Annotated in this window: 52 protein-coding genes (1 of these 52 running past the window's edge); 34 read left to right on the top strand and 18 right to left on the bottom strand. The window is 59.8% G+C overall.

What is annotated here, in order from left to right; all coding sequences use genetic code 11:
* Both RG2_RS30480 and RG2_RS30475 read right to left on the bottom strand, forming a co-directional pair.
* Window positions 1-881, bottom strand: the 5' portion of a protein-coding gene (locus RG2_RS30480; RefSeq protein WP_230590389.1) for an ABC transporter permease. Its footprint begins 85 nt before the window's first position; the window shows 881 of its 966 coding nt (coding positions 1-881); its start codon is at window positions 879-881; its stop codon lies beyond the left edge, outside the window.
* 1,206 nt (window positions 882-2,087) lie between these two features.
* Window positions 2,088-2,933 carry an IclR family transcriptional regulator gene (locus RG2_RS30475; protein WP_080711852.1) on the bottom strand — a complete coding sequence of 282 codons (846 nt, stop codon included), beginning with the start codon at window positions 2,931-2,933 and terminating at the stop codon, window positions 2,088-2,090.
* A 565-nt stretch (window positions 2,934-3,498) separates the two neighbouring features.
* Here RG2_RS30475 and RG2_RS30465 point away from each other — a divergent pair.
* From RG2_RS30465 to RG2_RS30435, 7 genes are all read left to right on the top strand, one after another.
* Window positions 3,499-4,461 (top strand): VOC family protein, encoded by a 963-nt coding sequence (locus tag RG2_RS30465; RefSeq protein ID WP_202026728.1) that lies wholly within the window; start codon window positions 3,499-3,501, stop codon window positions 4,459-4,461.
* A gap of 212 nt (window positions 4,462-4,673) precedes the next feature.
* A complete protein-coding gene (locus tag RG2_RS30460) occupies window positions 4,674-5,081 on the top strand; it encodes a nuclear transport factor 2 family protein (RefSeq protein WP_033236762.1) in 408 nt (135 codons plus the stop codon).
* 181 nt (window positions 5,082-5,262) lie between these two features.
* Window positions 5,263-6,009, top strand: coding sequence for an SDR family NAD(P)-dependent oxidoreductase (locus RG2_RS30455; RefSeq protein ID WP_033236804.1), 747 nt, complete (start codon window positions 5,263-5,265; stop codon window positions 6,007-6,009).
* Between the two features lie 78 nt (window positions 6,010-6,087).
* A complete protein-coding gene (locus RG2_RS30450; protein WP_033236763.1) occupies window positions 6,088-6,933 on the top strand; it encodes a TauD/TfdA dioxygenase family protein in 846 nt (281 codons plus the stop codon).
* Between the two features lie 156 nt (window positions 6,934-7,089).
* Complete coding sequence (locus RG2_RS30445) at window positions 7,090-7,683, top strand: carboxymuconolactone decarboxylase family protein (RefSeq protein ID WP_051730736.1); 594 nt, start codon at window positions 7,090-7,092, stop codon at window positions 7,681-7,683.
* 356 nt (window positions 7,684-8,039) lie between these two features.
* Window positions 8,040-8,615 carry a VOC family protein gene (locus RG2_RS30440; RefSeq protein ID WP_230590391.1) on the top strand — a complete coding sequence of 192 codons (576 nt, stop codon included), beginning with the start codon at window positions 8,040-8,042 and terminating at the stop codon, window positions 8,613-8,615.
* A gap of 53 nt (window positions 8,616-8,668) precedes the next feature.
* Window positions 8,669-10,258, top strand: a complete 1,590-nt coding sequence (locus tag RG2_RS30435; RefSeq protein WP_230590393.1) for an FAD-dependent oxidoreductase — start codon at window positions 8,669-8,671, stop codon at window positions 10,256-10,258.
* Between the two features lie 74 nt (window positions 10,259-10,332).
* Here the strand turns inward: RG2_RS30435 and RG2_RS30430 are convergent, their stop codons facing one another.
* Both RG2_RS30430 and RG2_RS30425 read right to left on the bottom strand, forming a co-directional pair.
* Window positions 10,333-11,313, bottom strand: coding sequence for an NAD(P)/FAD-dependent oxidoreductase (locus tag RG2_RS30430; RefSeq protein ID WP_033236766.1), 981 nt, complete (start codon window positions 11,311-11,313; stop codon window positions 10,333-10,335).
* Window positions 11,314-11,389: 76 nt separating this feature from the next.
* A complete protein-coding gene (locus RG2_RS30425; protein ID WP_165826232.1) occupies window positions 11,390-12,907 on the bottom strand; it encodes an MFS transporter in 1,518 nt (505 codons plus the stop codon).
* A gap of 592 nt (window positions 12,908-13,499) precedes the next feature.
* Between RG2_RS30425 and RG2_RS30420 the strand changes: the two genes are divergently transcribed.
* The 3 genes from RG2_RS30420 (at window position 13,500) to RG2_RS30410 (ending at window position 16,213) form a co-directional block, all read left to right on the top strand.
* Window positions 13,500-13,781, top strand: coding sequence for a ferredoxin (locus RG2_RS30420; RefSeq protein WP_033236768.1), 282 nt, complete (start codon window positions 13,500-13,502; stop codon window positions 13,779-13,781).
* A 66-nt stretch (window positions 13,782-13,847) separates the two neighbouring features.
* Window positions 13,848-15,284, top strand: coding sequence for an aromatic ring-hydroxylating oxygenase subunit alpha (locus RG2_RS30415; RefSeq protein WP_033236769.1), 1,437 nt, complete (start codon window positions 13,848-13,850; stop codon window positions 15,282-15,284).
* Between the two features lie 71 nt (window positions 15,285-15,355).
* On the top strand, window positions 15,356-16,213 hold the full coding sequence (locus RG2_RS30410; RefSeq protein WP_033236770.1) for a VOC family protein: 858 nt from the start codon (window positions 15,356-15,358) through the stop codon (window positions 16,211-16,213).
* A gap of 134 nt (window positions 16,214-16,347) precedes the next feature.
* On the opposite strand, the gene RG2_RS30405 is transcribed toward RG2_RS30410, so the two are convergent.
* A complete protein-coding gene (locus tag RG2_RS30405) occupies window positions 16,348-17,148 on the bottom strand; it encodes a FadR/GntR family transcriptional regulator (RefSeq protein ID WP_033236771.1) in 801 nt (266 codons plus the stop codon).
* Between the two features lie 303 nt (window positions 17,149-17,451).
* Here RG2_RS30405 and RG2_RS30400 point away from each other — a divergent pair, with 303 nt between their 5' ends.
* The 3 genes from RG2_RS30400 to RG2_RS30390 are packed head-to-tail and all read left to right on the top strand — an operon-like array spanning window position 17,452 to window position 21,564.
* Complete coding sequence (locus tag RG2_RS30400) at window positions 17,452-18,441, top strand: NAD(P)H-dependent flavin oxidoreductase (protein ID WP_033236772.1); 990 nt, start codon at window positions 17,452-17,454, stop codon at window positions 18,439-18,441.
* 7 nt (window positions 18,442-18,448) lie between these two features.
* Complete coding sequence (locus RG2_RS30395) at window positions 18,449-19,228, top strand: enoyl-CoA hydratase-related protein (protein WP_051730737.1); 780 nt, start codon at window positions 18,449-18,451, stop codon at window positions 19,226-19,228.
* A gap of 47 nt (window positions 19,229-19,275) precedes the next feature.
* Window positions 19,276-21,564 carry an acyl-CoA dehydrogenase family protein gene (locus RG2_RS30390; RefSeq protein ID WP_051730738.1) on the top strand — a complete coding sequence of 763 codons (2,289 nt, stop codon included), beginning with the start codon at window positions 19,276-19,278 and terminating at the stop codon, window positions 21,562-21,564.
* Between the two features lie 134 nt (window positions 21,565-21,698).
* On the opposite strand, the gene RG2_RS30385 is transcribed toward RG2_RS30390, so the two are convergent.
* Complete coding sequence (locus RG2_RS30385; RefSeq protein WP_033236773.1) at window positions 21,699-22,598, bottom strand: acyl-CoA thioesterase; 900 nt, start codon at window positions 22,596-22,598, stop codon at window positions 21,699-21,701.
* Window positions 22,599-22,718: 120 nt separating this feature from the next.
* Window positions 22,719-23,477, bottom strand: a complete 759-nt coding sequence (locus tag RG2_RS30380; protein ID WP_033236774.1) for an SDR family NAD(P)-dependent oxidoreductase — start codon at window positions 23,475-23,477, stop codon at window positions 22,719-22,721.
* A gap of 168 nt (window positions 23,478-23,645) precedes the next feature.
* On the opposite strand from RG2_RS30380, the gene RG2_RS30375 reads away from it, so the two are divergent.
* The 8 genes from RG2_RS30375 (at window position 23,646) to RG2_RS30340 (ending at window position 32,948) form a co-directional block, all read left to right on the top strand.
* The gene (locus RG2_RS30375; protein ID WP_095888008.1) at window positions 23,646-23,957 is read left to right on the top strand and encodes a hypothetical protein; all 312 of its coding nucleotides are present in this window, start codon (window positions 23,646-23,648) and stop codon (window positions 23,955-23,957) included.
* Between the two features lie 57 nt (window positions 23,958-24,014).
* Entirely contained in the window at window positions 24,015-25,520 is a 1,506-nt protein-coding gene (locus RG2_RS30370; protein ID WP_033236776.1) for a class I adenylate-forming enzyme family protein, read from the top strand.
* A 192-nt stretch (window positions 25,521-25,712) separates the two neighbouring features.
* Complete coding sequence (locus RG2_RS30365; protein ID WP_033236777.1) at window positions 25,713-26,993, top strand: FAS1-like dehydratase domain-containing protein; 1,281 nt, start codon at window positions 25,713-25,715, stop codon at window positions 26,991-26,993.
* Between the two features lie 93 nt (window positions 26,994-27,086).
* Entirely contained in the window at window positions 27,087-27,869 is a 783-nt protein-coding gene (locus tag RG2_RS30360; protein ID WP_092803944.1) for an enoyl-CoA hydratase/isomerase family protein, read from the top strand.
* Window positions 27,870-27,917: 48 nt separating this feature from the next.
* Entirely contained in the window at window positions 27,918-29,108 is a 1,191-nt protein-coding gene (locus RG2_RS30355; RefSeq protein ID WP_033236778.1) for an acyl-CoA dehydrogenase family protein, read from the top strand.
* 253 nt (window positions 29,109-29,361) lie between these two features.
* Complete coding sequence (locus RG2_RS30350) at window positions 29,362-30,876, top strand: class I adenylate-forming enzyme family protein (protein ID WP_033236779.1); 1,515 nt, start codon at window positions 29,362-29,364, stop codon at window positions 30,874-30,876.
* Between the two features lie 89 nt (window positions 30,877-30,965).
* Complete coding sequence (locus RG2_RS30345; protein ID WP_033236780.1) at window positions 30,966-32,120, top strand: thiolase family protein; 1,155 nt, start codon at window positions 30,966-30,968, stop codon at window positions 32,118-32,120.
* An 81-nt stretch (window positions 32,121-32,201) separates the two neighbouring features.
* Window positions 32,202-32,948, top strand: coding sequence for a crotonase/enoyl-CoA hydratase family protein (locus RG2_RS30340; RefSeq protein ID WP_051730745.1), 747 nt, complete (start codon window positions 32,202-32,204; stop codon window positions 32,946-32,948).
* A 101-nt stretch (window positions 32,949-33,049) separates the two neighbouring features.
* Here the strand turns inward: RG2_RS30340 and RG2_RS30335 are convergent, their stop codons facing one another.
* Window positions 33,050-34,105 (bottom strand): acyl-CoA dehydrogenase family protein, encoded by a 1,056-nt coding sequence (locus RG2_RS30335; protein ID WP_033236782.1) that lies wholly within the window; start codon window positions 34,103-34,105, stop codon window positions 33,050-33,052.
* A 307-nt stretch (window positions 34,106-34,412) separates the two neighbouring features.
* On the opposite strand from RG2_RS30335, the gene RG2_RS30330 reads away from it, so the two are divergent.
* On the top strand, window positions 34,413-35,171 hold the full coding sequence (locus RG2_RS30330; protein ID WP_033236783.1) for an enoyl-CoA hydratase/isomerase family protein: 759 nt from the start codon (window positions 34,413-34,415) through the stop codon (window positions 35,169-35,171).
* A gap of 102 nt (window positions 35,172-35,273) precedes the next feature.
* Here the strand turns inward: RG2_RS30330 and RG2_RS30325 are convergent, their stop codons facing one another.
* Window positions 35,274-36,104 carry a TauD/TfdA dioxygenase family protein gene (locus RG2_RS30325; protein ID WP_033236784.1) on the bottom strand — a complete coding sequence of 277 codons (831 nt, stop codon included), beginning with the start codon at window positions 36,102-36,104 and terminating at the stop codon, window positions 35,274-35,276.
* A 158-nt stretch (window positions 36,105-36,262) separates the two neighbouring features.
* Between RG2_RS30325 and RG2_RS32590 the strand changes: the two genes are divergently transcribed.
* Window positions 36,263-36,916, top strand: a complete 654-nt coding sequence (locus RG2_RS32590) for a TetR/AcrR family transcriptional regulator (protein ID WP_051730740.1) — start codon at window positions 36,263-36,265, stop codon at window positions 36,914-36,916.
* 35 nt (window positions 36,917-36,951) lie between these two features.
* On the opposite strand, the gene RG2_RS30315 is transcribed toward RG2_RS32590, so the two are convergent.
* A complete protein-coding gene (locus RG2_RS30315; RefSeq protein WP_051730741.1) occupies window positions 36,952-38,658 on the bottom strand; it encodes an MFS transporter in 1,707 nt (568 codons plus the stop codon).
* A gap of 127 nt (window positions 38,659-38,785) precedes the next feature.
* Between RG2_RS30315 and RG2_RS30310 the strand changes: the two genes are divergently transcribed.
* Window positions 38,786-39,235, top strand: coding sequence for a MarR family winged helix-turn-helix transcriptional regulator (locus RG2_RS30310; protein WP_165826234.1), 450 nt, complete (start codon window positions 38,786-38,788; stop codon window positions 39,233-39,235).
* A gap of 123 nt (window positions 39,236-39,358) precedes the next feature.
* Here RG2_RS30310 and RG2_RS30305 read toward each other — a convergent pair whose 3' ends face one another.
* Window positions 39,359-40,123: an SDR family NAD(P)-dependent oxidoreductase gene (locus tag RG2_RS30305; protein WP_033236786.1), complete on the bottom strand. Its 765-nt coding sequence runs from the start codon at window positions 40,121-40,123 to the stop codon at window positions 39,359-39,361.
* A gap of 156 nt (window positions 40,124-40,279) precedes the next feature.
* On the opposite strand from RG2_RS30305, the gene RG2_RS30300 reads away from it, so the two are divergent.
* The 9 genes from RG2_RS30300 (at window position 40,280) to RG2_RS30260 (ending at window position 49,109) form a co-directional block, all read left to right on the top strand.
* The gene (locus RG2_RS30300) at window positions 40,280-40,801 is read left to right on the top strand and encodes a DoxX family protein (protein ID WP_033236787.1); all 522 of its coding nucleotides are present in this window, start codon (window positions 40,280-40,282) and stop codon (window positions 40,799-40,801) included.
* 58 nt (window positions 40,802-40,859) lie between these two features.
* Entirely contained in the window at window positions 40,860-41,591 is a 732-nt protein-coding gene (locus RG2_RS30295) for a tyrosine-protein phosphatase (protein ID WP_051730742.1), read from the top strand.
* Complete coding sequence (locus RG2_RS30290; RefSeq protein WP_230590395.1) at window positions 41,588-43,204, top strand: AMP-binding protein; 1,617 nt, start codon at window positions 41,588-41,590, stop codon at window positions 43,202-43,204. The genes RG2_RS30295 and RG2_RS30290 overlap by 4 nt, the downstream gene beginning before the upstream one ends.
* A gap of 170 nt (window positions 43,205-43,374) precedes the next feature.
* Window positions 43,375-44,397: a phosphotransferase family protein gene (locus RG2_RS30285; RefSeq protein WP_033236788.1), complete on the top strand. Its 1,023-nt coding sequence runs from the start codon at window positions 43,375-43,377 to the stop codon at window positions 44,395-44,397.
* A 31-nt stretch (window positions 44,398-44,428) separates the two neighbouring features.
* A complete protein-coding gene (locus tag RG2_RS30280) occupies window positions 44,429-45,085 on the top strand; it encodes a TetR/AcrR family transcriptional regulator (RefSeq protein ID WP_033236789.1) in 657 nt (218 codons plus the stop codon).
* A gap of 61 nt (window positions 45,086-45,146) precedes the next feature.
* A complete protein-coding gene (locus RG2_RS30275) occupies window positions 45,147-46,451 on the top strand; it encodes an acyl-CoA dehydrogenase family protein (protein ID WP_033236790.1) in 1,305 nt (434 codons plus the stop codon).
* The gene (locus RG2_RS30270) at window positions 46,448-47,191 is read left to right on the top strand and encodes an SDR family NAD(P)-dependent oxidoreductase (RefSeq protein WP_033236791.1); all 744 of its coding nucleotides are present in this window, start codon (window positions 46,448-46,450) and stop codon (window positions 47,189-47,191) included. Before RG2_RS30275 ends, RG2_RS30270 begins: the two co-directional genes overlap by 4 nt.
* A 105-nt stretch (window positions 47,192-47,296) precedes the next feature.
* Window positions 47,297-48,058, top strand: a complete 762-nt coding sequence (locus RG2_RS30265) for an SDR family NAD(P)-dependent oxidoreductase (protein ID WP_033236792.1) — start codon at window positions 47,297-47,299, stop codon at window positions 48,056-48,058.
* 73 nt (window positions 48,059-48,131) lie between these two features.
* Window positions 48,132-49,109 (top strand): NADPH:quinone oxidoreductase family protein, encoded by a 978-nt coding sequence (locus tag RG2_RS30260; RefSeq protein WP_033236793.1) that lies wholly within the window; start codon window positions 48,132-48,134, stop codon window positions 49,107-49,109.
* A 55-nt stretch (window positions 49,110-49,164) separates the two neighbouring features.
* On the opposite strand, the gene RG2_RS30255 is transcribed toward RG2_RS30260, so the two are convergent.
* From RG2_RS30255 to RG2_RS30245, 3 genes are read right to left on the bottom strand one after another with little or no spacing between them, the layout of a single operon-like run.
* Window positions 49,165-49,941: a crotonase/enoyl-CoA hydratase family protein gene (locus tag RG2_RS30255; protein WP_033236794.1), complete on the bottom strand. Its 777-nt coding sequence runs from the start codon at window positions 49,939-49,941 to the stop codon at window positions 49,165-49,167.
* Window positions 49,938-50,705 carry an SDR family NAD(P)-dependent oxidoreductase gene (locus RG2_RS30250; protein WP_033236795.1) on the bottom strand — a complete coding sequence of 256 codons (768 nt, stop codon included), beginning with the start codon at window positions 50,703-50,705 and terminating at the stop codon, window positions 49,938-49,940. The genes RG2_RS30255 and RG2_RS30250 overlap by 4 nt, the downstream gene beginning before the upstream one ends.
* 47 nt (window positions 50,706-50,752) lie before the next feature.
* Window positions 50,753-51,913: an acyl-CoA dehydrogenase family protein gene (locus RG2_RS30245; protein ID WP_033236796.1), complete on the bottom strand. Its 1,161-nt coding sequence runs from the start codon at window positions 51,911-51,913 to the stop codon at window positions 50,753-50,755.
* A gap of 115 nt (window positions 51,914-52,028) precedes the next feature.
* Here RG2_RS30245 and RG2_RS30240 point away from each other — a divergent pair, with 115 nt between their 5' ends.
* Complete coding sequence (locus RG2_RS30240; RefSeq protein ID WP_033236813.1) at window positions 52,029-53,093, top strand: CaiB/BaiF CoA transferase family protein; 1,065 nt, start codon at window positions 52,029-52,031, stop codon at window positions 53,091-53,093.
* A 97-nt stretch (window positions 53,094-53,190) separates the two neighbouring features.
* Here the strand turns inward: RG2_RS30240 and RG2_RS30235 are convergent, their stop codons facing one another.
* The 4 genes from RG2_RS30235 to RG2_RS30220 form a co-directional block, all read right to left on the bottom strand.
* Window positions 53,191-54,342, bottom strand: coding sequence for a thiolase family protein (locus tag RG2_RS30235; protein ID WP_116104650.1), 1,152 nt, complete (start codon window positions 54,340-54,342; stop codon window positions 53,191-53,193).
* 49 nt (window positions 54,343-54,391) lie between these two features.
* A complete protein-coding gene (locus tag RG2_RS30230; RefSeq protein WP_033236797.1) occupies window positions 54,392-55,621 on the bottom strand; it encodes a CaiB/BaiF CoA transferase family protein in 1,230 nt (409 codons plus the stop codon).
* Window positions 55,622-55,659: 38 nt separating this feature from the next.
* Window positions 55,660-57,318, bottom strand: a complete 1,659-nt coding sequence (locus tag RG2_RS30225) for a thiolase C-terminal domain-containing protein (RefSeq protein ID WP_116104649.1) — start codon at window positions 57,316-57,318, stop codon at window positions 55,660-55,662.
* 102 nt (window positions 57,319-57,420) lie between these two features.
* On the bottom strand, window positions 57,421-57,671 hold a 251-nt coding region (locus tag RG2_RS30220), incomplete at its 5' end, for a hypothetical protein (RefSeq protein ID WP_307718116.1).

Genomic DNA, 57,671 nt, shown 5'->3' with positions numbered 1-57,671 from the left:
GCGCAGACCAGCACCACAGCTTGCACCACGACGTAGTCGCGGGAGTGAATTCCATTGATGGCTAGTGTTCCCAAGCCGGGGAGAGAAAAGATCGCCTCAACCAAAATGGTGCCTCCGATGAGCCGGCCGATCACCATTCCGGACACAGTTACCAACGAGAAGGAAGACTGCTTCAATGCGTGCCCCGACAGGATGCGCCATGTCGGAAGCCCACGCGCGCGGGCCGACAGAACGTGGTCCTGCTGGAGAGTAGTCATCATATCGCCCTTGAGAATTCGTATGAAGAGCACGATTTCGGACGCGGCAAGAGTTACCACCGGAAGTATCAGTTTCTCAATATGTGCAATCGGGTCTTCCGAGAACGGCACCCACCCCATCGGCGGAAAGATATTCAGTGTCATTGCAAAAACAAAGATAAGCACGATTCCCAGAACAAAAGACGGTGTTGCCAACATGGCCGACGAAATGATCGTGGTCACCCGATCGACTATTCCGCCCGGACGGTATGCCGACCAGACTGCCGTCGGAATCGCTATGACCAGAGCCAAAATTATGGAAACCAGAGCAAGTTCAAGGGAGACGGGAAGCCGCTCCATGATCGACTCTCCGACGGAAACGCCCGTCTGATAGGACCTGCCGAAGTCACCATGGAGAACCCCTCCCATCCAACCGAAATACCGTTGCAGCAGTGGATCATTGAGTCCGTACGCATCCCTGGCGGCGGTTATCTGCTCAGGGGAGGCATCTGGTGGAAGAAGCGCATCCACTGGGTCGCCTGGAATCAGCTCGAGGAGCAAGAACACCGCCACCGATACCATGAACAGCAGCATCAGGAACTGGAACAGCGAACCAGCTCGCTGCGTGAAATTCCATGTTTTCACTTTTCTACCATCTCTTTACATCCCAATCTCTTTAACCCCACGGGACATCCTTCTTCCGGAATTTGCTCGAGAAGCGCAGTCAAGCGAGTGGGGAACAGCGGTGCGATGACAGTTACGAAGTGCGTCCGGATCGAAAGTGGACCGACGTGCCGGCCGAGAAGTCAGCTGAGGCGATATGCCTTCGGCCAGTTCACTTCCCATGCAGTTCTGGTGAGGAAGGTCTGCAGTTGAGCCGGCTCGGATACTGGCATCGTCGTCCTCACGCGGTCTCGGGATCTAACCAGTTCGTTGAGCACTCCTACGAAACAGCGCTCGTTATCGTTCCGGATAACGGAACGCATGTTCCGTGTTTCGATTAAGCTTGGCAGCTGAGGTTGTCAGCGTCAAGGGGTGTGCCCGGTCCTGTTCTTCAGGAGACCCATTCGCTCTGGACGATCAAGGTAATTTACTTGGTTTAAGAACTCAGTTCTCGGCAGAGTCCGATGTGTGTAGTGGTGCAGAGCCGTAATCTCGGTCGGCCGTAGAAGGTTGAAGTTTCGTGGATTCGGCGGCAATCGACCCAGTCGATCTTCCCGCCGGTTTACGAGTTCGGGCTGTTCACAGGCCAAAACGGCCTCTATGTCTGACGGGTTCGGGCGTGCTGCACTCACCGCATATCTTCACGAAGGCGTTGTCCTATCTGGCGATATCGCGCCGGTGCGGACACGATCAGGCCTCGGTAATTCGCGTCGCCCCTGGAGCTGCGGTGCTCAGTGGCGGCCTTGTGAAAGCTACAGATGTGAGCTGGGATCCGCAGTCGTTTCGGCGAATAGGTGCCGACAGATTGGCAATGCCTCCGGGTTTCAACGCTCAGATGACTAGATCGAATTAAGCGCCACTCGGTTTTGTCATCGCTCACAGCATGCGCCGTCGGCTACCCGGGGAGTGAATATTTCGACCATCGGTAGCCGTGCACATGCCCTTCGGTCATTGGAGTTACCACCAACACGACCGTACGGTCCTATTTGACTAAAATCGGCTGTCTGCAATGGATTTGGTACCCAGGCGCATCTGCCTGTCTCGAGCAGCCAGAGCCTTCGGGGCTACAAGACCGCGCCGTCAAGTGTCGACCCGCTAAAGCCGATTCCTGCAGCGATTCTTGTGGCGGGGGGAACGAATACGGAAGTCAGCCGAGATCAGCATGTTTCGGCGGAATCTGACATTCGGTCAACTCGTAGGTACAGTCCCGCCCATACTGACAGTGAGGATCTCGGCCGAGTGGACGACGAGTCCGGCAAGGACAGGTTCGTCTGTTTCGTTGAACCGACTCTCGGGGATCGTGACGCCGACATCGCCGAAAACCTCACCGGAGGGCCCGAACACGGGTGCGGCCACCGCCACGGCACCAACGATCCGTTCGGCTCGGGAACTGGCGTAGCCCTGGCGCTTAATCTCTGTAAGGCGTTCGGTGAGGCGCAACGTATCGTCGCTGATATCAGGCGATGTGCCGAGTTGTTTTTCCACGATCTCGCGGCGATCCTCATCGGGTAGGAACGCGAGGATCGCGAGTCCACTCGCGCCGGTGTGGACCGAGAGCCATTTGTTCAGTTGGAGCACGTAGCGGAGCGGATGAGCGGACTCGATGGACAAAGTGAACATCATCTGTTGACGTTGACTACTGTAAACACTGAGAAACGAGGTTTCTTCGCTGCGTCGAGTGAGCTCGCAGAGAACGTCGTTCGCCTTGTCGTGTAGTGGGAACTGGGCTATCGAGGTTCGGGCGATTCGCAGGAATTCCAGTCCGACTCGGTAGGTGCCGCTGGGTGTCCGATCTACCATTCCGAGTTGTTCAAGTTCGCCGAGTAGACGGTGGGCTGTGCTCGCGCTCGCGCCCAGTCGCGTACCTAATTCTCGGACACCGTAGGCCTCTTCACCGCTGTCGACCATGTGGACCAAAAGTTGTATTGCTCGCCCCAGTGGATCACGGCGCCGCCTGATTTCGTTCTGCTCCAACAGTTCCTGTGGACTTTCTACGACCAAGTTCATCTCCTCGGGATCTGCTCTTTGCGTCATTCGTCTTCTGTGTGGCACTTGACTCTTCACAGCGAAACGAGTGTCCCGTTCGATCGAACGTTAGCATCAACGTGGTCTCGCTGCGTGAAGTCGGGAGTCCAGCGCGACCCTTGCTCGGGTGTACTTCGGAAACCGCGTCGACATCAAGCAATGCATGTGACCGCACCATTTGTCGATGCTCGTGTCAGGTGATTGACACAATCCAAGCTACTATGCTTAATTGCTAGGATTCGATGTGGTCGGACCTGGATCGGTCCAACTCTGACCTGATCCAGGCATGGAGGCTGGCGCACTGCTGTGCGGCAGTCGGTCCGAGGTGAGTGCGAGGGACTGCCGGATCAGGGAGCGAGATGATCGCGAAGTGGTTGTGAACGACTGCAAGGGCTTTTTGCCATTTCCAGTAGGCATCGCGCTCGAACCGACACCCGCGAGGTAGTCGGCACCGTTCCGGATGTGTGCCGGTGTAGAGATCCCGGTACCGATACACAAACGCACCGGTGCACAACGATACCGGTGCGCAGAGGGAAATCGATCGATTGCATTGTCATGACACGAGAGGGTGACCATGTCTGAAAACACAAGAAGCATTATAAATGCTCAAGCTCGTGAGCGTGACTTTCGCGTCAAGATGATCTACCACCCTGTGCTTCACGTTGTTGATCTCGACGAAGCCGAAGATTTTTACCGGAGGGTTTTCGGCCGGTCGAGCACCCCCCTCGCGTCGGTAAGGAAAGCACCGCCGAAGCCGAATCATTCCATCGACCATTCGATATTTACTTCTGTTGGCGACGTTCTGATCGACAGTCTTGATCCGAAGCGGTACATCACTGGGGGAGTCCAGCGACCTGCAGTCGAGCAGGGACATTTGCAGACCTTCGGTTGGTACATCGAGGGAATGCCCGAGCTTTACCGCGAACTCAAGCATCAAGGCATCCGAGTTACCAACAGCCAGGACGAAATTGCCGAAGGCGACGAGCTGCCGATGGCCGGCCCGATTCCGCACTTCCATACGCTTCCGGTGGATGCCGGAATTCGTTACTACTTCTTTCCGCTGTTTCCCTTCAAGCCTGACCTCCGACTGACGCCTGACTGGTCTATTCCCGTTGTGTCAGAAGATGACCCGCTGGGCATCGAATACTGTTCGCACCACACGGTATTGACTGATAACCCGAACCGGGCACACAAGTTTGTCGTCGATGTCTTGGGTGGAACAGTCATCCATGAGGGTCACGACAATGTCCGGTGTGTCACCGGTTCGTACGTTCATCTTGCCGATGCGATCCTCCAGTACGCAGCACCGGATGCAGATTCGGCCGCGCAAGCAGACCTTGCTGCGAATGGTGCGGACGACGTGTATCACGCAATAACATGGAAAGTTGTCGACATCGATCGGGTCGAACGTCATGTCGAAGCCCAGGGCTTGCGCATCTTGACCCGCACTGACGACACGATCATTACCGACCCCTCTACGAGTCTCGGTGTCCCGTGGGGCTTTACAACCAAGAGGGTCCCAGGTGATCCGCGTTGAACATGTACGCCTGCGCGCACAGGGACGCCCAACCGCTGGGTTTCGAGAAGATTGCCGGAAAATATGCTTCCCATTTCTTAACAAACTGTGCTTAACTATCTGTGTTGGCAGTCACATCTCGAACCAAAATTGTGGGCATCCGCCGCCCATCCCACCCGCACCCTTCGATGCCCATTCCGTCTGTGTATCGATGTGCTGACCCAGGAGGTCGTATGAGTACGGAAACTCTGACCTACGCAGACGTTGTCGCAGGTGTCCAGGCCAGCCTCGCTGCATACACCCAGGCGATGGATTCTGGCCGTTTCGACGACGTCCTAGCCACATTCAGCAGCGACGCCGTATTCGAGATTCCCAATTTCGGTGTGGTTGCCGAGGGGCACGATGCGATCCGTGAGTACTACGCGACCACGACAGGTGGGGCGCCCTTACGGCATGTGGTCGTCAATACGCTTGTCTCCGATCAGAAGGAAGGCGAGGTAGAGGTGAGCAGTGACCTCCTCGTCCTTCAAAAGGGCGACGCCGGTTGGGGGCTCATCATGGTCGGTAAGTATCAGGACATCCTGCGGTCCGTCAGCGGCGCGTGGCTGTTCCAGCGCCGGACACTGTCCTTTGCAATCTGAGTTCCAAGGTCTTCGATCGACCGGCTGGTCAATTCGGAGTGCTCCGGGAACCAGCCGAAAGTCCGAGAATCAATCCGGTGCCTCCGGAAGATAATGCCGCGTTTGAAAGGTCCATGGTTATGGCCGTTAGGGATTGGTCGAAGTTCGTGAGTCTTTTTGAGGGATTGGGTCGGTGCTTGTGATGAAGCGTGTGGCGGTGGTGACCGGCGGCGGTTCAGGTATCGGTAGCGCAATTTGTCAGCGCCTAGGTGCCGACGGTTACGCGGTCGCTGTTCTCGACCTCAATGGTGACGGTGCCGAGTTGACAGCGAAAGAGATCGTAGCTGCCGGTGGCCAGGCTGTCGGGTATCAGCTTGACGTCAGTGATCGAACTGACGTCGATCGCGTCCTCGGAGAGGTCCGGGCAGAGCTGGGTTCAGTGAGTGTGCTGGTTACCAGTGCCGCGGTTGCCATTCAGGAGCCGTTCGCGGAAATCAGTGTGGAGTCCTGGAATCGGATCATGGCGATCAACCTCACCGGCACATTCAACTGTGCGCAATCGGTTTTGCCGGAAATGGTCGAATCTGGTTGGGGCCGCGTAGTTTTCATTTCCTCGTCGAGTGCACAGCGTGGCGGTCCGAAGATGGCCCATTACGCCGCGTCGAAGGGGGGTGTGATCGCGTTGACGAAGACGCTTGCTCTCGAATACTCGCCGTTGGGCGTGACGATCAACAACATTTCCCCGTCTTCGATCGACACCCCCAGTGTTCGCCGTAAGCAGGAAGCCGGTCTGGTCCCGTCGAATGAAGTGATGGGCCGACATATTCCAGTGGGCCGCATGGGCACCGGCGCAGATATCGCAGGGGCGTGTGCGTACCTGTGTTCTGACGACGCGTCCTTTGTTACCGGGCAGACCGTCAGCGTCAACGGCGGTTCCTACCTCGCCTGAACCTCGCCGTAGCCGCGCCGGCTACGGCGACAGGTCTATTCCGGACAGGAATCCTTTTCTCCAAGGAGACAACGTTTCATGAGTACCTTGACCATCAACACACTGACGGCGTCCATGGGCGCAGAGATCAGCGGCATCGGCCTCGACCAACTGCTTCACGACGACACTGTCCCGGAACTGATCTGGAACGCACTACGCGAGCACGGCGTCCTTCTTTTCCATGACCTCGGGTTCACTCCGGACACCCAACTCCAATTCAGTGAACGACTCGGCACCCTGGACCGCACCAACGGGGAGCAGTACAACGAACCCGGAATTCAGCGGGTCTCGATGGACCCGAAGAAGAACGGTGGCCAGGAGACCGTGCGCGGCACGTTCAACTGGCACATGGACGGCTGCACTCTGCCCGCCGAGAAGAACCCCTCACCGGCAACAATCCTCACCTGCGCGGTCACATCCGAGACCGGCGGCCAAACCGAATTCGCCAGCACCCGTGCATTCTTCGACTCGCTCAGCGATGAAGAGAAGGACCGGTTGTCGACGATGCGGGTTGTGCACTCCGTCGCCGGTTCCCGGCGACGAGTGATCCCGAACCCTACTCCGGAGCAGGAACAGGCCTGGGCGGCGATGCAGAGCCGTGAACACCCGATGGTCTGGCGGCACCGTGAGGGCCGCCCTTCGGTGATCATCGGCGGCACGTCGGACTACATCGTGGGTATGGGTAAGGACGAAAGTCGGTTGTTCCTCGACGATCTCGTTGCTCGGGCCACAACGCCGGATCGGGTGTACAGCCACGAATGGTCGGTCGGTGACACCGTGATCTGGGACAATCCGGGGATGCTGCACCGTGTGCAACCCTACGAAGACGGTTCCGCGCGCGAAATGATCCGCTGCACACTTGTCGGTGAGGAACCCACTGAGTAACACCCAGCTTGGGTTTGTAGGGTCTGCTGCACAGCCGCAGAAAACGTAAGGCAATATGTCAACGCGTAGACCGTGTGGGGGAGGTCGACAAAGGTGAGCGACCCCAGTCCGACTGGATCGTCAGTCCCGTCTACCAGAGCACAATGGAGTGACGCAGTGAGTGAACCCCGGATTGTTCCTCGCCCCCTGGAAGATTGGGACGAAGAAGTTCGAGACGCGTTGTCTGTCCTGAGCACGGGCAAGAGCAACTCGACTGTCGGCGCGCAGCCACCGGTCGTGACTCCTCCCCAGCCCCGATCAGTGCCCAACATCATCGCTATCTACGCGTGGCACCCTGAGTTGAGTCGCAGTTGGCTGACGTTTTCCAATCATCTGCGCGATTCGACGTTGAATGAACGGGACCGGGAGCTACTCACGCTCGGGACTTCATGGTTACGACGAGGTGAGTACGAGTGGGCGCAACATACAGGAATGGGTCGAGCTGCGGGGCTCTCCGATGACGAGATCGAGGCCGTCAAAATTGGCTCATCGGCGACTATCTGGAGTCCGATGGATGCGGCTTTGCTCTGCGCCGTAGAAGAAATCTGCCAGGACCGTTACGTTTCCGACGCCACCTGGGCTGAGCTTGCAACATACTTCGATCGCAAGCAGATGATGGACGTGGTTTTCCTGATCGGCGCCTACGACATGCATTGCATGGTGTTCAACACCTTCGGGCTGCAACTGGAACCTGGAATGCAAGGTTTCTAGTCGCCCTGGACTCCCCACGATGAAAGTCCTTGTGGAGCAGTCGGTCAATTCGCAGGGGGACGTACCCACTGGTGCGGCCCGCCCCGACGGCCTGTGGGGGACGTTTGTCGATGCCGCGAATCGGAGTCGCCGGGTCCAACACCTGTGATGCACTGCGCTGTTCGGGGCAGTCGACCGGTTAGGCGCTCGAGCGTCCACTACCGCTGAAAGGATCGGATCCGATTCCGCCTGATGGTATGAGCGGTGGACTCGATGCCTTCCGAGCGGCGACAGTCAATGTGTTGTGGGCTCGGTGATCTGCACACGCTCGTGGCGAGCGCCCACTCATATCTACAAGGCTGAAGGTGAGGTTTCGGATGAAATCATTGAGTGATCTGCTACGTAACTGTATGCAACTCGGATATGTGGCAGACGATATCGATGCCGCCGCAGAATTTCTCGAGAAAACGCTGGGGACAGTCCAGTGCGTGAAACACTATCGATCGTCATTGGGTCGTCGGCCTGATGAGATTGCGGCCGAAGAGTCCTCACGTGCGAATGGGAATGAACCCCAGGGATCGTTCGTAGTTGTCGGAGGAACAATAGCCGAAGAATGGGTGATCGATGTCGCGTTGGTCAACGCCGGCGCAACCAACATCGAGATCATTCGGCCGGTCAGTGGCGCGGTCGATCTTTACCGGGGCGCACTGCGCGGCGGTGCTCCAGCGACACTCCATCACATGGGTTTTCGCGTGGACGATTTCGACGAGGCATCCGCAATCGTTGCCGAAAGTGGGCGTACGTGGGCGCAATACGGAAGAAGCGGCGGTATCCGGTTCGGTTATCTGGATCTGACGGCGGAACTCGGTCACTTCGTCGAGGTGATGGAACTCGACGAAGCCGGTGCGAGCGGATTCGCGAAGCTGGAAGCGGCCTCGAACGTGGTCAATTGATTTCCGCTACATCGCGTGTCGCGCATTTCCGGTAATACACGAGAGGAATGAAAGTGGAAAGCAATAAGATTGATGACATCTACGATGTCATCGTCGTCGGTTCAGGTGCCGGGTTGGTCGGTGCACTCGCTGCGGCTTCGCGCGGTCTGCAGACTCTTGTCATCGAGAAGACCGAGTTCATCGGTGGTACAACCGCATACTCGGGGTCTGGCCTGTGGCTGCCAGGCAATGCCGCGGAGCGTCGCGCCGGGGTCGACTCCGGTCCGGATCAAGCCCGGCCTTATCTGGATGCGATCGTCGGTGACGATGCTCCCTCTGCGCTGAGAGAAGCCTTTCTGCAGGTGGGGGCGCCGATGATCGACGAACTGGAGAGCCATGAATGGCTTGGACAGTTTTACTGGCAGGGCGTTCCTGACTACTTCGAGAAGGCTCCGGGCAGCTTGTCGACCGGGCGCACGATTTTTCCTGAGCCGCTTGATCGTTCGGCTTTGGGTGACCTCGAGCCGCTGGTTCGGCGACCGCAGTGGGCTGAGCGTTCGGGTGCAGAGCCGGGGCCCGTCATGACTGGCGGGCAGGCGCTGATCGCTCGACTGTTGCTTGCCTTCGTAGCCACTGGTAACGGAACGATCCGCACAAACACCGGTCTGGAGCGGCTCGTTCTGGAGGGCGACCGCGTAGTTGGGGTCGACGCGACCACGGATGGTGGATCGATAACTATCCGTGCGCGTCAAGGCGTGCTCCTTGCAGCCGGTGGCTACGAGAGGAACGCTGAACTGCGTCAGAAATATCAACCGGAAGTGACGGATGAATGGTCCCAGGGAGCGCCCGGCAATACTGGTGATGCTCTAGTTGCCGGCATGGAAATCGGTGCTGCGACTGATCTACTCGAGGAAGCCTGGTTTGCTCCGGGACTGGTGGTTCCCAATGAGCGTCCGGTGTTCTATACCTCTGTGTGGAGTGGCATTTGGGTGAACGATGCCGGTGAGCGTTTCATGAATGAACGACTTCCGTACGACAGGTCGGGTCATGAGATACTTCGTGCGCACCGAGCGTCGGAGGTGTCGCATCTGCCGACGCATTGGGTGTTCGATCAACGCCAGTTCGACAACGAACGGGCATTTGCATCGCCTCCGGTCGCACCGCAGTCCACGAATTGGTTCGATGTGGACAAGTTCCTCGCTGCCGGTGTTCTCCGAAAGGCTGACACACTCGAGGAGTTGGCAGAGCTTATCGGTATTCCGGCAGGCGCCCTGACGAAGAGCGTCGAGCAGTTCAACGAGTACGCGCGCAGCGGCAAGGATGAAGCGTTCGGCCGAGGCGACGCACCGTGGGATCGAATCATCGTCGGTATGTGTGGCAGTCACGAGGACGGCCCGAATCCGTGCCTGGGTGTAATCGACAAGGGGCCGTTCTACGCGGCGCAGATCGTACTGTCGGATCTCGGGACGAAGGGCGGACTGAAGACGGACGAGAACTCCAGAGTTCTGCGGGAGGATGGGTCTGTGATTTCAGGTCTCTATGCCTCGGGCAACACGATGGCACCGATGACTGGTCGGATTTACCCCGGTGCGGGTGGTCCGGTGGGATCGTCGATGGTCTTCTCGTACCTGGCTGCTTTGGACATGGCTGGTCCGAACGGCTGATTCGCGAAGTGTCAGATGAAAGTCGATGGCCCCGAAGGATTTCCTTCGGGGCCATCGACTTTCTGATCTGGTGTTTATGCAGCGTCGGTTGAGTGACCAGGAAAGAGCGAGAGTGCAGGATCCAAGGCGACGGCTGCGTTGTTGACAGCTGTGGCAACCTCGCCGAACCCGACCGACATGAGCCGAACCTTGCCTGTGTACGACGTGATATCGCCGGCCGCATAGACATGTGCGGCGGTGGTCTGCATACGAGTGTCGACGACGATCGTGCGGCGGTCCAAGTCCATGCCCCATTCAGTCAGCGGTCCGAGATTGCTGATGAATCCCAAGGCGGCGACTACCGCGTCCGCCGGGAGGATTCGAGGCTCACTCTGACCGTCGATTCGAATGTGGGCTTGCTGCAGTGTGCCGTTTCCGTGGAGCGCCTCTACCTGTGCGTCGGTAATGATCTCGACGCCGCTGTCCATCAATTCCTGAACACTCGCCGCGTGGGCTCGGAACGCGCTGCGGCGGTGTACCAAAGTGACGGATCGAGCGATCTTCCGCAGGGCAAGGGCCCAATCTACGGCGCTGTCGCCGCCGCCCACGACGAGTACGTCGCGGTCAGTGTGTTCCTGCGGGTCGGGTACGAAATAGCTCAGGCCACGATCGAGAAACTCTTCTCCGGCCGGGAGTGTGCGGGGAGTGAAGGTCCCGATGCCGGCGGTGACGATCACTGCACCGGCATTGACAACGGTGCCATCGGAGAGTGTGACAACAGGGCGACCGTCGGTGTAACCGAGAGTGACTGCTTGGCGCCCTAGAAGGTAGATCGGTTTGAAAGCGTCGGCTTGTGCCTTCAGCGCAGCGACAACTTCCCGGCCGAGAGAGCCCGGGACGGCTGCGATATCGCGGATCTCCTTCTCGGGATACAGTGCGGTGATCTGTCCTCCGCACTGGGGAAGGGCATCGACGAGCACTGTGGACAAGCCGCGAAAACCTGCAGAGTATGCACCGAACAGTCCAACGGGACCTGCACCGATGATGAGGATGTCTGTCGTAACGGTCTCGGCCATGGGCCAACCTCCTGATGTGTGGCAACGATGAGTTTGGTCTGCTACCGAAGCGTGTCGGCAGACCAACGTGTAGATGTCAGATCTTGTTGGCTTCTAGATCGGCTGCTGGCGGTGCGACGCCGTCAGCGGTATCCGATGCTGGGTTCGGGCTGTTGACCGAGAACTCCTCGAAGCTTTCGCCACGCCGCTCGCGGAGAACCGTGGCACCGACGACGAGGGCAACGACACAGATAGCGGCCGAGATCCACAGCCACATGGTGATGCCCTGGTCTTGGTAGAACACACCACCTTCCGGTGCGGCCATCATGTAGGGAGCCAGGACAGCGAACATGACGACGGGAAGAATCGAGGATGCTCCTGTCGTACACAACTGAACCGTGCCGGCGGTCGATCCTTGGTCGCCGACGGGAGTAGCACGCATAACCAGATTCGGGATCGCAGCGTTGGACACGCCGCCTGCCAGACCGAGGAGCAGACTGCCGATCATCACGGTGGCGAAAGTATCGTGTGCCAGCGCGAGCGAGATCAACGCCGTCGCAAAGAGGGCGACTCCAAGGGTCAGGAATATCCGCGGGTTCCGCCCCCGTGCAAGGAGGAAGCCGATGACGACGCCGCCGATGACCGTGGCCAGTTGTTTCGGAGTCGCGATGCCCGAGAATTCGATGGTGTTCAGTCCGAGACCGTATGTGCCGCCGTTGTCCTTCGAGGTCATGGCGAGCAGGGGGATCAGCTGGTAGATCGAGGCGGATATCGAGTATGAAATCGCTCCGGCGAACGCCACGAAGACGAGGGGCTTACGTCGGAAGAGCGAAAGATTGATGATGGGCTCGTTGGCATTACGGGTGTGTCGCACAAACAGGAATCCCAGCGCGATGCCGATGAGCAGGAGCGGTGAGGCTTCAAGCCAGCCCCAAGTCCGGCCCATACTCACGTAGAGCATCACAGGCAGGACAGCACCAGCCAGGATGAGGCCGCCTAGTAGATCCGGCTTGGTCTCGCGGCGCATCTTCGATTCGGGCAGGGTCACCCAGATAGCAACGCAGAGGCCGAGAGTCCATATGGCATCGAACAGGAACATTCCGCGGAAGCCGTAGTTTGCCAGTAGCCAACCGATGACTGTAGGTGCCGCGAGGGAGAAGGCGCCCATTCCTGTCACGGTGATACTGGCCGCGAATGCGGCTTGTTTGGGCGGGTAGATGTCACGGACGAAAGAGGGGATCAGCGAGAGCGTTGCGAGGATGGGACCCTGGAGTACACGACCGATCAGCAGGATCGTGAAGTTCGGAGCGACGGCACAGATGAGGGCACCAACTCCGGACACCATCATCGTGATCAGCAGCACCCGGCGTTTGCCGTAGAGGTCGGCAGTTTTACCGAGCAGCGGTGCACATACCGCGCCGACGAGGAAGTAGACGGTTGTCAGCCAACCGCCCTGCGTCGTCGGGAATGCCTTCAGAATGTCGGGCAGGCCGATTGAAACCATGCTGGTGCCCAGCGAGAGCGCTTCGAGCACCATCGCCATGAGAATTGTTCCGACTATCAGGCGGACGGTCCAACCCTGCGCGGATCCGGGGTCGCTGCCATTCTTTGTCATCGAAAGTGCCATCTGAGATCTCTTCTCATTGAGGTAAGGACGAACCTGCAGGCACGCAGCCTCGCGAGTGTTCGCTCTATGAGGGACTAGGTGTAGCTGTGGTGCAGAAGACGGTCGGCGACGTTGCATGATCCGGCAATGTGGGGTCTTCAGGGCCGCAACGACTTCCGTAACGATGCTGAGACGAATGGCCGGCGTCAGATTGCCGTCGGCACGAGGAGGGGATTGTGCGTGTTGTCGGCGCAAGTGCAGTAGCCGCGCCCTCACACGCGGGTCCGTCATTGTCCGGCAAGCATAAATCGTGTTCATGCAAGTTACATAGTCCCGGTTCCGTTTGATGGAATGGCGAATGGACATTCGGAAACGACTGGTGGAGAGTATTTTTCAGGCCGGATATATGGGTTTCGGCGGGTGGCAGTGACTCCTCGCGAACGTGCAGATCTGGTTAGGACGTTGTTCGAGCAGTCGGTCGCGCATCGCTAGATTGCGCCTAGGCACTGCCGTCAACAGTCGCTGCGTATCGGATTGCTGTCGGGGAAGTAAACCTTCTGCGAGGCCCCGGAAAAGCTAGTGGACGAGGAAGGCATATCGCATGAGTGACGAAGTTCGAGTGTGGATCGAACACAACCTGTGTACTGGAGATGGACTGTGTGTTCAGTACGCCCCCGATGTCTTCGAGTTCGACGCGGGTGGGGTAGCACACGTCAAGAACGACCCTGCTGGACCCTTGTTGACCGATGAGGGGGCGTCGGCGAATGTGCCAGAACACCTTCGCCTCGATGTCATAGATGCAGCAGACGAATGTCCCGGTAACTGCATCCACGTTGCCCGCCTGTCAGACGGTGTCGAAATCGCCGGTCCGAACGCCGGCTAGTCGTTGTCCCAGTTTCCCGTGCAGACACGCACGATTGAGCATCAGTTACAAGAGGAGTGATTGTCGATGTCCGTTCTGGATGAATCCAAGGTCGATCGGGTTGTTCCGTGGTTCGAGGGTGATGTTCCGGCGGAGCAGGTTCCTGAGAAGTACCGTCTGGGAAGAGCTTTCATTCCGAAGACTCGCTTCCTTGATCAAGAGTTCTTGGATCTCGAGCTCGGTAAGATGTTCACTCGGACGTGGCAGATTGCGTGTCGGGTTGAGGAGTTGCCGAGTGTCGGTTGCTTCGTGGAGTACGAGATCGGTCGTTATTCCATTCTGGTGGTGCGTGAGTCGAAGGATTCGATTCGTGCGTATCACAATGCGTGTCGGCATCGCGGTACTCGCCTTGCGCGTGGGCGTGGTCGGGTGGGTTCGTTGATCTGTCCTTTCCACGGGTGGCGGTGGAATTTGGACGGTTCGATCAAGTTGGTGCTCGACCGTGAGGAGTTCGTGCCGCGTTCGGATGACGATCTGGGTTTGGGGAAGGTGCGAGCGGAGCAGTGGGCGGGTTTCGTATTCATCAATATGGATCCTGAGGCGAAGCCGCTGCTCGAGTATCTGGACCCTATCGCGAGGATTTTCGAGCCGTTCCAGATCGAGAATTTTCGGATCCGGTGGGGCAAGGGCGTTGTGATGGAGTGCAACTGGAAGACGGCGTTGGATGCGTTTCTCGAGGCGTATCACGTTGCGGGTACGCATCCTCAGCTGTTTCGTCTTGATCGCACCAATGACAAGATTGCGTCGTTGCGCGAGCTTGATATTCGTCCGTGGGCGCCGACGACGGTGTATGAGCGGCATGCTCATTATTCGGCGCTCGGACCGAAGTCGTCGGCGTCGAAGGATGCGGGCAAGGATCCGTCGAAGCGTAGTGGCGACGGTAAGTCCGATGAGCGCTTGTCGGTAGCGAATGCAGTGCAGTACCTGCACGAGGATATGGGTGGGCTGGAGAACGAGCGTAGTTGGCGTGCTGCGGAGGCGTTGAAGACGTCGGAGGTGCCTGAGGGTATGTCGGCGGGTCAGTATTTCCTTCAGTTGTATCGGGAGCTTTCGATTGCGGAGGGCTACGACTGGCCGGTTATTACGCCCGAGCAGTGGACGGAGGCGGGTAGTGCGTGGAATGTGTTCCCCAACAGCATTATTCTTCCTGGTCAGGGGTCTGTGTTCTGGTATCGGTCGCGTCCGGTCGACAATGATCCGAACAAGTGTCTGTTCGAGGTTTTCAGTCTTGATCAGATTCCGGTTGCCGACTACGACAAGAAGCGTGAGTTTACGCCGGAGTATTTCGATGATTACCGCGATGCCGATATGGGGCAGGTTTTCAATCAGGACTTCGCGAATATGAAGGAAGTGACGGTGGGAATGCATTCGCCGAGCTTTGATGGTCATCGGCTCAGCGAGGAGCAGGAGATGACGATTTGGAATCATCATCGTGTTGCGGATCGCTATATCTGGACCGACTGACCTCGGCACGCAGCAATTCGTGTTTTGTTTTGTTCGTTTTTCTTTGCGTCATTTGACGATTGGAGTGGAAAATGGGGATTCGATCTCTCGGCTATGTCAGGCTGAATGCACCTGACATCGATGCGTGGAAGACATTCGGGGAGGACTTCCTCGGGCTGATGCGTATCGACGGAGACAATCCGGACTCGCTCTATTTCCGAATGGACCACTATCCACCGCGTCTGGTGGTATCTGCGGCGGAAGAGTCCTCGCTCGGGGCACTGGGTTTCGAGGTGCTGAACCAACGTGACCTGGCTGAAGTCGTGACTGCCGTAGAAGCAGAGGGAATCAAGGTCACCGCTGGTTCGACTGAAGAATGTGCTGAGCGACGGGTTACAGGATTCGCTCGGTTCGACGATCCGGCTGGAAATCCGGTCGAATTGTTTTACGGACCCGTGCTCGATCACGTTCTCATCAACACGCCATTGGTGAGTCGTTTCGTCACCGGTGACATGGGAATGGGACATGCCATCGTCTCCGCCGAGGATGTGCCGTCGGCGTTCGACTTCTATTCTCGCGTACTTGGATTCGTCGAGCGGAACACAGCGGGCCCGACGTACTTCATGGGTTGCAACCCGCGACATCATTCATTCGGTCTTGCTCCCACGCCTGGCCCGGGCAAACTGCTCCACTTGATGGTCGAAATGGCTTCGATCGATGATGTCGGTCGTGCCCTCGACCGCGCCGCTGACCTGAACATTCCGATGATGAACACACTCGGCAAGCACACGAACGACCAGATGCTGTCGTTCTACGTCTATTCGCCGGAGTTGTACGCGATCGAATGTGGTTGGGAAGGCATTCGGGTTGAGACCGAGGAACCGACCTACGCGATAACCGAAGGGGCGCTCTGGGGACACAAGTTCACCCCGCCGCCGCTCCCCGCCTGATTGCAGACATGATGCCCCGGTGCTCTTTTTGAGCGCCGGGGCATCAGTCATATAGCGCGTAAGTTCCTGCACGGAAATCTAACTGGCTTGCCGGTCCGGATGAACAACGTTCGGCAATAACTCGTCCAGGCGGATCAGTTGAGGATGTCGCGGACTTGTGTGTTTTCGTTGCCGGCCAGCAGCATTGCCTGTGCGGCCTTCATGTGTTTACTCCAGTGAGTCGATGCGCCGTCGCCGTCGCGTTCGCGGAGGAGTTTGATGAGTTTTCGCAGCGATCGGATGAACAACCTGTATCGCTGCTGAGCGGCTTCGGCGTTGGACATGGCGCTTTCGCGGGCGATATTGCCGGAATGGCGTTCGAAAATTTCTTGGAGCATTCCGCCTATCAGTGCAAGTGTGGCGTTTCCCGACAACTGGACCATTCGGAGGTGAAACCGTGCTGCGGCAGGGCCGAAATCACCTACTGCGAAGGCCGCGGGTACTTCCTCGTCGATCAGCCGTTCGAGTTCGTCGAAGTCTTCAGTTGACCCGGTTTCGGCGAGGATCCGAGCTGCTGCTGGTTCGATAGCTTCGCGGGCGGCAAAGACGTCGACGACGGTGGCACCCGATAGCTCCAGTAGGAGCGAGGCAGGCCGGGCGACCACTTCGGGGCCTGGTACACACACGCGTGCACCGGATCTCGATCCGCGACGGACTTCGACGAGTCGTTCGGATTCGAGGACTCGAACCGCTTCTCTGAGTGTCGGACGGCTCACCGCGAAGTGTTCCATCAGTTCAGCCTCGTGTGGGAGGTGGTCGCCGTCCTTCAGTTCGCCGTCAACGATCATGCTGCGAAGCTTGAGTGCAACCAGCTCCGCGGTCTTCGGGGTGCGGATGGCGCGCCCGGAAGGTGATCGTTGCTCGAAGACGGGCGCTATGGCGGCGTCATCGGTCATGGGTACGTACACCTTCTCTAGTCAACGGTAACTATGCATACTCAGTAAAGCATCCTATTTAGAACATTGGCGGGAGCTGGGCGCATTGTCACTACGGTGTGGGTGGGCACGTGTGGAAGTTCTCGAACCTCGTGGTTGCCGAATACGGACAGCATGAGTGTGTTCCGTTCTCGATTCCCTGGATTTCACGGACTGATAATGTCACATAACATAGTAAACTATGTTACCTTCGTTGAAATGGACGGTGTGGTAGCTCACCGTGATACTGACTGCCGGATTTCCGGCACACGCCAAGGAGCGGCAATGTTGACGACACGGTTTACCGAGGAATTTGGCGTTGAGCACCCCATTGTGCAGGGCGGCATGATGTGGGTTGGACGAGCAGAACTTGCAGCAGCGGTGTCCGAGGCCGGGGGTCTCGGTATCATCACGGCGCTGACGCAGCCGACTCCGGCGGCGCTTGCGCTCGAAATCGAGCGGTGTAAGGCGCTGACGGACAAGCCTTTCGGCGTAAATTTGACACTCACTTTGTCGGTTAATCCACCTCCGTACGCCGAGTTCCGGCAGGTGATCATCGATTCCGGTGTAAAGATCGTGGAGACAGCCGGTTCCGATCCGACGGTGCACGTCGAGCACCTGAAAGAAAACGGTATCAAGGTCATTCACAAGTGCACCAGTGTGAGGCACGCACTCAAAGCGGAGCGGATCGGCGTCGATGCCGTGAGCATCGATGGATTCGAGTGCGCAGGACATCCGGGAGAGGACGATGTCCCGGGCCTGGTACTGATTCCTGCGGCGGCGGATGCGCTGAAGATTCCGTTCATCGCTTCTGGCGGCTTCGCCGACGGCCGCGGACTTGCTGCGGCACTCGCCCTGGGCGCGGACGGAATCAATATGGGCACTCGGTTCATGTGCACCCAGGAGAGCCCCATTCACGAGAACATCAAGCAGCAAATCGTGGGAGCCTCAGAACTCGATACCCAATTGATCTTCCGCCAGCTCCGCAACACGATGCGCGCAGCGCGAAACTCGGTCAGTGAGGAGGTTGTCGAAATCCTTGACAAGGGTGGGCGATTCAAGGATGTCAAGGATCTTGTCGTGGGTACCCGCGGCCGCAAGGTCTACGAGTACGGGGATCCGGAGGCCGGCATCTGGACCGTTGGTGTCGTTCAGGGATTGATCCATGATGTTCCTTCGGCCGGTGACCTCGTGCGCCGAATCGCTGCGGATGCGGAGACTCTGCTGGGAAACCTCGCCCGCAATGTTGTTGTCAGCCCTGTGACTGCGGGCTGAGCTTCTCATGACAGAGACTGGTTCAGCAGTCGTGAAAACTGACGAGTCGCCGCTTCTGGTCGAGCGAGACGGACACGTCACGGTCTTGACACTCAATCGTCCGGAACGTCGCAATGCGATCAACCGAGCAATGCGAAAGGCGATCAAGAAAGAACTCTGGAAGGCCGACGCCGACGACGACGTCCGCGTCGTTGTCATCACCGGTGCCGGCACCTCGTTCTCCGCAGGAGTCGATCTCCCCGAGGCGCTTTCAGGCCCGTCTCCGCGAACAGAAGGTGCTACGCCGACACAGGTATTGAGAGGAATTTCGAAACCTGTCATCGCCGCTGTGAACGGACCGTGCTATACCGGCGGTTACGAACTCGTGGTGAGTTGCTCGTTCATCATTGCCTCGGACCTCGCGGAGTTCGCCGATACTCATGCGCAGATCGGCCTGCTCAACGGATGGGGCGGCAGCGCGATGCTCCCACGAATGGTGGGGTTGCCCGCAGCCGTACAGTTCATGCTCAGCGGGGAACCGATAGACGGTGCGACCGCAGCACGGATCGGGCTCGCGAATGAGGTTGTAGTGCATGACCAACTCATGGACCGCACCCTCGAGATTGCTCACAAGATCGCGGCCGGTCACCCTGGTGCGATCCAGCGAATGTTGCGTCTTCTCAAGGAAGGCGCAGGAGCATCCACGTCGCACGCCCTCGGTCTCGAAATCGAGGCGTCGGTGGGCTTCCGCACGAACGGTGCCGATGTCGGTGCTCGTTTCGGCAAGCGTCGCGCTGAAAAAGACTGATCCAGAGAAGTTTTCGAACCAAGCAAGGGGAGGTGGCCGCGGTGGAAATGGCTTCTACGGCAGTACTCGACGCGCATATCGGCGACTGGCGTGTTCGCCTGACCGCACTACTCGACGACTATCGGGCACGTACGCGTCCGGCTACGTCCCGGGCTCGATTCGAAGAGTCGGTGTCCTGGCAGAGTGAACTCGTCGACGCGGGTTTGGCGGCCCCCGGCTGGCCCGCCGAGGTCGGCGGAATGGAACTCCCACTCGAAGACCAGCTCGACTACTACCGGATGACATCGCAGGCCGGAGTTCCGAAGCATCCATGTGCTATGTCGATGATTGTGGCACCCACGATCATCGTCCACGGGACCCAAGAGCAAAAGGACCGTTTCCTCGATCCACTCTTACGTGCGGATGAACTCTGGTGCCAAGGCTTTTCCGAACCAGGCGCCGGAAGTGACCTCGCATCACTGTCCACCCGCGCAGTCCGTGACGGAGATGTCTATCGGGTGACAGGTCAGAAGATCTGGACAACGAAGGCCGACAAGGCCGATTGGATCTTTGCGCTTGTCCGGACCGGACCGGCCGGTCGAGGAACATCGGGCATCACCTACCTGTTGATCCCGATGAACTCACCGGGAATCGAGGTGCGACCCTTGCGCGATGCTGCCGGAGGCCACCATTTTGCCGAGGTCTTCCTCGACGACGTCGAGGTACCGGTTGCGAACCGCCTCGGGGTCGAAGGCGAGGGATGGTCCATCATGCGGACATCTCTCGGCCATGAACGCGCTACCGCCTTTCTCGCGGACGAGTTCCGTTACCGAGGGACCGTCGACAAAGTTGTCCGTCTGGCGATTGATCAGGGCTATGGAAGCGACCCACTGATTCGTCAGGAGCTTGCACAGCTCGAGACGTCGGTGCGGAGCATCGCGGCGAATAGCGCGAGGGCGCTTGATGCGGTACTGCGCGGTGAAGATCCAGGCGGTGTCGCGTCGATCAACAGGCTGGTCAAATCCGAATTCGAACAGCGTTTGCATTCGTTGGCGCTGCGGCTGACCGGGAACGCGGTCGTTCTCGGCGCGCGTTCGACCGGAGTGGTTGAAAATGGACGGTGGACTTTCGGATATCTGATGTCACGAGCAGCCACGATCGGCGCCGGAACCGCGGAGATCCAACGCAACACGATTGCGGAGGGCGTGCTCGGACTGCCGTCGCATCGAGGCGAAGGTCGGCGGATTCCCACGGTGACACCCGGCCGGCCGCTCGTCACCCCGGAAGAGGACGAAGCAGCATTGCGTGAGGTCGTGGGTTCGATGGTGTCCTCGGGTGTAGAGACCGAGCGGCTTCTTGCCCGGGAAGTGGCACCCGCCGACTACGACATCGGGCTCTGGGACAATTTGGTCAGCTTCGGGCTACCCGGTTTGGCCGCACCGAGCTCTCTCGGTGGAGGGGACGCTTCACTGCGTCTGTTGTGCGTTGCCGTCGAGGAAGCCGCATACCATCTCGCGCCCGTGCCGCTGGTCCCCACGGCAATCGCTCTGGAGTTGCTCCTTGCGGTCGGGGCGCAGGACGCGGCCGAAGCTGTCATCGGTGGAGCGACCGCGGCCTTCGTCGCCGCGGTGGACGATCGTGGATGGGTTCGCGACGTGGGATTGCCGGTTGTCGAGGACGGCCGGCTGACCGGCACCGTGGAACGTGTCGTGGGTGCGCCGGTAGCCGATGTGCTGGTGGTGCTCGCGACTGATGCGGCTACCGGCGATCCGGTGCTCGCGACCATTACATCGGAGGAGTTCACAGCTACGACACAGAACCCGGTGGATCTGACTTCGACGGTAGGCATAGTTACGTTCGATCGGGCGGCGGCGACGACCGTGGCCTCTGGAACCGATGTAGTTCGTGCACTCGAGTCCGCAGGTCGTGTAGCCCGTTTGCTGGTTGCCGCGGACTCGGTCGGTGTTGCGAATCGGGCGCTCGCACTCGCAGTCGAGTGGGCAGGCCGGCGTGAACAGTTCGGTCATGCCATCGGTTCGTTCCAGGCGATCGCTCACAAATGCGCGGACCTGCTGGTCCTCGCGGAAGGCGCTCGAGCCCAGGTGCTCGAGGCTGCGGATCGTGATGCTGCTGATCCGGATGCTGCAATAGCTGCCGATCTTGCTGCGGCAGAGGCGTTGTCGGCGGCGGTGAAGGCAACCGAGGAATGTATCCAGATTCATGGTGGTATCGGTTTCACCTGGGAGCATCCATCGCATCTGCTCCTTCGGCGAGCAATGGCGAATGAGGCTTCGATCTGTCGGCCCGAGGTGCTGAGGGATCTCGCCGCCGGCGAGTTGATCGCCCGTCTGGGGTAATCAGCGTGATCAGTGTGATCCGGACATGACGAAGGCCGTGAACCCTGGGTGACCAGGCTTCACGGCCTTTTATTGCGTATGTGGTTGACCGGTATAAAGATTGGGAAACGTTCGATGGCGCAGGGGATCGGCGTTCAGAGCGGAAAGCGGAGCAGGCCCTCCTGCGTTGTACTTGCCACCAGCGTGCCTTTCCGGTCGAAAAGGCGGCCTGTGCTGATTCCGCGTCCGCCACCCATCCAGTATCCGTGCTGTTCGTATAGATGCCATTCGTCAGATCTGAACGGTGCGTGCAACCACACCGCGTGGTTCATGCTCGCCAGCTGGAGTCCGGGTGTGTCGATATGTCGGGCATGGGGAGGGAGGGTCGCCGAAAGCAGGAACAGGTCTGAGCAATATGCGAACCCCGCGGCATGGATCAGACGTTCGTCCCCCAGGGGTTCCAGCGTGCGAATCCACGCGCGTTGCCGCGGCGGTCCGTTCTCTCCTCGTCGGCAGGCGAGTCGTGGGTACTTTTCGGGAAAGCGGAACTCGATTCCGACGCCGGCCATCAATGGCGGGAGCCAATTCGCCTCGGCGGCTTCCGAAATGGTGAGGCTGTCCTGAAAGTGAGGTAGATCCTCCGGTAGCGGTGGTACAGGAGACGGCTCTATATCTTGATGTCGCAGTCCCTCTTCATCTCGTTGGAAAGATGCCGTAGCCAGGAGTAGCGTCCGTCCACCTTGAACGGCGCGTACGTGGCGGGTGGTGAAGCTCGCGCCATCGCGCACGCGCTCGACGTGGTAGTCCACTGGGAGATCGGACCTTCCCGGGTGGACGAAATTTGCGTGCAGTGAATGGGGGTGGTGCTCGTGCTCGATGGTACGGCCTGCCGCGAGGAGCGACTGTCCCAAGGTCTGTCCCCCATAGACGCGGCGGACACCAGTGTGTGATTCACCGCGAAAGCTGTTCGAATCGAGTTGCGCGAGTTCAAGGATCGAGCTGACCGGTGGACGGGAAAGGCTGGCTAGGGCGGGCGTCGCCAATGGATGAGGCATAGCTGAAAAGTATAACTAGGTAATCTTGAATCAGTATTGCGGGCGCGCCCGCGGCCGATTCGGCACGTCGACACGAATCAGCCACGGCAGGAGGGGGATTGGCGAATCAGGTCGCTGGAACTAGCGGGGTGCGAATCGCTGTCCGGCGTCCAGGCGCAGGGCCTGTCCATTGAGCATTGGATTGTCGACGACCGCGAGTGCGAGCTTGGCGTATTCCTCCGGTCGGCCCATTCGCTTCGGGAACGCCGCGTCCTCGACGAGAGGTGCGACCTGCTCGTCGGTGAACTTCGCGGTGGCGCCGGTGGCGAACAAGCTGGGTGCAATTGCGACGACGCGGATGCCCTGCGGTCCGAGGTCTCGTGCCATGACCAGTGCCATCGCGGCGATGCCGGCCTTTGCGGCGCTGTAGGCGACCTGGCCGATCTGACCCTCGAAGGCGGCGATGGAGGAGGTGTTGACGATGACTCCGCGCTCCTCGTCCTCGGGGTCGTTGCTGGACATGTGGAAGGCCTGCAGCCGATTGAGGTTGAAGGTGGAAATCAAGTTGAGATCGATGATCTTTCGAAAGCTGTCGAGGTCGTGGGGGCCGTTGCGGCCGAGGGTCTTCTTCACGGATCCGCCACCGGCGGTGTTGACGGCGATGTGAAGTCCGCCCAGTTCGGTCACGGCGTTGCCGAGAGCTTGTTCGGCTCCCTCGAAATCAGTGATGTCGATCGGATGGAAGATGCCGCCGATGTCGGTGGCGATTTCTTTGCCGTCACTGGTCTCCCGATCGAGAATTGCGACCTTGGCTCCCGCCGCGGCGAGGGCTTCGGCCGTCGCCCGGCCCATGCCCGATGCGCCGCCTACCACTACGGCCTTCTTTCCGGTGATATTCATACGTCGTCCTTAATCGTGTAGGTGTTCGCCTGTGAAGGCTTGAGTTAACTTATAGTACTATCTAAACTATGTGACGCGCGCTACCTTTAGGGGGCATAGGTGCGTTGTCCGAAGAATTCTCAGTGGCCGTGCGCGGCCGAACTGCTTGTCCCCATGAACGGAGCAATCGTGATTCTCAAGGTCGGTCAATCGTTGGCCAGCAATGTCGACACCACCACACTGATCGTGGTTCGCTCTCCTCAGGGAGGTGACGTGACACTGACCTGCGGTGGCTCTGCGATGGAAGAGGGCAAGAAGCCCTCGGGAGACGGTTCCACGATCGATCCGGCGAACACCGGTGGCGCCCTGCTCGGCAAGCGGTACGTCGACGAGTCTTCGGGTCTGGAGGTGCTGTGCACCAAGTCCGGTCAGGGGCAGCTCGCATTGGACGGGGTCGCGCTTGTGCTCAAGACCGCAAAGCCGCTTCCGTCCTCCGACTAGCAGTCTGCTTTTCGGCCAAGTAGTGCGTACCCAGAACGAAGACGAGTGGAGTGACGGATGAATATTTCGATGCTGCTGGACATGGCGGTCGATGGTTTCGGCGACCGCGTTGTCATCGGATCGAAAGACGCGGGCATCTCCGCGACGAGGTTGAACGAACTGGCAGTGGCCGGCGCAGACATGATCCGGAAATCGGGTGCTGATGCAGTGGTGTATCTGGCAGTCAACGGTCCGGCTTTTCCGGTCGCGATGTTTGCCGCTGCGCGCGCAGGCGTGCCGCTGGTTCCGGTCAACTACCGTTTGGGTCGCGAGCAGCTCGATTCACTTCTGTCGAATCATCCCCGAGCGCTGGGTATCGCTGACCCGAACCAGGCTGCCGTTCTGGCGAGTGCCGGACTGAGTGTGCATACGCCGGAAGAGTGGATGCGCTTGCTCTCGGGTTCGGACGTGACGACGGCCGATGAGGAGGAGACTCTCGATGACGACGGCCCGGCGGTCGTCATCTATACCTCCGGCACGACCTCCGCGCCGAAAGGCGTGCTTCTTCGCCACGAGAATCTGTCGTCGTACGTGTTCGGATCGGTCGAATTTGCAAGCGCGGAGGATACGGACGCGGCCTTGGTCAGTGTTCCGCCCTATCATATTGCGGCAGTAGCGAATGTGATCACGAATCTCTACGCCGGTCGTCGAACGATGGTCCTCGAGCAGTTCACGCCGGAGCAGTGGCTCGATACGGTTCGCAGTGAAGGCGTCACAAACGCTCTCGTGGTTCCCACGATGTTGGCCCGAATTGTGGATTCCGATGCACCAAAGGATATTCCGTCCTTGCGGGGCCTTGCATACGGCGGAGCGCCGATGCCCACTCGGGTTATCGAGCGAGCGCTGCACTTGTGGCCCGAGATCGGTTTTGTCAATGCTTATGGATTGACCGAGACCAGCTCGACCATCGCAGTTCTCGGCCCTGATGATCATCGAACAGCGATTGTCGGCGATGACGAAAAGGCCAGGGCACGACTTGGTTCGGTGGGTCGTCCGGTCCCCGGGGTCGAGATCGAGATTCGCGGAGACGATGAAACGGTCTTGGGGGCAGGAGAAGTGGGCCGAATCTGTGTGGCCGGTGACCAGGTGTCGGCAGAGTATGCAGGAGTTGGTCGGATGGTTGACGGCCGCGGCTTCTTCGATACGCGGGACAAAGGATATCTCGACGACGAGGGCTATCTTTTTGTCGGAGGTCGTGTCGACGACACCATTATTCGAGGCGCGGAGAACATCGCTCCCGCCGAGATCGAAGATGTGATTCTGCGGCACCCGGCCGTGCTGGATGTTGCCGTCGTCGGGATGCCGGACGAAGAGTGGGGGCAGCGAATCGAGGCGGCGGTTGTGCTTCGTCCGGGCGAGGGTGCCGATGTGGACGAATTGCGCGCCTTTGTGCGCGAGAAGTTGCGCAGTAGCAAGACACCTGAGCGAATCGTGTACTGGGACGAACTCCCGCGCACGGAGACGGGCAAGCTTGTCCGACGACATGTGGTCGAACGGCTCGGTACGCAGGTAGCACCTATCTGATCTGGTTACGTTCAGCTGCAGTCGATTTCGACTTCGCATCTTGGTTCGTGCCAACATCCGATCCTTGGAATCTCTTACATATATTACTAAGTTGACCTACTATTGGGTGGGGTCGAGTTGGATCATGCCGCTCGCCCAGTTGGCGTATCGGCATAGACATCATTTGCGCCCTATCGATCACGGAGGAATTCCATGAGCACATCGGAGATCACGGAAGCCGAACCCGAGGTTTACAGCTTCCTCGAGGACGACATTCAGCGGGCCCGGGACCTGGTCGGCATTTACCACGCCGTCACCCAGCGCGAGCAGTTCAGCCGGGTCACGCCGGACGTGGTGCGCAACTTCGCCCGCAGTTACGGAGACGACAATCCGTTGTTCGTCGATGAAGAATATGGACGTGACACACGCTGGGGTGGCCAGATTGCACCGCCGATGATCAACATCGGACTGCGCAAGGAACTGCTCGCAGATCGTGTCCCGCGCGAACAGCGTCGCCCGGCCTTCCGTGGTATCCACGTGTTTGTCTCCGGCAGCACAACCGACTGGTACCGACCTGTGTACGATGGTGACACCGTCTACTCGTTCCACGGCTTCGAGAAGGTCGAGCTCAAAGAGTCCGAATTCGCGGGCCGATCGCTACTCGTCACGCGTATTCACGTGCAGTTCAACCAGCGCGCAGAGGTCGTGCAGGCGCAGCGCGTGCTTACGATCCACACGGAGCGGCACGAGTCGAAGAAGCGAAAGAAGTATGACGCAATCGAGCCTGCGACATACACGCCCGAGGACATTGCGAAGATCGACGAGATCTACGCGGCCGAGAAGCCGCGAGGTGCAGAGCCTCGATACTGGGACGACGTACAGGTCGGCGAGAGCCTCGACCAGATGGCAAAGGGCCCGTTGACAGCTACCGACATGATGGTTTTCCATTCCGGTGGTTACGGTTTCGCGCCTTATACGCCGTCGGCCTCGCGCCTGACATACAAGAATCGGCAGCGCATCGCCCCGTTCTACATTCCCAACGAACAGGGCGTTCCGGATGTGGCGCAACGCATCCATTGGGATAGTGAGTACGCCCGCTCCATCGGCCTTCCGGCTGCATACGACTATGGAATGATGCGTGACTGCTGGCTGACGCACGTCCTGACCGACTGGATCGGTGACGGAGGCTGGATCGAGACGATGTCCAGTCAGATGCGTAAGTTCAACTACCTCGGTGATACCCACATCTTCACTGGAGAGGTTGTGGGGAAGAGAATAGAAGGCGACCGACACCTGATCGACATCGAACTCCGGGGAACAAGTCAGCGTGGCGAGGTGACCTGTCCGGCTACAGCGACGGTGTCGCTGCCGAGTCGGGAGTCCGACCTTGCCGTTCTCCCGACCGCGCCGGCGGAGTGGGAGCGGATTGCCGCGCAGATGCTCAAGCGCAACGGTGAGTTGCGTGCGCAGGCACGTTCTGGCTCGAAGGCTTGAGCAACCGCGCCGATCCGCTCACGTGCCGGCGAGTCGGGTAGCTCGGTGGCTGAGAAATTTCGTTACGGTGTGTCCCTAACTTCAGGAGGACCTGTGGACTTGAGCAGTTTGACGACGGTGATCGCAGAGCAGAACGATCATGTTCTGACGATTACGTTGAACCGCCCCGATCGGATGAATTCGTTCACCAATGTCATGCGGAGCGAGTTCCGTTCGCTGTGGCACTACGCGGCGGAGACGGACGACGTCCATGTTGTGGTCCTGCGGGCAAACGGGGACCGCGCATTCAGCACCGGGATGGACGTCAAGGAAGGGACGTACGTCGCCGAGAACGTATTCACCCGCCGAGACCCGGGCGCTGACCTGTCACCGAAGCAGAACGGGTGCTGGAAGCCGTTGGTCTGTGCGGTGCATGGCATGGTCGCGGGCGGTGCGCTGTACTGGATCAATGAGGCGGACATCATCATTGCAAGTGATGATGCGCAATTCTTCGACCCGCACGTTTCTTACGGCCTGGTCGCGGCGCTCGAGCCGATCGGGTTGGCGCACCGCATCCCGATCGGGGAGGTGCTGCGCATGGTTCTGCTCGGTCTCGACGAGCGGATGTCCGCGGAGCGTGCCCGCGAGATCGGACTGGTCAGTGAGATCGTGTCGCGCGGTGATCTGTGGGACCGCGCGCAGGATCTTGCCGGCCGGATCGCGGCCAAGCCGGCGGCCGCGATCCAGGGAAGTATTCGTGCGATCTGGGAGTCGAAGGACTCGACTCGTTCGCACGCACTCGCCACGGCGATGTCGTACACATCGTTGGGCAATCCGATCGGCAAGGCTCAGGTCAGCCGATCAGAGGTGCCTACGCGAAAGTACGAGGTTCGATGACCGCCGCGTTGGCGCACTGCGCCGGCACAAAGCGCAAAGGGAGCTGAGATGGACTACGGCATGACTGCCGAACTCGAGGATTTCCGCGCCGAGGTGCGGGCATTCGTGAAGGCCAACGCGCCTGCGATCGCGCCCAAGGCGGGGGTGCGCACGGCAGAGGATGCGGAAGAGCTTGCGTTACTGAAGGACTGGACACGAAAGCTCTTCGATGCTGGATACGTGGGTGAGTCGTGGCCGGAACGTTTCGGGGGGCAAGGTAATCCGGAATCGATGGAACGCGAGGTGATTGTGGGGGAAGAGTTGGCTCGCGGCCGCACCCCCGCCGCGGTTCAGGGGGCCTCCAAACTTGTCTCGAACGCACTGCTCGACTATGGAACCGAGGAACAGCGAAAGGCGTTCCTGCCCGGCATTCGTTCCGGTGAGCTGATCTTCTGTCAACTTTTCAGCGAGCCGAGTTCCGGTAGCGACCTGGCTTCACTGCGTACGAAGGCGATACGTACCGACGACGGCGGGTTCCGGATCAGCGGACAGAAGGTCTGGACGACCAACGGTCAGTGGGCTGATTACGGCTATCTGCTGGCGCGCACGGATCCGGAAGCGTCGAAGCATCGGGGGATCAGTGCTTTCATCATTGATATGCGATTGCCGGGCGTGGAGGTGCGCCCCCTCCGCGAGATGACTGGCACTTCAGACTTCAATGAGGTGTTTCTCGACAATGTCGAGGTAGGTCCCGATGCCCTGATCGGTGATCTGAACCAGGGCTGGGTGATTGCCAATTCCAGTCTTGGACATGAACGCAGCGCAGTCGCAGCCAGCGCAGCCCGGCTGCAGCAGAATGTTTCCGCTCTCGTCGATCTCGCCAAGAAGGTGACGAGGAACGGACGTCCCGCTATCGAAGACGGCGCCGTACTGGACAAGCTCGGTCAGTTGACTGCGTCGGTCGAAGCGCTCTCGGCGATGGTGTACGCCAACGTAAGTCGGTGGTCACGGAAGACAGAACGGGTCTTCGACGGCCCGATGGCAAAACTGTTCTTCAGCGAATTGGGAGTCGAGATCGCGCGATTCGCGCTCGAGCTCAGTGGTGAGGCCGGCGTTCTTGTCGAGCGCGACCCGAATGCAATCGATTGCGGGCGTTGGCAAGACGAATTCCTGTATGCCCGCGCTTATACGATCGCGGGCGGAAGTTCCGAGATCATGCGCAACATTATCGCGGAACGTGGATTGTCAATGCCGCGCTGACGCAGGGATTTACATAGCCGGCGCCGCCGATTTCAGGATGTGCATCGCTCCGCCAAGGGGAGACTCGTGATATTCGAGTCTCCCCTTTTTTGTTCGGAGCCATCACCGAAGAAATAAAAGAATTGACCTAGTTAACTATGTGATCTATCTTATAGTTACACGCGTTCTATCGGCGCGATCGGATGCCGGGTGGCGCCTTATGGGCGGGCCGGGGGAGCAATGGCTTCCTCGTCGGCAGAACTGGAGGCAGTCAATGGCGGGAATCAGAGACGGGTTGGGTGCTCTGTGGTTGGCACCCGATGGCGCGAACATGATCCAGCAGGATGGTCGATGGGTCACATGGGGTGAGGTTCGCGTCCTCGCTGAACGTATCGACGAGCAACTCAGCCGGGTGGGATGCGACGAGGGTTCTCGTGTCGGCGTTGTTCTGGGAAACAGGATGGAGTCCGTCGCGGCCCTCGTGGCCATCCTCGGCAAAGGGCGAACAATCGTCACGCTGAACCCGATGCAGCCGGCTGCACGTCTGTCATCGGACCTGGTGAGTTCCAAACCGCAGGTCGTTCTCGGCCCCTCGAGTGCCTGGAAGGAGACTGAATTCTTCTCGGCTGCTGAGGATTCGGGAATTGTGGGCTTCGCTGTAGATGGCGTCGAGCTCCGACAATGCAGTGGCGGATCCTCGGCAACGATCGAAGCCCTGCACACCGAGGGGCATCCGGTGGCGGTGGAAATGTTCACCTCTGGAACAACAGGACCTCCGAAACGGGTCCCGCTGACATGGCGCCAGCTCGATTCCGCGATGTCAGCGGTGCACGGCCATACCGGTGCGGCCGGCCCCGAACGCGACCCGCTCACCGGACGGGTGTCATTGGTGTTCTTGGCGATGGTTCACATCGGCGGCCTGTGGGCAGTTCTGCAGGCGCTCACCGAAGCTCGACCCTTTGTCCTACTCTCGCGATTCACCGTAGACGGGTGGGTCACCGCGGTATCCGAGCATCAGCTGCGGGTCGCCAGCTTGCCCCCGGCGGCAATGCGATCGGTACTCAGTGCCGATATCCCGGCAGAGAAGCTGTCGAGCTTGCGTGCGGTGACGGCAGGCACGACCTACGTCGGGCCGGATCTGGCCGAGGAGTTCACGCACCGGTACGGCGTGCCCGTATTGATCATGTACGGCGCCACCGAGTTTTCCGGTGCCATCGCCGGATGGACCAAGCCGCTGCATACCGAATGGTGGGCGCGCAAGCGTGGCAGCGTCGGGCGGCCGTTTCCGGGCGTGCATCTGCAGACTGTCGACGACAACGGCGAGGTCCTGCCGGTCAACGAGACCGGAAAGCTCGAAGTGCGGGCGGGTCAGACCGGTAAAGGTGCGAACGGTTGGCTGCGCACCAGCGATCTCGCGCACATCGACGAGGACGGATTCCTGTATATCGACGGTCGAGCTGACGACGCAATTGTCCGGGGCGGCTTCAAAGTTCACCCGGAGGTCGTTTCGAACGCCTTGCGCGCACATCCGTCGATCCTCGACGCGAGTGTGTACGGGAAAGCTGACGATCGACTAGGACAGGTGCCGGTCGCTGTTGTCGAGCTTGTGGACGGTGCGATTCCTTTGGTCGAGGACGAAGTGAAGACATTCCTCCGTGGCCAGTTGACCGGTTACGAGGTGCCCGTCGATATCCACACCGTCGACGAACTTCCGCGGGGAGTATCACTCAAGATCGATCGTCGCCGACTGCTGGAGTTGGTGGCAGATCTCGAAGCTGCCCGAGTTTGACGCAGGCGATCGTTAAACGCCTTTTCGAATCGCTCGTGGTACCACTCAAACGAATTCGGGCTGCTGCCCGGTAATGCAAGGAGTACAACATGACTGCAGTCATCGTAGAAGCAGTGCGCACCCCGGTCGGCCGACGCAACGGCGGATTGTCGAGCGTTCATCCGGCCGATCTGTCGGCCGTAGTTCTCAATGCGTTGGTCGAGCGCGCCGGTATCGACCCTTCAATTGTCGAGGATGTCATCTGGGGTTGCGTCCAGCAGGTCGGAGACCAGGCCAACGACGTTGCTCGCAATGCGGTGCTGGCCGCCGGCTGGCCTGAATCCGTTCCGGGGGTGACGGTCGACCGTCAGTGCGGTTCGTCGCAGCAGGCGCTCAACTTTGCCGTCGCCAGTGTTGCAGCGGGACACTACGACGTTGTCGTTGCCGGTGGTGTCGAGTCGATGTCCCGAGTGCCGATGGGGTCCGCGGGAACCTTCGAGGGGAGCCCGTACAGCCCGGCTTACATGGAGCGCTACAACGGAGTCAAGCCGAACCAGGGCGTTGGTGCAGAGGCGATCGCGGAGAAGTGGGGTCTGACGCGAAATGACCTGGACACGTTCGCAGTTCAGTCACATGAACGTGCAGCAGCTGCTCAGGATGCAGGGCTGTTCGACCACCAGATCGTTTCGGTGACGACGCCGGACGGCACCGTGGTCTCGCGAGATGAGGGAATCCGTCGCGGCTCTTCTGTCGAATCACTCGGAAAGCTCAAGACGGTCTTCAAGGAAGACGGTGTCATCCATGCGGGTAACGCGTCACAGATCTCGGACGGCGCGTCGGCGCTGCTGATCATGAGCGAAGAGGCCGCTGCGCGGTACGGGGTGACTCCGATAGCGAAGATTCACTCGGTCGCTGTTGTCGGAGACGACCCGATCATCATGCTCACAGCTCCGATCCCGGCCACGAAGAAGGTGCTCGAGAAAGCTGGTCTGACTGTCGACGATATCGGTGTCTTCGAAGTCAACGAAGCTTTCGCGAGCGTGCCACTTGCGTGGCTGGCAGAGGTCGGAGCGGACCCCGCGCGGGTCAACCCCAACGGAGGTGCAATTGCTCTCGGGCATCCCCTCGGTGGATCGGGCGGACGAATTCTGACGGACATGCTGCATCACATGCTTCGCAACAACATCCAATACGGCTTGCAGACGATGTGCGAGGGCGGCGGACAAGCCAACGCCACCATCCTCGAGCTCGTGAACGCGCGCTGAAACCCGATCCAGCACAAGGAGGAGACAACAGTGAGCGAAACGAACGAACCCGCGGTTCTCGTAGAGCGAGTGGGCAATGTCATGGTGATTACGATCAACCGTCCGTCAGCACGTAACGCGGTGAACTCCGCAGTAAGTGCGGGCGTCGGCGGAGCATTGGACGAAGCTGCCGCGGACCCCGATGTGCGTGCGATTGTTCTGACAGGAGCAGGGGAGAAGTCCTTCTGTGCGGGTGCTGACCTCAAGGCTATTTCGAGAGGTGAATCGGTGTACGCGCCGAATAATCGGGAATGGGGATTTGCCGGTTTCGTCAACAAGTACACCGACAAGCCCACGATTGCCGCGGTTAACGGAACGGCACTGGGCGGTGGCACGGAGTTGGCGATGTCCGCGGATCTCATCGTTGCGGCCGAAAATGCAACCTTCGGTTTGCCCGAGGTCAAGCGTGGGCTTATTGCGGGCGCTGGTGGTGTCTTCAGGTTGCCTGAACAGATGCCGCAGCGACTGGCAATGGAAATGATCTTTACCGGCGATCCGATCAGTGCCGCCCGCGCACTCGAGGTCGGTCTGATCAACCAGGTTGTGCCCGAGGGGCAGGTTGTCAGTGCGGCTGTCGAACTGGCACAGCGGATTGCGGTCAACGCGCCGTTGTCGGTGCAAGCCAGTAAGCGCGTCGCTTACGGTGTCGTGGACTCGATCCGCGTCGAGGAGGCTGACCGGTGGGTTTTGTCGGCCGCCGAGTGGGATCAGCTCGCAACTAGTGAGGACTCCAAGGAGGGGCCTCGCGCGTTTGCGGAAAAGCGCGAGCCGGTCTGGAAAGCACGCTGAACCGAGTTCTCTGATTATTCCGAAACGACCCGGGTTGCACTTACTCAAATGCAATCCGGGTCGTTTTGTGTTGGCTTGCTGCCTCGTAGTCTTGGTTCGGCTCAGACGTTGACGAGGCGGCGACGGTGGTAGCTCACCGAACCGTCGAGTAGCTCGTCGACTTTGATTCGGCGGATGAGTAGATGCAGGTCGTGCTCCCAGGTGAATCCGATTCCGCCGTGTACTTGCAGCGCCGTCTGAGCGGCGGAGCTGGTTCCCTCACCGGTGAACGCTGCGGCCGCCGCGACGGCCCGAGCGCGGACACCGGGGTCGTCCCCGTCGAGAGCCACAGCCGCGGCCCACAATGCCGCGCGCGATGCCTCGATTGACAGGGCCATATTTGCGCAATGGTGTTTAACGGACTGGAAGCTTCCGATCGGTTGCCCGAACTGCGTGCGTTGCCCTGCGTATTCGACCGTGAGGGCGAGGAGTGCTTCTGCGGCGCCGAGCGCGTCGACGGCTCGGAAGGTTGCCAACTGATCACGAACGAAACCCACTGTGCCGCTGGATAGCAGCGTCCACTCGCCGGCTTCGAAGGTGAGATCAATCTCGGCTACCGCCCATGACCGCGTTACATCCAGAGTTTCGAGGACACGCGTGCTGACGGCTGCGATGTCCACTACTGCGGCGACCTCGGCGCCGTCGATAGTGGATGTGACGAGAAGGAGTCGGTGGGCGTCTATCAGGCCCGTTATCGGAGCCGTAGTTCCCTGTACTCGAAGTGATGTCCCTTCGACTGTGGCATGCAGCGCGGAGTTTTCGGGTGAGCTGAGCGCCGGCACGACCAAGGACGCCCCGTCAGTGGTCTCGTCGAGGGCCTGGTGGCCGATTTGTTCGAGTAAGCGGGCCGCCGCAGCCAACTCGGCCACGGGTACGGGGCTTCCTGCGCGGCCGTGCTCCTCTGCCAGCACCAGCAGATCGACGTGCGTGCCACCCATCTCTGTTGTGAGAAGACCGATCAGACCCGACTCGGCAAGACGGCGAAGGCGTGCCGGCGAAACTCGCGCCGGAGCATCGTCTATCAACGGGCGGCGTTCCATGAGGGGTGAGTTCTTCACCAACCAGGCCCGTTCGGCCTCCGCTAGGGCTACCTGCTCGTCACTCAGCGCGAAGTCCATGGCTCTCCTCTATAAGTCGTATTTCTTGACATAGTTAACCATGTCATCTACCTTTTCGGTAGTGACGCCAAGGAGTGCGTCTGCATCGAGAGTCCACTTCCTTCCTTCGTTGTCTGGTCTGGCGTCGAGTGGTCGTCGCTGCATCCGTGTGGCTCGCTCAGGATAGTGTGCACCACTTATTCGGCGGTCGCGCTGAGCGGCCTGAAACCTCCTCGGAAAATCAAACGTCACACTTTGGCGTAGTTGTCTCTGCGTCTTCACGTTATCCAGATAACTTAGTTATGTAAGAAGAGAGGGGAGTGCGACGGTGGAATTCCTGCGTGTCGAACGTCGCGACGGTGTCGTAACGGTTGTGATGTCGCGTCCGGAGAAGAAGAACGCGGCGAATTTGGAGATGTGGCGCGAACTGGCCGAGACGTTCACCAGTGTCGAGCATTCACATACCGACCGCGTGTTGGTGCTGACGGGAGACGGCGGCGACTTTTGTTCCGGCGCCGATCTGGCAAGTGTGAACGGTGATCCTCTCGACTTCATGTCCGATGCGAGTGATGCGGCACGCGCGTTGCACGCGTTGACAATTCCGACGATCGCCAAGGTGGACGGTGTCGCCGTCGGCGCGGGGTGGAACCTCGCGCTGGGCTGTGATCTGGTGGTTGCCAGCGATCGAGCTCGGTTCTCGCAGATCTTCGTTCGTCGTGCGCTCTCCGTCGACATGGGCGGTTCCTGGTTACTCCCAAGGTTGGTCGGAATTCAGAAGGCGAAGGAAATCGCTTTTTTCGGTGACATGTTTTCCGCGGCGGAGGCAGCAGAAATGGGTTTGGTCACGCGGCTGGTGCCGGTAGCCGACCTCGACGCAACTGTGGACGAGATGGCCGAGCGGCTCGCTGCGGGACCCGCGCGTGCGCTCTCCCTGACAAAACAGCTTCTCGATGCGTCTGCAGACGGGGGGAGTCTGGAGTCTGCATTGAGGTTGGAAGCACAGGCTCAGGGCAACAACATCACGGGTGGCGATGCGGCTGAAGCGAAGGCGGCGTTCCTCGGGAAGCGGGCGCCGGTATTCCGCTGAGACTGTTCGAGGGTTATCCGATGCCGCCCCAACATCTTTCATGAAACAGGTCAACTAGCGTGACCGTGCGTCGCGCAGATCGTCACGACAGCGAGGCGTGTTCTAGTACGGGCGGTCGCCGGAGATAGTGACTCGATGCATTTCGCGAACGCCTTCGCCGGTGTCGTGGCACGCGTAGTGCTGAGTGGTGCGGTTGTCCCAGAACGCGACTGATCCCTCTCTCCAACTGAACCGGCACTGGTACTCAGGCTTTGTCGCCTGCCGGTACAGGAATTGGAGGAGAGAGTCGCTCTCGCGAAGGTCCATGCCGACGATTCGGGTCGTGAAAATTTCGTTGACGTAGAGCAAAGGTGCTCCGGTGTCCGGATTGGTTCGCACAACCGGATGCTCGACGGGCGGAAAGCGTTTGGCCATAGCTGCGCGATCTTCTGGCGCCAGTCCTGGTCCGAAGGCTCGGTCGAAGTCGTGGATTGCGCGTAGTGGCCGCAGTGCTCCCTGCATCTGGGGGCTCAGACCCGCGAATGCTGCTTCCATGTCTGCCCATAGGGTGTCACCGCCGACGGGGGGAATTTCGACGGCGCGCAAGATCGAGCCGAATGACGGATGCTCACGCCAACTGACATCGGAGTGCCAATAGTCCTCGCCGTACGGGAAATTCGCGCGTGCAGTAGCGACATCCGGTGCCCTCCGGAGCGTCATCAACTCGGATCGATCGGCAGTGGCCACGGGATGTGCTTCGAGCGTGCCGAACAGGCGACCGAAGTCGAGGTGCTTGTCAGGGGTCATGCGTGTCTGATCGCGAAAAAAGAGAACCTTGAATTCGACCAGCGCTTTCCTTAGTTCGGCGACTATTTCTGGACGGAGGGTTCCGTCGAGTTCGACGCCGTGAACTTCTGCGCCGATGCGGCTGCTGAGAGGGCGAACATGGATCATGAGACCTCGTTTCCGGGTTGAGTGGAGACGGCGCATGCATTCGATTTGTCGAATACGAACGTAGGATTGCGTTGCAATCAAACAACTGTTTTAAACTAAATCACATGCCTTACTGCAGGGTCAATGGTTGAGAGGAGGGGCGTGAGAGAATCAGAACCATGCGCGAGGCGTCACAGTTGTCGGTCCGTGAACGAAACCCCGTCGAGTTATTGCAGGTAGCGGAGCAGCTCTTTGCTGTCCACGGGATCGACGGTGTATCCCTACGGCAAATCGGCAGTGCGGCGGGCCATCGCAATCCCGCAGTTGTGCAATACCACTTCGGGTCGAAAACGGCTCTGCTGCAGGCGATCCTCGAGTATCGACTGCCCCCGATCAACGCCGCACGACTCGAGTTTCTCGATCGGATGCGCAGCGAGGGACGTCAGGATGAATTACGTGCCCTCGTCGAGTCCATGGTGCGACCTCTGGTTGACCTCGATCCGCACACCAACCACTACGTGGCATTTCTTGCTCGACTGATGTCCGACCCGGAGAAACGCTCCGGTGCATATGCCACCACGATCGACCATGTGGTGAGCGCGCAAATTGCGGCTGAGGGGATTAAGGCAGCGCTCACTGAACTGTCCGAACCGCTGCGTCGGCATCGGCACTCGATGGCTGTCGAGCTGATGATGCACACGATTGCGAATCGTCAATCTCGGATGGTTGCGGGCGAAGACCAGGAACTGACCCGCGAAGAGTTCGAGACCGACCTAGTCGATGCGATGGTCGGATTGCTCACGGCGCCTCCGACATTTGTCGAGGGCCGCTAGGAAGCTGACTGCTCGAGTCACGATTGAGGAGTGCGTTACGAACTGCTCGTATTGGGTGGCGATGCGGCCGACGTCACGCGATCGCTTCCACTTCCCGAGTATTCCGCGAGGGCCATTTCACGTTCGGCGCCAAGCTTCTCCGAGTGTCGTGGAACATTGACGGTATCCAAGTCGTTTGATGCTGTGTCCAACACGATGTCGGAGAGTTGCTGGATACCTGTTTTGGTTCCGAGGACGGCATTGGGCATGAAAATGGTACAGATCAGGGCGATGACGGCGAACGGAACCGAATAGAGGAATACCTCCCCGACGCCTTGGCCGTATGCAGACTCGACAGTGTTGCGCACCTGATCGGACAAGGCCGGGAGGTTCGGGAGATTACCGTCCGTTAGTCCGCTTGCCGATCGCGCGATGTCTGCTTGCTGTAGGCCCTGCTCGATCTCGGTATCGACTCGAGTGGAGAGGACAGCGCCGAACACTGTCACGGCCAGGACACCGCCCAGGCTACGGAAGAACGTGGTGGCGGAGCTGGCAGCGCCGATCTCTAGTACGCTCGCGGAATTTTGTACGACGAGAGTCAGGTTCTGCATCAGCATGCCGAGGCCGAGACCGACCAGTGGTGTGGCCAGGAAAATCACAGCAAAAGGAGTGTCGACTCGCAGGGTCGAGAGCAGGAAAACGCCGACGGTGAGGAGGGAAGCGCCTGTGATCAACCATCGCTTCCACTTCCCTGTCCTGCTGATGAGAGCGCCGACAACGGTGGAGGCGATGAGGTTGCAAGCAACCTGCGGCAAGGTGATCAGACCCGCTCCTGTGGCTGTGGCGCCACGACTGAGCTGCATGTACTGGCTGAGGAAGATCGAGACGCTGTAAATGATGATGCCGACGGACACGCTGGCCACGACCGCCAACGTGAAGGTCCGTTGCCGGAACATGTGCAGGGGGAGGACGGGGTTCTTCACTTTGCTCTCGACGATCAGGGTTACGACGATCAGCACTACTGCACCGACTCCCAGACACCACGACAGCAAGGATTCCCACGCGAATTGCTTGCCGCCCAGCGAGAGCCAGATGAGAAGCGTCGAGATCGCGGCAATGAGCAGAATCGACCCGGCATAGTCGATATTGGTGGCGCCCCTACGTGTCGGCACAATGAGCTTCAACTGGATGACGATCATCGCGATCACTGCAACGGGAATAACGAGGTAGAAGTTCCAGCGCCAGCCGACTGTGTCGGTGACAAAGCCGCCGAGGAGTGGGCCGCCGGCTGTGCCGGTTACGACGACAGCACCGAGGACGCCCATGTACTTTCCACGCTCGCGAGGGCTGATGATGTCAGCGATCGCGACTTGGGAGAGTGCCATCAGTCCGCCGGTTCCGACTCCCTGTATCAACCGCGCTCCGATCATCAGCGTGGGCTCGTGTGCAAATCCGGCGGCGAGTGAACCGGCGATGAAGATAGCGAGTGCGATTTGCAACAGACGTCTGCGATTGAAGAGGTCGGCCAGTTTGCCCCAGATCGGGGTGCTCACCGTGGTCGTGAGCAGGGCTCCGGTGACAATCCAGGTGAGCGTCGATTGATCACCGTGAAGATCGGACACGATACGCGGGAGAGAAGTGTTGACCACCGAGGTCGACAAGATGCCAACCAGCATTCCAATGAGGATGCCGGCGAATGCTTCGTTCACTTGGCGTCGGGACATCGTCGGCGATGAGCCGTTCTCGGCCGTCGTTCCGGTCATGGGATTCCTCGAGAGCTGTGCGATCCGAAAAGTATGTGACGAAAGTCAAACATATATAGTTGATTTAAGCAACTAAAATCGACGGAAGATGCGCAGTGTGTGTCGTGGCAAGATCTATGCTGATCCTGTGAGTTCGACACAACGTGAAGCCGATATCCGCTCGATTCAAGCGGGGATCAGTCAGCTCGTGCGGGGTTCGAGGAAGGCGTTGATCACAAATGTGGCTCTGATAGCGCCCGAGATGGCGCCGGCCGCTTTTGTCATCATGACGCAAATTGCGGACACGTTTCCGGCATCGCCGGCAGCACTGATTGCCGCCACAGGATTGGACAGAAGTGTGGTGAGTCGACATCTCACGGCTCTCACCAGGGACGGCTATCTGGTCTCTGAGCCTGATCCCCATGACGGCCGCGTGGCTTTGTTCTCCCCGACGCCCGATGCCGCGGAGAAGTTCAGTGCGGTCAGTAAGGCGAGGCACGGCTGGACAGCAGACGTGGTATCGGATTGGACGCAGCAGGATGTGTCGGTGTTCGTCTTGTTGCTGGATAGGTTCAATCAATCTGCCTACGGAAATTGAGGACTGTAGCGACCAATGAAAGCAACTGGGCAAGACGAGTATTCGTGGTGTTCGTAATCCGCGGAATCGAAATCGGTGCGCTGTTTCCTCGCATGCCGATTTCGATTCCGTTCTGATCTCGGACTAGACCGGGCCCATACGAATCGCGCCGTCGATTCGGATGGTCTCGCCGTTGATCATGGCGTTGTCGACGATCGCCAGCGCGAGCTTGGCGTACTCCGTCGGAGCGCCCAAACGGGACGGATGGGGGACCTGGGAGGCGAGCGACTCCCTCACTTTGTCGGACAGGCCGCCGAGGATCGGCGTCTCGAAGGTACCGGGCGCGATCGTAACGACGCGTACGAACTTGCGTGCCAGATCGCGAGCCGCGACGATGGTCAGCCCCGCAACGCCGGCCTTGGAAGACGAGTAGGCGGCCTGGCCGATCTGTCCTTCGAAGGCAGCCACGGATGCGGTCATGATGATGATGCCGCGCTCTCCGTCGACCACGTCGTTCTTGACCATGCGGGCAGCGGCCAGTCGCAATACGTTGAACGTTCCGACGAGATTTGTACTGATGACATCTTGATAGAGCTCCAGGCTCCCTGGTGTGCCGTCTTTTTCGACCACGCGCAGTTTTCCGCCGCGTCCAGCGCAGTGCACGACTGCCCGCAACGGGGCTTTGCTCTCCGCCTCGGCGAGGGCGGCGTCGACAGCCTCGGGATCACGGACGTCGGCCGGCATGAATGTAGCCAGGTCGCCTAGTTCCTTGGCTACTACTTCGCCGTTCGAGGATGGCAGATCGATGATTACTGTCGGGACGCCGCGGGCTAGGAAAGCCTCTGCGGTCGCCCGCCCGAGGCCGGAAGCGCCGCCGGTAACTGCAGCAGACGCGTTGGTGAGGTCCATGAGGTGTGCCTTTCGATGAGGTGAGTGCGGAATTGGTCGTTTCGAACGAGCCGGGAGGTCCACCCTTGTTTATAACTTAGTTATAGAGGTAATATTTGTCTATTAAACCGGCAGTTCGAGGAGTGATGTGCTGTCGATCAGACGGATGGAGTGGTAGTGAATTCGATCGACACGGGACTGCTGATCCTGCGGGTCTGCTTGGGCCTGACCATGGCCGCGCACGGATACGGGAAACTCTTCCGAGGTGGCCGAATCCCAGGCACTGCACGATGGTTCGAGAGCATCGGCATGCGACCGGGACTGGTGCACGCGTGGTTGGCTGCTGCCACCGAAGTTGCTGCGGGCATCTCTCTTGCGTTGGGCCTGCTCACTCCGTTCGCTGCTGCGGGCTTTGTCGCCCTGATGTTTGTCGCGGCGTGGACTGTGCACCGCGACAAGGGATTCTTCATCGCCGGAGACGGGTGGGAGTACAACATGGTGCTCGCAGTGGGTGCTGTCGTCGTCGCGATCACCGGACCCGGAACGGCAAGCCTCGATAACCAGTTCTTCGGTGGCGAGTTGTTCGCCGGCTGGGCAGGCGGTCTCACGGCGGCGGTCGGCGGCCTAGTGGCGGCGGGAATTCTGCTCGGAAGTGCCTATCGCCCCGAAGTTGTTGCCGCAGAACCTGCTCGAGGTTGACCGTGAAAACTGTTGAAGGTCAACATGTTAACTGGATCAGTAGTGTCCGGAGTCGCGTGTGACCGGCCGGGGGTTGGTCAATCTCCGGGACGTCGGCGGTTTGCCGCTCCTAGGCAAGGGCGCGACCGCGCACGGCATCCTGTATCGCGGAGACGCTCCTTACCCCGGCGATTCCGTGATTCCCGAAATTGCATTGTGGCCACCCAAGAGCGTCATTGATCTGCGAGGTGCAAGGGAACGTGCTCGGTTCGCCTATGAATGGCCGGTAGGAACCAGCGTGCATCACGTACCGCTTTCTGCCGCTGCGGCCCCCGACGCTCAGCCGAGCGATCTGCCAGTCGTCTACGCGCGCATGATCGACCGCGGCAGTTCCTGGGTGGGTGAACTTCTTGATCTGGTTACCCAGCCAGAGGGCCCAGTTTTGTTGCACTGCACGGCCGGTAAGGACCGTACCGGTGTTGCGGTAGCGGTATTGCTTCTTGCTGCAGGCGTGCGGCCCGAGGCCGTCGTCGATGACTACGTGCGTACCGAGCGGACTCTGCCTGACCTCATGGCTCGATGGTTCGACGTCGGTGTGCGCACCGCGAAGTCGCCGCCGCTTCCGGAGCAGTACATGCACGCGCCGTCCTCGGCGATCGAACCGATCGTCGAACGAATCACCGCAACGCGTGGGGGACCGGCGCAGTGGATGCTCGATCACGGTGCGGATCCTGTCCTGCTCGACATGTGGCGAACTCGACTGCACGGAGTCCCGGTGCCGGCGCTCATCCAGCGGGCGTATGGAGCGTGAAGGGTTTGTCGGGTTCGATGTGCACGGCTGAGGTCATCAGTGATCTCAGCGAATTGTGGTACCGAGAGGGTTTTCACACACACCGAAGTTGGGTCGACGTTCTACTCGAGAAATGTGCGGAGAATGCGCTTACCCGAATCGTGTACGTCGGGGCCGACGGCGCGCAGAGCGAGACCACGGTTGGTGAGATCTACTCTGCTGCAGAAGATGTTGCTTCGGCCCTGCGAGGGTACGGCATCGGTTCGGGTGACTCGGTGGCAGTTCAGCTGCCCAGTTGTTTCGAGGCGTCGGTAGCCTACGTCGCCGTACTTCTGGCAGGCGCGGTACTGGTTCCGATTGTGCATGTGTACGGCCCGAACGAGGTGCAGTTCATTCTCGAGCAATCAGAGGCGAAGCTGTTCATCCAGCCGAACCAATGGCGCTCGATCAACTACGGTGATCGGGTCGGGGATTATCGGGATATCGTCACCCTCGAACGAATTGTCGTGGTTGGTGACGACGGCCCGGATGGTTGTCTCGCATGGTCGGATTTGAGCACGCATGCGACATACACAGCTCCCGCAGTAGATGCGGACGACATTGCGCTGCTTATCTATACCTCCGGGACCACAGCGGCCCCGAAGGGTGTTCAGCACAGCCATAATTCGCTGCTTTCGGAGGTCAGGTCTGCTTCCCGCTATCTCCGCGGCCGCGACGATTCGGTGCAACTCGTATCCTTTCCGCCCGGACACATTGCCGGCGTCTCCAGTGTGCTGCGCCCTCTTGTACACGGATGGAACGCGGTGTACATGCAGATGTGGGATCCGGAACTTGCTGTCGAACTGATCTCGTCCCATCGGGTGACTGCGACAGGTGGGACCCCATTTCACCTTGCCGGGATCCTCGACGTAGAGGGTGTTGCCGACAAGCTGACGACGTTGTCCGACTTCCTCATTGGTGCATCCACGGTGCCGGAGGATCTCGTGCGTCGGGCGCAGAGAGTCGGTATTGCAACTTTTCGTTGCTACGGATCCACTGAGCATCCGACGGCCACATCAGGGTGCGCCGACGATCCCGAGGATGCGCGTTTGGGAACAGACGGCGCACCGATGGACGGGGTACGTGTGCGTGTCGTCGATGAACTCGGCATCGATGTTCCGGTCGGGGGCGACGGCGAGATCATACTTCGAGGTCCGGACCAATTTGTCGGCTATCGCGACAGTAGCCTCAATGCCGAGGCATTCACAGAGGACGGGTGGATGCGGACCGGCGATCTCGGGCACCTGGATGTCGATGGTCGGCTGACGATCACCGATCGTATGAAGGATGTCGTCATCAGGGCTGGTGAGACGATGTCTTCCGGCCAGATCGAAGACGTGCTCGTCACGCACCCGGCGATCCGGGAGGGCGCGATCGTTGCAGCTGCGGACGAACGTTACGGCGAAGTGGTCGCGGCGGTTGTCGTACTTTCTCCGGGCATGAAACTTGAACTCGCCGGACTTCGTGAGCATTTCGCGGCGTCCGGGCTCGCCAGAGTGAAGACACCCGAGCGGCTTGTTGTCGTTGACGAGCTCCCTCGAACAGCGCTCGGCAAGATTCGTAAGGCGGAGCTCCGCTCCGCGCATTTCACCTGAGAATAGTCCGCGGAAGATGCTCTCGGAGTTCAGTCTTCAGATTCCGGGTATATTCCGGGCCTGGTTCTGCTGAGTGGAATGCGTCTATTGACATCGTGCCGAAACCTCAGAATCATGTTCCCAGAATGACAATCTCACTTTTGGATTGTCCGAAATCCGAAGGATCTTCCATGACAACGGAATCCGAACATACCGAACTCCTCGCCGATCTGAGCGTCCGAGCTGGCGATGCCAGTCGCAGTTGGCAAACAAATCTCGAGGTTTCCAACGTGCGGCCACTGACCGGCGGAACATCGAGCCTGACATTCATCGCCGACGTTTCGGGTGGGGCAATCGACGAATCTGTCGTCCTCAAGGTTGCGCCCCCAGGACTGGCACCCGTTCGAAATCGAGACGTGCTACGTCAGGGACGTGTCATGCAGGCGTTGCAGGGTGCTGCCGGGGTGTCGACACCGGCAGTCTATTTCGAGGACGCGGGTGATCCTCCTTTCGTGGCAATGCAAATGGTCGCTGGAGAATGTGTGGAACCACTGCTCGATGCTCAACGTCCTCGAGACGGAGTGGCGCGTGCGCAAACACGCGAGAGGTACCTCTCCGCTACGCGGATGCTTGCTCATCTGCATTCGGTCAAGCCTTCCGATATTGGTCTGGGTGACGAGCCGGTGGTGTCGCTGGGCGATGAAATCGACAGGTGGACCAGAGCATTCGAGACAGTTTCGGATGATCTGAGCGGTGACTATCTGCGATGTGCAAAGGCATTGCATGCGACGATGCCAGTCCCGGCGGAACCCGTCGTCAACCACGGTGACTATCGATTGGGTAACACGCTCTGTGAAGGAGATCGTGTCACAGCGTTGATCGACTGGGAAATCTGGTCGGTCGGTGACCCGCGAATCGATCTCACCTGGCTCACCTACTTCACCGATGAGGCCGCCCACCCCGCGGCCTACTCAGAAAAGCCTTGCGGTACACCAACTGTCGACGAGGTTGTCCGGATCTACGAGCAGACCCTGGGTCGGCCAGTCGAGGACATCGAATGGTTTCACGCACTCACGCGGTACAAGGAAGCCGCCGCGACAGCACTATTGATCAAACGCGGACGCAAACGCGGAGCATTGAGCCCGGCATTCCAGAAGATGGAACCCGCCCTGCCTGGCCTGCTGACAGAAGCACTCGCGCTGATCGGATATTGATCGCGGCAATCGAAGAACGAGAGCATACGTGATGTCCGAACCACGTCGCGATGTAGATAACGCACCGCCGGTGATCGCGGGTGGGAGTCAACTCCGTCGAGTGCCTAAGCCTGGTCGGCAGGCCTCGTACGACGGCGAGGTGAAGTTACTGATCCGGGCTACCCAGACTGTGATGTTGAGTAAGGGGTGTACCGATCAGCCCAAAATTGCCGAAATCGTCCGCGAGGCGGGAATGTCGAATCAGGCCTTCTACCGGCACTTCCGGAGTCGAGACGACATCATCGTCGCGCTCTACGAGCAGGGGCTCCTGAACATCCATGCCTACCTGAAGTATCGAGTATTCAAGCAGTCCGGATTTCAAGGGCGTCTCGCCGCCTGGATCGACGGAGTCTTGGCGCAGATCGAAGATCCTGATCTCTCCGATGTCAGCCGGGTAATCATCTGGAACATGGGCCAGATTGCCAGAACTAAAAGCGAGATCAAGCCAGTCGGACTCAGCCGTATCCGGGATCTACTCTGCGGCATCCTTATCGAGGGCAACGTCCCGGACCCCGAACGCACCGCCATGTTCATTCAGACCTTGGTAATGGGCCTGACGACAACATATCTCGAAGCCGATCACACCCCCATACAAGAAGAACGCGAGCATCTGCTGCAGTTTTGTCTCAAAGCCGTAACCGAACACTGAAGTTCGCCCGACCGTGCGTGTCGCTCGAGTGTGAACCCCGTACTAACAAAGGACTCATACGATGTGGAATTTCCAGACCGATCCTGAATTTCAGGCAAAGCTCGACTGGGCGGCGACATTCGTTCGCGAGGAGTGCGAGCCGCTGGACCTGCTCTTCCCTCACCTCGGTCAGCCGTACAACATGGAAAACAAGGCCGCACGGGCCATACTCGGCCCGTTACGAGACCGGGTCAAAGAACAGGGTCTGTGGGCGTGCCATCTCGGTCCGGAGCTCGGCGGGCAGGGTTACGGTCAGCTCAAGCTTGCGTTGCTGAATGAGGTTCTAGGTCGGTCCATGTGGGCTCCAACGGTTTTCGGTACCGCGGCACCGGACACCGGAAACGCCGAAATTCTCGCGATGTACGGAACCGATGCACAAAAGGCGAAGTATCTGCAGCCGCTGCTGGATGGCGACATCGTTTCATGCTTCTCGATGACCGAGCCGCAGGCAGGGTCTGATCCCAAGGAGTTCGTCTGCGCGGCACGCAAGGACGGTGACGAGTGGGTTATCAACGGCGAGAAGTGGTTCTCGTCGAATGCGCGCTACGCGTCGTTCCTCATCGTCATGGCGGTGACGGACACCGAAGCGTCGCCGTACCGCCGGATGTCGATGTTCGTCGTGCCCGCTGAAACCCCAGGAATCGAGATCGTCCGCAACGTCTCCGTCATGGGTGATCGAGACGAACTCGACGAGGGAACGCACGCCTACATCCGTTACAACGACGTGCGCCTGCCGGCCGACGCGATCCTCGGTGGCCCCGGACAGGGCTTCGAAGTGGCTCAGTCTCGACTCGGCGGCGGCCGCGTCCATCACGCCATGCGCACCGTCGGCAAATGCCAGCGTGCCCTGGACATGATGGGCGAGCGAGTGCTCTCGCGTCGTACGCAAGGCGAGACCCTTGCGAAGAAGCAGATGGTGCAGCAGTTCATCGCCGATTCGGCGATCGAACTCGAGCAGTACCGACTGCTGGTGATCAAGACCGCATGGGTCATCGACAACGAACCACACGGTGCGGCACGCACTTACATCGCCATGTGCAAGGTTGCGATGGCGAAGATCTATCACGACATCATTCACCGCGCGATCCAGATTCACGGTTCACTGGGAGCCACGACTGAAACCCCGCTGCATATCTGGTGGAGCGGCGTCATCTCGATGGGCTTGGCGGACGGACCGACCGAAGTGCACAAGGTTGCCGTCGCACGCGGTGTACTCGCGAACTACGAGCCCACTGAAAACTTGTTCCCCAGCGAGCACATTCCCACCCGATTGGCCGAGGCAAAAATCAAGCATGCCGCTATTCTCGAGGAGCACGGAATCGCATGAGCAATCACTTTTCTCTCGAAGGTAAGGTCGCCCTCGTCACCGGTGGCAGTCGAGGACTGGGACGTCAAATGGTGTTGGCCTTCGCTGAAGCTGGCGCCGACGTCGTGATCACCAGCCGCAAAGCGGAAGCGTGCGCCGAGGTCGCCAAAGAGGTAGAAGCCCTGGGCCGCAAGGCTCTTCCGGTGAGCTGTCACGTCGGTAAGTGGAACGAAATCGATGCACTGGTCGAGAAGGCCTACGAGGTGTTCGGGCGGATCGACGTCTTGGTCAACAACGCCGGTATGTCTCCACTCGCGCCGTCGTCGGCTGAAACCAGCGAGGAGCTTTTCGACAAGGTCATCGGCGTCAACTTCAAAGGCCCGTTCCATCTGTCATCGTTGGTCGGTGAGCGCATGGCAGCAGGCGACGGCGGATCGATTATCAACATCTCGTCTTCGGGAGCGCTCTTCCCGCAGCCGCGATTCGGCCCTTACGCCGGCGCGAAGGCGGCTCTGAACACGCTGACGGGAGTATTTGCACGCGAGTACGGACCCAAAGTGCGAGTCAATACGATCTCCGCGGGTCCGTTCTTGACCGACATCTCCAAGTCGTGGGCTGAAGAGAAGCGGCACACTACGCAGAGTGCGATCGGAAGGCCTGGAAACCCCGAAGAGATCATCACTACTGCCCTGTACCTTGCGAGTCCCGCATCCAGCTACACCACCTCGTCATTGATCCGCGTCGACGGCGGCTTGTACTGAACGGCAAAGGCGCGCGTTTACCGAACTTCGGTTCCAGTGAACGCGCGCCTTTGCGGTAGGTGCGCCGCTCAAATTCGTTTCAAATCAACAGATACGGAGTACGCAATGGGAAATCGAAATTTGACTGATCGACGTGTCATCATCACCGGAGGCGCTAGTGGAATGGGCGGCGCGTTAGTCAAGGCGTTCGGTGAATCGGGCGCAAAGGTAGTCTCCTTCGACGTCACAGCGGACGAGGGAGCGCGGATTGCCGCTGAGGCAGGCGCGGAGTTCATTCGGTGCGACGTCACCGACAAGGAATCGGTTGACCAGGCCTTCGCGCGGGGTGTGAAATCCTTGAAGGGCCTCGACGTATTGATCCACGCCGCTGGAATCGCTCCTGGCGCGCCGGCAGAATCCACGCCGCTGTCAATGTGGGAGTCCACTATGGCGGTCAACGCCACGGGGACGTTCCTTACTAACCAAGCGGCATTCGAGTACCTGAAAGATGGAGGCGGGCGCATCATCAACTTTGCCTCCGCAGCAGGTGCAAAAGGCTTGATGGGTAAGGCCGCGTACGCAGCGAGTAAGGGCGCCGTGCTGGGCTGGAGTCGGACCGTAGCGGCCGAATGGGCGCAGTACGGGATTACCGTCAACTCAATCGCTCCGGCAATTCGTACGCCGATGTACGAGACGACGCGGGCGTCGATGACACCTGAGCAACTGGTCGAGCACGACCGGAAAATGACAAACCTGATTCCGCTCGGTGGCAAACTCGGAAACGTCGAGGATCTGGTTCCAGTACTCGAATTTGTTGCAGGCGAAGGCTCACGATTCATGACGGGGCAGATCTTCGCAGTCGACGGCGGGTCGCTCATGGTCAGGTAGCGGGCGGGCGGCAGCGCGATAACACCAAAAGTGGAAAACCCAAGCAAACCCCACTCGGCAGGAAGGCCATAGCATGCGAGCAGCGCGGTGTGAGATCCACGGAGATCCGGACAAGATTGTGATCCGTGAAATACCCGATCCAGTAGCCGGACCGTCGGAGGTGCTTGTGGGAATCGAGGCTGCCGCCGTGAATTATCCGGACGTCCTCATCGCTGCGGATCGCTATCAGGTGACGGTGCCGACTCCGTTCACTACGGGAAGCGAATTCGCTGGGCGGGTGCTGGCAGTCGGAGCCGAGGTCACGAACTTCGTACCCGGGGATGCCGTGATGGGCACGGCATTCGGCGGTGCATTTGCGGAGCAGATCACCGTTCCGCACACCGCACTGTCGCCGGCCCCTGCAGGGTTGGACATGATCCATGCCGCAGCATTCAACGTCACTTACCGAACCGCATACCACTCTCTGACGACATTCGGAGATATGAAACCTGGGAACTGGGTGGTGGTTCTCGGCGCCGCTGGTGGTGTGGGCACTGCCTGTATCGACATCGCGACTCGTCTCGGAGCTAAGGTGATCGCCGCAGTGTCCACCGCGGAACGCGCTGAAGCCTGTCGTGCGCTCGGCGCCGTGGAAACGATCGCCTACGACGACGAGGATCTCAAACTGCGGATCAAGGAAATCACCGGCACGGGTGCTGATGTGGTGATCGATCCGGTGGGTGGTGCGTACTCGGAGCAAGCGATTCGAGCGATCGGGTGGGGCGGGCGCTATGTCTGCCTAGGTTTTGCGCAAGGTGATATTCCGCGGATCCCGATGAATCTAGTTCTCCTGAAAGGCGCGATCCTGCGAGGGTTCGAGATTCGTACGCTCGCCGCTCATCTACCGCAAGCTGTCGAGGAGGGTCGCAAGGAGATCGAACGTCTTGTCGGACAAGGAATGAAGCCCTACGTCTCCGAAATCTACACACTCGATGAAGTGCCGCTCGCCTTGACTCGTATGTCGGAACGGCTCACTACAGGCAAACTGGTCATCGACATGACCCGGCGTTGATACCAGCCGATGCCTACGACTGCTTTCGAGTGGCCGTAGGCATCGGCCATTTTTATTACCGGCCTTGCCAGTTCGGCGTTCGACGTTCCGAAAATGCAGCCGCGCCTTCGCGCGCATCAGCGGAAGCGAAGACCGGATCCGTGTATGTGTTCTGGCGCTCGAAGGCTTCCGAATCGGTCCAGGTCCGTGATTGAAGCGCCAGAGCCTTGCTGGCGCGCACCGCCAGCGGAGCGTTTGCACTGATCGCTGTTGCCAAAGCGCGTGCGCCTTCCGCCGCGGAACCGTCGTCAACCACTCGATTGACCAGGCCATGCGTGAGCGCAGTCTGCGCGTCGATCGGTTCGCCGGTGAGCAGCATCTCGAGTGCGACAGCGCGGGGCAGGGTTCGGGGAGCACGGAAGATTCCGCCGGCGCGCGCGGCAAGGCCGCGCTTTACCTCCGGAAGTCCGAACTTGGCACCACTGCCTGCGACAACCAGGTCACAGGCCAGAACCATTTCGAATCCTCCGCCCAGTGCCCATCCTTCGACCGCGGCGATCAGGGGCTTCGCTGGTGGCGCTTCGACGAGGCCACCGAAACCGCGGCCCTGAACCACTGGCCGCTCACCGAGCTGAAATCTCTTCAAGTCCATTCCCGCGCAGAATGTTCCGCCACTGCCAGTGAGAATTGCAACCGACAGATCCGGGTCCTCGTCGAGACGAGTCAACGCCGCGGCGATCTCGGTCGCAGCGGTCAGCGTCATCGCATTGCGTTGTGCAGGACGGTTGATGGTGATCGTGAGAATCCCGGCATCAGCTTCCACGAGCACGTCGGCCGTTGTCAGTGCGCTCATCGAGGCGCCATCCGGATCGCGCCGTCCAGTCGAATAGTTTCACCGTTCGCGTACGAATTCGTCAGGAGTGCAGTGGCCATTGCCGCATAGTCCTGCGGGCGACCCAGTCGCTTCGGGAAGGGCACGCCTGCGGCAAGGCCCTCACGGATGTCCGAGCGAAGTCGCGCGAGCATGGGAGTGTCGAACAATCCCGGAGCGATCGTGTTGACTCGGATCCCGAAGCTTGCGAGATCGCGTGCCGCGACGAGTGTCATGCCGTGAACAGCGGCTTTCGATGCGGTGTAGGAGGTTTGGCCGATCTGACCGTCGAATGCAGCCACCGATGCAGTGAGCACGATGCTGCCTCGCTCACCGTCGAGGGGCTCGTTGCGTGCCATCCTGGCTGCGGTGCAGCGGAGGACATTGTAGGTGCCGATGAGGTTGATCTCGAGGACGTTGCGGAAGCTTTCCAAGTCGTTCGGATTGCCTTCTTTGTCCAGAATGCGTAGACGATCGCCGCCGCGCCCGGCACAGTGCACGACTCCGCGCAGGGGGCCGATCGCCTCGGCAGCGTCGAGTGCGGGACCGAATGACGCCTCATCGGTGATATCGATCGGCGCAAAGACGGCCGCGTCGCCCAGGCGTGCTGCGGTCGCTTTTCCGTCGGACTCGGCAAGATCGGCGATCACCACGCGCGCACCGGCCTCGACGAGAACGGTGGCCGTTGCTTCACCGAGGCCGGAGGCTGCTCCGGTAACCAGGAATGTGTTGTCTCGCAATTGCATGTGTCAGGCTTTCTTCGGAAGGGGAGGGGAGGATCGAGGGGTGTGTGTCATGAGGAGAATCGGGCGGCTACGTCGCGGCCGATGATTTCTTTCATGATTTCTGTTGTGCCGCCGACGATGGTTTGCACTCTGGCGTCGGCGTAGGCACGTGAGATCGGGTACTCGTCCATGTACCCGTATCCGCCGTGCAACTGCAGGCATCCGTTGACGACGCGATTCTGCAACTCGGTGGACCACCACTTGGCCTTCGCTCCGAGGGTAGCGTCGAATGTGCCGTCGTTGTACGCGAGAATGGACTGCTCCAGGAACGTTCGTGTGATGTCTACTTCGGTCGTCATCTCCGCAAGCCGGAATCGCGTGTTCTGGAGGTCGATGATGCGTTGGCCGAATGCCTTTCGCTCGCTGGTGTAGCGGCCCGTCCACTCCAGTGCCGCCTCGGCCGCGCACAGGGCGCGCCATGCAATCGACAGGCGTTCGAGTGGAAGCTGCGCCGTCAGGTGGTGGAACCCACGGCCTTCCTCACCGACGAGATTAGACGTAGGGACACGCAGGTTATCGAAGGCGATCTCGGCCGTGTCCTGGGCGTGCAAGCCCAGTTTGCGCAGCTTGCGACCCCGTACGAATCCGTCGGTGGTGGTGGGTACGAGGATGAGCGACAGTCGGGGGCGTCCATCGACCTCGCCGGTACGTGCGGCGACGAGAACTAGGTCGGAAGAGAATCCACTTGTGATAAATGTCTTGGAGCCGTTGATGACCCAATCGTCGCCGTCTCGCACCGCCGACGTCTTCATCGCACGGAGGTCGCTGCCGGCCGAGGGCTCCGACATGGCAATGGACGTGACGATGGAGCCCTCGGCCATCCCGGGGAGCCACTCTTTTTGCTGTTCGGCCGTCCCGAATGTCGTCAGGTACGACGCGACGATATCCTCGTTGATCGAGAACCCGGAAGCGAGGGATGCCGCTCCGACTGCGGCAAGTTCCTCCTGGATCACACAGCGGAAGCGATAGTCCTTCATTCCGCCTCCGCCGAGGTCTTCGGCGATTCGGATACCGAGAATTCCGTGTGCGCCTGCGGATTTCCATACGTCGCGGCCAGTGCTTGCGTCCTCCTCCCATCGGTCGAGGTTCGGGGTGACTTCACGCTTCACGAATGCGCGCACCAGTGCGCGGAACTGGTTGTGGTCATCGTCGTAAAATGGTTGAGGCACTTGGCTTCTCCTAAATTGATCGGTAATACTCGTGCTCGGCGTCCAGTTTGTCGACATGGGCGAGCCTGCGGTTCAATCTACCGACAGACTAATTTGAAACCAAGGGATGGATGACATGAAATCTAGTGCGCCGCTTAGTGGTCTGCGAGTTGTCGAGTTTCTCGGATTGGGACCGTCTCCGTTCGGTTGCATGCTGCTGGCCGATTTGGGAGCTGAGATCCTGACCTTGCGCCGCCCCGGATCGGAGATACCGGCGTTGGTGCGTAACCGGTCGACGATGGAAGTCGACCTCAAAGATCCAGACTCGATTCGGTTCGTACACAATGCCATCGGATCTGCTGATGTCTTGGTGGAAGGGTTTCGTCCCGGTGTCATGGAGCGTCTCGGATTGGGTCCGGATGATCTCGCCGCTGTCAACAATCGTCTGATCTATGCCCGGATGACCGGATGGGGCCAGACGGGTCCGCTTGCGTTCACCGCCGGGCACGATATCAATTACATCGCACTGACAGGTGCGCTGCACTCCGCCACCAGAGCGGGTTCGGTGCCCATGCCGCCGGCTAACCTTCTCGGTGATTTCGGTGGCGGCGCAATGTATCTCGTCACAGCGATTCTGGCAGCTGTCTTCGAGCGCGACCGGACCGGCACGGGGTCGGTTCTCGATATCGGGATTCTCGACGGCACCAACTATCTGACCTCGATGCTTCACGAATACCGCGCGACTGGACGGTGGTCCGACGAACCCGGTACGAATCGGCTGGACACAGGCGCTCCTTACTACGATGTTTATCCCTGCGCTGACGGTAAGTTCGTGGCTGTAGGAGCTCTGGAAGATCCGTTCTTCGATGTGCTCCTCGAGGTCCTCGGGCTCGAACCCGAATTGGCCCAGGGTAGGCACGATCCCCAGGCGTGGCCTGCTCTTCGAGATCGAATTGCGGCGGCCGTCGCGACGAGAACCCGTGACGAATGGGCTGACCTCGCCGGCCACACCGACGCATGCTTGACGCCGGTTCTCAGCCTGGCGGAGGCGCCGCACCATCCGCACGTTGCCGCACGGGGCATCCTCGTCGCCGAGGACGGTGATGCATGGACTCCGCGACTGCCGATCGGATACTCCGACGCCGCTAAGCCAGTAGACGACATCCTCCGGTTGTGGGGTCAAGGGACGGCGGGCCCGTAAATCTCTGTGCCGTATTGGTTTCACCGTCCCGATGACTGACAACCGTCATCGGGACGGTTCGTAAGTGCGCAAGATCAAACGGCGACCACGGTCCGCGTCACTCGACGAGTTCGTAGATCGTTGCGTTGGCAGTTCCGCCGCCCTCGCAGATGGTCTGCAACCCGTATTTGAGTCCGCGATCGCGCATGTGGTGAACGAGCCGGGTTGTCAGGATCGCCCCTGACGCACCGAGGGGGTGCCCCACCGCGATTGCGCCACCGAGTGGATTGATGCGTTCGAGATCCGCACCGAGTTCGATCTGCCATGCCAGCGGAACCGGCGCAAACGCTTCGTTGATCTCGATTGCGCCGATGTCGTTGATTCCGAGACCGGCACGGGCGAGAACTTTCTGCGTGGCGGGAATGGGAGCAGTGAGCATCATGACGGGATCTGCACCGACAACCGAGCCGGCGAGCAGACGAACGATGGGGACCAGCCCCAACTCTGCGGCCTTTTCCGGCGTCGTGATCATTACTGCCGATGCGCCGTCGGAGATTTGTGACGCGTTTCCGGCGTGGATCACACCGTCGTCGCGGAATGACGGCTTCAGCTTGGCAAGCGTCTCCGGCGACGTTCCGCGCCGCAGACCTTCGTCGACAGCGAGCTGTGCTTCGCCGATGTCTACCGTTACAAGTTGTGAGTCGAACGCTCCGCCGTCGATTGCCTTGGCTGCGAGTTCATGAGATCTGGAGGCGAACTCGTCAAGCATCTGACGCGAGAGATTCCACTTCTGGGAAATCAGTTCCGCGCCGATTCCTTGGTCGAGCTTGTCGACGTCGTATCGGTCGAGAACGGTTTGACCATAAGGGAAGCCGGAAGCTCGGGCTGCGCCGAGTGGAATTCGAGACATCATCTCGACCCCTCCCGCGACAGCAATATCGTAGGCGCCCGACATCACCGCGTGGGCCGCTGATTCGATGGCCTGTTGACCTGATCCGCACGCACGGTTGACGGTGACAGCCGGTACGCTTTCCGGCCAGCCCGCCGCCAAGGTTGCGAATCGCGCGACATTGCTGGACTGGTCACCGAGTTGAGTGACACAGCCCCACATGACGTCGTCGATCAACGACGGGTCGACTCCGGTCCGTCGGATCAGCTCATTGAGCACCAAAGCGGATAGATCAACTGGGTGGACGCTGCTCAACGACCCGTTCCGCTTGCCGATCGGCGTGCGTACCGCCTCGACGATGACGGCTTCTCTGATTCGCATGCTGTTTTGACTCCTGTCGTTCAAGCGGATGGATTGTGTTGGGCGCCAGCTAGGTAACGGCTCCGGCGATCTTGAGTTCGATGAGTCGTTCATCGTCGAAGCCGAGCTCGCGCAGAATGTCGTCGGTGTGCTCGGCGAACTGTGGGGCGCGGGTCATCTGCACTGGGGAATTATCAAATTTGACTGGATTTGCGACGAGTTTCTGCGGCACGCCGTCAGCATCTGTGACCTCGACGATGCGGCCGTTGGCGACGAGCGATTCGTCGTGACCCAACTCCCAGCTGTTCTGCACGGGAGCCCACGGTCCGCTGAGATTCGTGAGGACTGCGGTCCACTCGTCGTAGGGGCGCGAGGCGATCGCGTCGGCGAACCAGCCGGTGATTTCTTCACTGTGCTCGGTGATGGACTCCATGGTCTGGAATCGGCTGTCCCCGGCGAGATGCTCGAGGCCCAGAGCGGTCACGAACTCGTTCCAGAACTTTGTGGGCTGGAGCATGGAGAATTGCAGCCAGCGGTTATCCGAAGTGCGATAGGAGCCGGTCAGAGGATTTCCTGCCGCGGCGGACTTCTTGCGTACCTTGGGTAGTGGTCCGCCGGTGAACAGCGCCAGGTTGACCGTGAACTGTGTAGCCCAGGCACCTACTCCGAGTAGGGAGACGTCGACAACCGATGGCTCGCCGGTGCGTTCACGGCCGGCGATCGCGGCTGCGATACCACCCGCGATGGTCATACCACCGATGTTGTCGCCGTAAGCGCCTGCCGGCATGAACGCCATGTGTTCGGTATCCGGCGGCATCAGGCCGTCGGCACTGCCACCGCGAGCCCAGAATCCGGTCGCGTCGAATGAACCACTGTTGGCGTCGGGACCTTCGCTGCCGAAACCGCTCCCGGTGACGTAGATGATGTCGGGATTGATTGCCCGGATTTCTTCGAGCGTTAAACCTAGCTTGGTGCGCAGGCCGGGCAGGTAGTTGGTGAGGAACACGTCGCTTCGGCGTACGAGTTCGGTGAGAACCGTGCGTGATTCAGGATTCGCGAGGTCGATGCCGATGCTGCGTTTGCTGCGGTTCGGTCCTTCCATAATCGGTGCGAACGACGACCCAGGGCGGTTGGCGTCGTAGCCGAGAACGCGGACGAGTCCTCGCTGCGCGTCTCCGTTCACGGCGTGTTCCACTTTGGTGATGTCGGCACCCCAGTCCGCGAGCACAGCCGCGGCAGCGGGCACAAATGTGTATTGGGCTACTTCGAGGATGCGGATACCTTCGAGTGGTCGTTGCATGTCAGCTCCTGATGATGGGAGGTTCGGGGTGAGTGGAATCAGTCGGCGCGCAGCAAAATTGCTCCAGATGGCACTCCGCCACCCGAGGTAACTACTGCGACGCGTGGATCTGTGACTTGACGGCCAGGTGCTTGCCGGCGAAGTTGCAGCACGGCCTCTCGGAAGAATCCGTAACCATGGGTCCGACCGGCAGAAAGCTGGCCTCCGTGCGGATTGAGCGGTAGACGCCCGTCGATCGCGATACCGCGGCCACCGTCGATGAAGTCCCCCGCGCCGCCGAATTCGCAGAACCCGAGGGCTTCCAGCCAGGACAACGCATTGAAAGTGAACCCGTCGTAGAGCAAGGCGACGTCGACGTCATCCGGCCGCAGGTCGGTGCGACTCCACAAATGCGCGCTGGGTCCGAGAGATTGCGGTAAATGGGTAAGAGTGCCTTGATCCCAGGAGAGATTTTCCATCATCTGAGTACCGACAGCCTCGACGAACACGGGCTTGTGGCGCAGGTCCTGCACGGTGTCGACGGCCGAGACGATGACCGCTACCGCGCCGTCGACGGGAACGTCGCAGTCGTACAGGCCGAACGGTGTGGAGACCGGGCGGGCGGTGAGGTAATCCTCCATGGTGATGGGGGTGCGGTATACGGCCTCCGGATTAGCGGAGGCGTTGTCGCGGGTATTTACGGCGATTGCCCCGAGAGCGTCCTTCGCATCGCCGTAGCGGTGGAAGTAGTGCGACGCTTGGCAGGCAATCCAGTTAGCCGCAGACATCGCGCCGAAAGGATGACGGAATTCGAACATGTCCGTGGCTCGGCCGGCGCCGGACGCCCAAGCGCCGGAGCGGACGAGTTCCGAGTGCGAGGATTCCCACACCGTTCTGAAACACAGCACGTGCCGGCATAGTCCTGAGGCCACCGCAAGCATCGCGGCCACGATCGATCCGTTCTGCCCGGGTAGTTCACCGCCTGCGTTGACCCAGGTCGGACGTATCCGCAGTGCTTGCTCGACGGGCATGATTCCGCCTTCGGACATGCCGCCGACGGATCTGCCTGGGTAGGTGGACAATCCGTCGATGTCATCGAGCGACAGACCGGCATCGGTGACGGCGGCCAAGCATGCATCGACAGTGAGTGAGAGCGGGTCGACCATGAGTCGGCGGCCGATTTTCGACTGTCCGACCCCGCTGATTGCGACCCGATCCTCGAACCGGTTGGTGCTCGCCGGTTGGCGCAGCCGGGATTTGTAGTTTTCGGGTTCGGGGAGCGGGCCGGGCTCGTCGGCATCGGGATCGATCTCGAAGAGCGGCAACCAGATTGATTCCTCGACCTGCTCGAATACGACACGGACTCGAGTGCCGACCTGGACAGCAGTTGGCTCACACCCGACGATATTCGTCGTCAGGCGAACCTGCGGATCTTCCGCCAACGCGACAATCGCAATGACGTACGGCGGCGGGAAGTTCGGAAGCCACTGTTGGACATTGATCGTCACGCCGACGACAACAGCCTTTCCCGATACTGGATGCAGGGGGAGCTTGCGACCATGACAGTCCGGGCACAGCACCGACTGTGGATGTGTGCGTTTACCGCAATCCGAGCATTGGGCGATCCGCAGGATGCCATCGGCGCCCGAGGCCCAGAACTCGGCGCTTGCCAGTGTCGGCTGGGGCAGTGGCCGGCCGGTATCCACGATGGGACTCACGTGTTCTCCGCTCGAAGTTGCGATTTCGTTGTTCGTCGTTGGCGCGGGACACCGCTGACCCGTTGGTGCCGGCGCCGCTGCAGGGTGTCGGATTGCACAGCGTTACAGGGTATTCGGTGCACGATGGCGATCCCGGATGGCAACCATGGCAGCGATTCTGCGCCGCCGGTCGGAGTGGCTGAACAGGCCGGCGTCGGCGTCATCCGGAGATTCGAGGCGTTCTTTCTCGGCTTTGATCTCCGCGTCCAGTAATTCGCCTGCCAGGTCTCGCGTGAGCAGGTCCTGGTCGACCCAATCATCTTCTGGGAACTGCTCGATCAGTTCTTCCATGGCATTCCTCCCGGTTTCTCGGT

Origin of the sequence: Rhodococcus globerulus NBRC 14531, assembly GCF_001894805.1 — a bacterium.
GTDB classification, from domain to species: domain Bacteria; phylum Actinomycetota; class Actinomycetes; order Mycobacteriales; family Mycobacteriaceae; genus Rhodococcus_F; species Rhodococcus_F globerula.
The sequence above is the reverse complement of the archived record's forward strand: the minus strand, read 5'-3'. Positions and strand labels throughout refer to the sequence as shown.

Excerpts from the sequence above, each read along its gene's own strand:
- RG2_RS30475 (WP_080711852.1), bottom strand. The coding sequence starts at position 2,933 with ATGACGCAAAGAGCAGATCCCGAGGAGATGAACTTGGTCGTAGAAAGT.
- RG2_RS30465 (WP_202026728.1), top strand. The coding sequence starts at position 3,499 with ATGTCTGAAAACACAAGAAGCATTATAAATGCTCAAGCTCGTGAGCGT.
- RG2_RS30460 (WP_033236762.1), top strand. The coding sequence starts at position 4,674 with ATGAGTACGGAAACTCTGACCTACGCAGACGTTGTCGCAGGTGTCCAG.
- RG2_RS30455 (WP_033236804.1), top strand. The coding sequence starts at position 5,263 with ATGAAGCGTGTGGCGGTGGTGACCGGCGGCGGTTCAGGTATCGGTAGC.
- RG2_RS30450 (WP_033236763.1), top strand. The coding sequence starts at position 6,088 with ATGAGTACCTTGACCATCAACACACTGACGGCGTCCATGGGCGCAGAG.
- RG2_RS30440 (WP_230590391.1), top strand. The coding sequence starts at position 8,040 with ATGAAATCATTGAGTGATCTGCTACGTAACTGTATGCAACTCGGATAT.
- RG2_RS30430 (WP_033236766.1), bottom strand. The coding sequence starts at position 11,313 with ATGGCCGAGACCGTTACGACAGACATCCTCATCATCGGTGCAGGTCCC.
- RG2_RS30425 (WP_165826232.1), bottom strand. The coding sequence starts at position 12,907 with ATGACAAAGAATGGCAGCGACCCCGGATCCGCGCAGGGTTGGACCGTC.
- RG2_RS30420 (WP_033236768.1), top strand. The coding sequence starts at position 13,500 with ATGAGTGACGAAGTTCGAGTGTGGATCGAACACAACCTGTGTACTGGA.
- RG2_RS30415 (WP_033236769.1), top strand. The coding sequence starts at position 13,848 with ATGTCCGTTCTGGATGAATCCAAGGTCGATCGGGTTGTTCCGTGGTTC.
- RG2_RS30410 (WP_033236770.1), top strand. The coding sequence starts at position 15,356 with ATGGGGATTCGATCTCTCGGCTATGTCAGGCTGAATGCACCTGACATC.
- RG2_RS30405 (WP_033236771.1), bottom strand. The coding sequence starts at position 17,148 with ATGACCGATGACGCCGCCATAGCGCCCGTCTTCGAGCAACGATCACCT.
- RG2_RS30400 (WP_033236772.1), top strand. The coding sequence starts at position 17,452 with ATGTTGACGACACGGTTTACCGAGGAATTTGGCGTTGAGCACCCCATT.
- RG2_RS30395 (WP_051730737.1), top strand. The coding sequence starts at position 18,449 with ATGACAGAGACTGGTTCAGCAGTCGTGAAAACTGACGAGTCGCCGCTT.
- RG2_RS30390 (WP_051730738.1), top strand. The coding sequence starts at position 19,276 with ATGGCTTCTACGGCAGTACTCGACGCGCATATCGGCGACTGGCGTGTT.
- RG2_RS30385 (WP_033236773.1), bottom strand. The coding sequence starts at position 22,598 with ATGCCTCATCCATTGGCGACGCCCGCCCTAGCCAGCCTTTCCCGTCCA.
- RG2_RS30380 (WP_033236774.1), bottom strand. The coding sequence starts at position 23,477 with ATGAATATCACCGGAAAGAAGGCCGTAGTGGTAGGCGGCGCATCGGGC.
- RG2_RS30370 (WP_033236776.1), top strand. The coding sequence starts at position 24,015 with ATGAATATTTCGATGCTGCTGGACATGGCGGTCGATGGTTTCGGCGAC.
- RG2_RS30365 (WP_033236777.1), top strand. The coding sequence starts at position 25,713 with ATGAGCACATCGGAGATCACGGAAGCCGAACCCGAGGTTTACAGCTTC.
- RG2_RS30355 (WP_033236778.1), top strand. The coding sequence starts at position 27,918 with ATGGACTACGGCATGACTGCCGAACTCGAGGATTTCCGCGCCGAGGTG.
- RG2_RS30350 (WP_033236779.1), top strand. The coding sequence starts at position 29,362 with ATGGCGGGAATCAGAGACGGGTTGGGTGCTCTGTGGTTGGCACCCGAT.
- RG2_RS30345 (WP_033236780.1), top strand. The coding sequence starts at position 30,966 with ATGACTGCAGTCATCGTAGAAGCAGTGCGCACCCCGGTCGGCCGACGC.
- RG2_RS30340 (WP_051730745.1), top strand. The coding sequence starts at position 32,202 with ATGGTGATTACGATCAACCGTCCGTCAGCACGTAACGCGGTGAACTCC.
- RG2_RS30335 (WP_033236782.1), bottom strand. The coding sequence starts at position 34,105 with ATGGACTTCGCGCTGAGTGACGAGCAGGTAGCCCTAGCGGAGGCCGAA.
- RG2_RS30325 (WP_033236784.1), bottom strand. The coding sequence starts at position 36,104 with ATGATCCATGTTCGCCCTCTCAGCAGCCGCATCGGCGCAGAAGTTCAC.
- RG2_RS32590 (WP_051730740.1), top strand. The coding sequence starts at position 36,263 with ATGCGCGAGGCGTCACAGTTGTCGGTCCGTGAACGAAACCCCGTCGAG.
- RG2_RS30315 (WP_051730741.1), bottom strand. The coding sequence starts at position 38,658 with ATGACCGGAACGACGGCCGAGAACGGCTCATCGCCGACGATGTCCCGA.
- RG2_RS30305 (WP_033236786.1), bottom strand. The coding sequence starts at position 40,123 with ATGGACCTCACCAACGCGTCTGCTGCAGTTACCGGCGGCGCTTCCGGC.
- RG2_RS30285 (WP_033236788.1), top strand. The coding sequence starts at position 43,375 with ATGACAACGGAATCCGAACATACCGAACTCCTCGCCGATCTGAGCGTC.
- RG2_RS30280 (WP_033236789.1), top strand. The coding sequence starts at position 44,429 with ATGTCCGAACCACGTCGCGATGTAGATAACGCACCGCCGGTGATCGCG.
- RG2_RS30275 (WP_033236790.1), top strand. The coding sequence starts at position 45,147 with ATGTGGAATTTCCAGACCGATCCTGAATTTCAGGCAAAGCTCGACTGG.
- RG2_RS30270 (WP_033236791.1), top strand. The coding sequence starts at position 46,448 with ATGAGCAATCACTTTTCTCTCGAAGGTAAGGTCGCCCTCGTCACCGGT.
- RG2_RS30265 (WP_033236792.1), top strand. The coding sequence starts at position 47,297 with ATGGGAAATCGAAATTTGACTGATCGACGTGTCATCATCACCGGAGGC.
- RG2_RS30260 (WP_033236793.1), top strand. The coding sequence starts at position 48,132 with ATGCGAGCAGCGCGGTGTGAGATCCACGGAGATCCGGACAAGATTGTG.
- RG2_RS30255 (WP_033236794.1), bottom strand. The coding sequence starts at position 49,941 with ATGAGCGCACTGACAACGGCCGACGTGCTCGTGGAAGCTGATGCCGGG.
- RG2_RS30250 (WP_033236795.1), bottom strand. The coding sequence starts at position 50,705 with ATGCAATTGCGAGACAACACATTCCTGGTTACCGGAGCAGCCTCCGGC.
- RG2_RS30240 (WP_033236813.1), top strand. The coding sequence starts at position 52,029 with ATGAAATCTAGTGCGCCGCTTAGTGGTCTGCGAGTTGTCGAGTTTCTC.
- RG2_RS30235 (WP_116104650.1), bottom strand. The coding sequence starts at position 54,342 with ATGCGAATCAGAGAAGCCGTCATCGTCGAGGCGGTACGCACGCCGATC.
- RG2_RS30230 (WP_033236797.1), bottom strand. The coding sequence starts at position 55,621 with ATGCAACGACCACTCGAAGGTATCCGCATCCTCGAAGTAGCCCAATAC.